The organism is Leptospira koniambonensis (genome assembly GCF_004769555.1).
Taxonomy (GTDB): Bacteria; Spirochaetota; Leptospiria; order Leptospirales; family Leptospiraceae; genus Leptospira_B; species Leptospira_B koniambonensis.
Genome location: NZ_RQFY01000007.1, coordinates 1 through 55,690, shown reverse-complemented (window position 1 = coordinate 55,690; position 55,690 = coordinate 1). Strand labels below are relative to the sequence as shown.

Genomic DNA, 55,690 nt, shown 5'->3' with positions numbered 1-55,690 from the left:
ATTGGCCAGCTGGCGGCTGCCAGAGTTCAACCTTGTTGCCTTCCGGATCCATAACCCAGCCAAAAATTCCGTATTCAGATTCTTCTACCTTTTCCAATACTTGACAACCTTCTTCTCGAAGTACTTTTAATAGTCCGTGAAGATCCTCCACTCTGTAATTGACCATGAATGTAGAATTACTCGGTGCGAAATAAGAGCCGTCTCCGATTGACCAAGCAGTTGTGCCATTTGTAGGATTGCCTGCCGCATCAGCCCAACGAAAAGCTGCACCACCCCAAGACTGGACATCTATTCCAAGATGAGTTTTGTACCAGGAGCCTAATTTAGCAGGGTCCTTAGCGCTAAAGAAGATCCCACCAATACCTGTAACTCGTTTCATAGATGACCTCCAAACTATTGAGTTTTTCCGATGCTACACAAGATGGTTTAAAATAGCTAACTAAATGCTATTGACGTATATGAAATTTTTGCTCCAAATTGTTGTGCTGAAATATACTTTATAAGGAATATTGCCATGAGAAAAATTATCGTGCTCGAATTTCTCACTCTTGATGGAGTCATACAAGGTCCAGGCGGCGAAGGGGAAGATACTAGCAATGGCTTTAAATATAGCGGATGGCAAGCTCCGATCTTCGATGATCTTACCGGAACAGTTATGCAGAAGCAGATGAACCTTCCGTTCGATCTACTATTAGGCCGCAAAACATTTGATATTTGGGAACCATATTGGCCGAAACATTCCGATTTTTGGCCTCCTGTCATGTCGGCAACGAAGTATGTTGCATCAAATACCAGAACTACTAGCGAATGGAAACCTTCCGTGTTTTTAAGCGGAGATATTGTGGAAAAAATCGGCAAACTTAAAAAAGAAGAAGGACCCGATTTACACGTCTACGGAAGTGCAAATCTCGTTCAGACACTGATGAAGAATGATTTGGTTGATGAATTTTGGCTAAAGATATATCCACTAACGTTAGGAAGTGGGAAACGATTATTTGTCGAAGGCACAATACCTGCGATGTTCAAGGTGACTGAAAGTCAAGTTTCTTCAAATGGAGTTATTATTGTAAATTATAAGCGCGCAGGAGAAGTCAAGACAGGAAGTTTTGAAATATAATTGCTTACTTCTTCAACTGAGCTAATAACGAGATCAAATTTTTTCTATCGGCTGTTGACATACCTTTATATAAGCGAGCATTCATCTTTCTTCCCGCACGAATTATTTTCAAACGTGTATTTTTTCCGGGTATAGTGAGTCGGACCTGGGACTCTCTTGCGTCAATGGATGAGCGCTCTTGTATTGCTAGATTTAGATCTACTAATTTTTGTACGAGCGGAGTAACACTAGATTGGTCTCTAAAAATCTGCTTCGCTATCTCTTTCATAGATTGCGGGTGATCGTTCTTAAGTGCGCAAAGAACAGCGCCCATGGCAGGAGTTATATTCGTTATCCCAAAACGTAAATAGTCTTTTTTTACTTCGTCCAAAATTTGATCTCGTAACGCAGTAACTAAGACTAATAGTCTATCTTGTTTCATTCTTCTACTGTTCTCCCCTGCTTTCTTAACGAACAGTTTTATACATATCAAAAATTGCTTTGAATACCAAGCATTATTATCCTTAACGAAGGAATTTTTCTGATTTATCATTTACAGAAAACGTTCCCAAACTTCTACCTTAACTGAGAATTTTAAAAAAGCTTTGAATGCCAAGCATTTTGGGAGCACCTTTGACTACAAATAATATCGTCACACGCATTAGTTATCTAATATTCGCTTTGATTTCTTATCTGATCTATCTTGCCAGTATGATCATCTTCGCCTTCCGTTTACTCGGTATCGACCAATTTCTGAAAGAGATCACAGTCGAATTTCAGCTCGGACTGATAGGTTCCATTTTTGTCAATATTACATTAATCGTAATATTCGGCGTTCCTCATAGTGTCATGGCGAGAGCAGGCTTCAAAAAATTTTGTAGTCGAATCGTACCTTTACCGATTGAAAGGAGTTTTTATGTTTTTATAGTTAGTATTACTTTAACTATTCTCTCCTGTCTATGGCAGCCCATCTATTTTGAAATTTGGAATATCAAAACTGACATTGGAAGATATACAATATATTCTGTTTTCTTAATAGGCTTTATATTAGCAGTTGTTTCTACTTTTTTAATAGATCATTTTGAACTTTTTGGATTAAAGCAGGCCTGGAATTTTTTCATAAGAAAAGAAAAACATACAATAGAATTCGCTACACCTTCGCTATATAAGTTAGTCCGTCATCCAATGATGTTCGGTATACTTCTGGTCCTATGGAGTACCCCGTTTATGGATTTAAGTCATCTCATTCTCTCGATAGGCATGACTCTTTACATCATTATAGGAACATTCTTTGAAGAAAAAGATTTGGTCCGTACCTTTGGAGAAAGGTATCTACAATATAAACAAGTAGTTCCCATGCTTCTGCCTTTCATTACTCTAAAGAAAAAATTACGAAAAATTAATACCGGAGAAAAATATGAAAATTGATAATCTAATATTATCCCAAAGATTTTGTGGCCCTCCAAAAACTGGTAATGGTGGTTTTACAGCAGGGATATTAGTTGAAGCTGCAGGGACTGAGACGGCTGAAATACGTTTATTAAACCCTACTCCTGTCGAGACATCCATTACGGTAGAATCCGAAAAAGGACTAAGAGGAATAATTTACGATGACACAAAGAAAGTCCTCGCAACTCTGAAATCAATAACAGATGAAGATTTTTCTAAATACAAATTACCTGAAGTTCCTGACTTAGATGAAGCAAAGACGATCTCATCCTTCTATCCTGGATTTACAACTCATCCATTTCCAACATGTTTTGTATGTGGTCCTAAACGAGAAGTGAATGATGGAATGCGAATATTTGTTGGCCCAGCTTCAGAACAAATTGGATTTGAGAATCTTATGGCAGGACATTGGTTGCCGGATGAGACAGTTGCAACGCAGGATGGCTTTGTTAGAGATGCGGCAATTTGGGGCGCTTTGGATTGCCCCGGTGGGTTTTCAGCTGTTTTAGATAAGCCTCAACTTATCGTGTTAAGCAAAATACGAGGTAAAATAATAGAACGTCCTATCACTGGCGAAAACTATACTGTAATGAGCTGGCGATTACAGAAGATGTCAAGAGCCTTCAAAGTTATGACCGCCATTTTCAAGTCTGACTCGAAAAGATTAATGGCAATCGCTGAAGCACTTTGGTTAGCTCCTAGAAATTGGGATAGCGCAAACCAAGAGTGGTAATTATAACTAGCGTCGTATTCTGTTTACTGAAACAGCGCTTAATATAGAAGGAAAGAATTATTCATTTATACTTCTTTTATAATGAAGAGCAATGATACCGGATGGAAGTGTTTCCGAACTTATAAAATCTAGCAGGATCCTTCCTTCTAGTTTAATTCTATCGAATAACCTCGGACCGTTTCCTGCAATCACCGGATGAACTACAAAACGATATTCATCAATCAAATTTAGCTCAGATAATTGAGAAGCAATACTCAAACTACCTACAAAAATATCCTTTCCCGGCAGCTTCTTCAATGCAATTACTTCGTCCGCAAGACTTTCACGTGCAAGTCTTGTATTCGGATCATCAACATTTTTTAATGTGGAAGAGAATAATATCTTCTCGAGCGAAGTGAATACTTGAGCGAACTCATTTGTTATATCTGACTCAGATTGATCTCTTGCGATTTCAGGCCAAAACGGCACCATAAGCTCGTATGTAACCCGCCCATATAAGATCGCACTTGCAGTACGAAGTAGATCGGTAAAATATTTATGCAACCCATCATCTGGGACCATGTCCATATGGCTGCAATATCCATCGGTAGTAATATTAATTGCAAAAACAATATTTCTCATACGTTTGCTTGTATACCGTTTTGATTATTCTCTAATTCTAATTTCATCTCTCTACTATATCTCAGAAAGTATGGTAAAGAAATTATAAGAAGAATGATAGAAGATATATCGACTATATCTATCACATACCAGCCTAGTTTTATATTGAAAACACTATTATGTAAATCGAATTTTGCAATCGCGAAGGATGAGAATAAAGTTAATCCGTTATAAAAGCAATGTATAACAATAGAGAGAAGAATATTATTACTGATATATAAAACATATCCTGAGAATAAACCTATTATAATGGCCGCAACCATCTGTGAGGGATTGATATGAAACAGCGCAAATAATCCTGCTGATACTATTAGAGCAATTTTCCAAGAATAATTTTTCGAGAGCCCAGCGAATACAAAACCCCTAAAGTAAAGTTCTTCAGTAATAGGTGCTACAACCACTCCCAAAAAATATAATAGGAATGTATTCCCTGGTATATACTGTGAAACAGATTTTACAAAAGACTGAGAAACAGAACTATTTATAAAAATTAAATGAGATAAAAAGGATCCCAAGATTTGTAGAAAAAGACAGACTCCCAAAATACTCAGTAGAAATTTATAGAAATTAGGTTTTATCTCCAACATTGAAGAGAAACTAAGATTACTTTTGCGAAAAGCGTAAAAAGAAACGGAAAGAATAGTTACACTATTCACAATTATGAGAAAGTAATCATTTGAAACTTCCAATGCACCTGATTTTTTCAGAAGAATAAATGGAACACTTACCGCAACCTGAAAAAGGAAAAGTGCGATTGTTACAGTTATTATATTTTTAATTTTTGGATACATATTTGATTTCCTAAATGTTGTTTAATTACCAAGGTTTGATGATGATCTTGCGAATTAGCTTTGTCTTTATAAGAACATTAGTAATATAAATGATCGCTACCAATTGGCGAAAAGTGATTCCCTGCCAATGATATGTTCTAAGATCTTCTCCTGACTTTAAAGCCGAAAGATCCAAATTTTCATATGGGCCAAAGAAAGGCGATTCAAGTGATAAGAAACCTAGAACAAAACGAAGCCCTAAATAAAAAAGAAGAGTAATTGAGAAGAAGTCCCGGTTTTTTTCCAACTTTAGTGGTGATATAATGAACAAAATAGATAGACTAACAAATAGAATTATCTCAATAAAAGGTAAATTTAGGACAGACATTCCATACGTATCCACAATTGCCCCATCTGCTGTAGAATATGCGAGACTTAATGGCGGTAAATGAAATCCTACTACTTGACCAAAATCTCCATCCCCAGATATCCAGCATCCAATCTTACCTATCGAGATTCCTAATAAAGCTCCGGGTAAAAGCAAATTCATGTATTCATCAATTCCCTTTTCATTTGAGATTTTACAGAAAAGTCTAATCGCAAAATAGAAAAATACTATTGCTCCAAGGAGAGAGCGACCACTTCCTGAGACAAATGCGCTCCAAAGACCCAATTGCCCAACTCTATTAAAACCATCCCAAGTAAAAAAAACAATTTTTACCGAATTAACAAACGTATTTTCAAAGTACCAAATTCTACCCCAGATTTCCAATACGTAGAAGACTTTGCACCCTAATATACAAACGAAATTTACAATGATTAATAATAGAAGGAATTTCGGTACCCCCATCCACTTACTTGCTTTCTTAAGAGAATAAACAGACATTAGTATGAACGAATAAACTCCAATCCTATGTAGATCGTTCAGAATATCGAATTCCAATAACTTTACCTTTTAATATTCCTTTTTTATTAAATCCTAATACACATCTCGAAAGAATAACATTTCCTTGAGATATTTTTCATTATCATCAGGAAACCCGCATCGTTCAGCAAAATGTTCGGCTTCTTGAAAAGTCCCAAAAAGACGATCCCACCAAGTAATATCTCCATAATTGTATTTATGGACATCAAGTTGATGATGAATTGAATGATGTTCAGGGCGCTGAAGAAAATATCCAATCCATTTAGGAGTTGCAATATTTGAATGATAGAAGTATTCCCCTGTCGCTCCAAAGAATGAACACCATGCTCCTGCTTCAGCAGATCCCCCGAAAAAACAATAAATGAAAAATCCAGTTATTATGGAATCAGCTGCTATCTCTATCGGATGTTTGTAAAAAGAGGTAATTGCTTCAATCCGACTTGGGCTATGATGTATTTGATGAAATATTAACCAAAACCCGTTTGCGTGTCTAAGGCGATGCCACCAATAAAAAATAAAAGTTCCTATAAACCAATAGAACAAACCTTCAATGACAGGATTATTCCAATGGCCAAAATGAAAAATTGTATATTCTCTAAAATATTTGTTCCAGGTTAATCCACCAAGTCCTATCAATAATAATTGTAACACATTAATGAAAATGGCGCGCCAATACCAACCTTTAGATTTCGGAAGCTCTCGTCCTGGGTATCTACGCTCAAGAAAAAGGAATATCATCGTACTTAATAGTATTAATACCATGGGCGAATACTGAGTTCTCAAAGCTTCGTTCATATTATAGTACCAGGAGTTATGCGTTATTTGTGTGCTGAGAAGAAGTATTTAAGATAGTGCTAAGTTCTATAGATATCTCAGCGAACTTATTTAGAACCATAAAATGACCGCCCTGTTCAATCGGGATTGATTTCTCAATTAATCTATATGGGAAAAGTTTATCTTTAGTCCCGTGAATATGAATTAAATTTTTTGGATATTCTTTATTATTCCAATTTAATATAGATTGCAAAGCCCATTTTACAAAACTCCCTTTTGTATTTCTCAAAAAATCTTTTAAGAGAATTTTATCTTCGCCGGAAGAAATACCAAAATAGTACGACAAAATTGGAGTATATAACTTAAGTAAAAATGCAGGGATTAGATTCACTATTTTAAGAAAAGATATAAGATTATAAAAATATGGTCGTTCCGAAGAAGTTTTTATACTTGAAATAATGATAATTTGTTTTGTTCGTATATGCTTTGCAATTTCAACTGCAATGATCCCACCAAAAGAAACTCCTATTAAGATAACCTCTTGAGACAGATCAATTTGTCCCAATAGTCGTTTCGAATAGTTTGCTAAACTCTCTCCATTTATAGGATCTATCCAAGAAATATGTTTCGGCTTTTCAGCTTTGAAATCAATTTTATCAAAGACTCTTCCGTCTGCGCCAAGGCCGCTTATTAAGTAGATGTTTTTCAATTTTATATTCTTATAAAAACTATCTTTTACTTTTTTCGATAATAATAGTAAGTAAGAATTCCTATTGCAGCTCCAGAAAGGTGAACTGTATAATTAATATTTGAAACTAAGAAGATGCCAATCAGCTGAGCAACTATCCAGTACAATGCAAAATATGGCGCTTTTACATTCCAATACCTGCGTTCGAGCCAATGCCTGTAATTCTGAGGAAAAGATATAGACAATTTATTGTTCTGAAACCTTAAACAATAGAAAGTTAGAAATCCGGCAATTCCGCCACTTGCTCCAATTGATGGAACATTACTATCGAATCTAACAATAAGATCTATTAGGTCTCCAAATATTGCAGCCGTAACCAACAAGATTAAGGTTTTTATCTTTCCTAATTCGTTTTCAATATTATCTCCAAATATTACTAAAAAATACATATTACCTAATAAATGTAAAAGGTTAGCATGCTGAAAAAATGAAGTAATGAAAGATAATCCGAAATTGCGAAAAGGATCACTTGGTAATAGCCCAAATTGACTTAGATCATCAGTTGTCAGCCAATTGAAAATGCTAAATAATATACATATCCCTGCAATGCTCCAAGTAAGGAGCGCCGGCTTTTTTAAAGATTCATAATCTTTTTCAATAGGTAACCCAAGGATCTGATAAATTCTTTCCTTAGGCGATTCAGCATATTCAACTTCAACTTCTCTATCTTTCTCTAAATGTTCTTTTAGTTTATAAGCTTCAAACTCTAACTTCCTCGTAACTGAGCCAGAATTTGCTTTATAAAAAACATCAATCTCGGACTTATCGAGCCAAATATAATCGCAACTATTGCAATAATCTATAGGATGATATTCTTCTTTAAAAAATAATTGGATCTGTAAAAAGTTATTATAACATTGAGGACATTTAATATTATAAGGAGTTGAATTTTTCTTTTCTGCTCCTCGAAGAGATTGTATAAGATTTTTTGCAATATCTCCCGAGTAATATCGTATAAAATCAAATCTACTATAGATCTTTCCTTCGCATGAATTACACGCATAATGTAAATCCGTTGAAGACTTTTTCTTTATTAAGAGTGAACTACATCGTGGACAATTCATTTATATATAAGCTTTTCAATGAAGAATGAATTGCAAAAGAGAACAATAATTGGCATTACGCTCTCCTTTTTAATTCCAGAACGTGTAAATAGAAGGTTTTTTAATTAGTATCTCAATTTTCTCATACGTTCAATAATGGAACGTTCCGAACCATCAAAGTCTTTGTCGGAAGAAGCAAGTTCTTCGCAGCACTCTATTATAAAGCCGTTCCTATCGTCGTCAAGATTTACTATAGCTCTAATCATATCTGCTAATTGAAGATCATTTTCCAAAGCAGATCGAACTTTAGAAATTATTTCCCCAAACTTTCCTCTGTAACGAAAAGCTTCATGCCAAGCGACTGAATCTAAGATTTTTTCAAGCGAATCATTCTCGCTAACTTTAATCTTTCCATCGGCATACATAGTAAGAAGTAACGCCTCTATTAAACGTTCTTGAGTTTCGTTATCTTGAAGCTCAATTTTCTTTTTTCTTTCAGAATTCTTAAAAAAGTTAAACATAATCGATTATTTTCTACACATTATAGTAAGTCAAGTCTCTCAGCAAAAAGTCTTTTCTAATTATTAAAAAGTTAGACACGATAGATTCTTTTACTTCTTAAATGGCTTCGCCTTCCTAGCTGCCTTAAACTTAGCAACATATTCCTCTGGGATCCCTTGATTTTCATAAGTTGCAAATACCGGATCAGTATAAGGATCTTTAATAATTACAAAAACTTCTGAGATAAATTTTGAAGGAAGACAATTATCTGCATTATTTTTCGAAATACATTGTTCTATCACCTTTTCAGAACAATCACCTATCTTTTTTGTGAATACTAAGGCATCCCCAACATAGTAAATAAATTAGAATTATTGTTTTTTTCATTATAATCACCAAATAAATAATCGATGCGTCTTATGATAAATGTGTCTGACATTTGGGATGCGCAACTTACCCTATGTTAGCCATAGCTAATTCATATGTCTTTCAATGAACGAAAGAACTTTATTTTCATATTCTACTCGACTGAAAGCATGCAGATCAACGTGGCCCGCATTACTGACAAGCCAAAGTTCTTTTGGAGTTTGGGCTCGTTGATACATTTCCTCAGCTTCAGATTCAAAGGTGTACAAATCATCTCTGCCAGAAATCACAAAGATTGGACATTTTACTTTCTTAATATGATCTATTGGATTTAATCCACTTTCTGAGATATTAATTTCATACTTAAGAATATAATATGCAATTGGTGTTAAGAGTGCTATAGGTTTAGCGATCTTAGAAGCAACTCGATTTCGTATAGCAGAATCTATAGTTGAAAATACTGACTCAACAATCATGAAATCTATTTCTTCGGAGATGTCCGCTAAAAGTGCGGATGCACCACCTAATGAACTACCAATTATTCCTATTTTAGATTTACCTTGCTTTTCTTGTATATAACGGATTGCGCTTCTGACATCTTGACTTTCTTTTATACCTATTGTAATTAACTCACCACTACTTTCACCATGTGATTGAAAATCGATCAGAAGAATTGAATATCCATACTTAATAAGAAAGTTTGATCTTGCTAACATGGCTAGACGGTTTGCCCTGATGCCATGTAAAAGTATTATCGTTCCTTTTTTACTTGATGAGTTATAAAACCAACCTCGAATATCTTCTCCTGAGTCAGATCTAAATTCGATTTCTTTATAGCCTGGAGGCAAATTTCCAATATTTGCACGGACTGGCGCGAGCGTAATTAAAACCAATACGTGAGATCCAATAAAGAAGCAAATTAAAACAAAGACACATATTGCAAAAATCTTTATAGTTCTAATTAACTTATTCATATGGATCATGGATTTATTGGCACTCAATCTATGATCCTATCTTTCCATAACGTTGATAATCGGTAAGAAGCAAGAAAAGAATATTATCCTTAATTTTGACCGGGTAAATCAATTTATAATAACCTTCATCGGCTTCAAAATACGGAACCAATTCCTTGTGTTCGTCTAAGACAGAATTTATATAATCCTTTTCTTCTCTTGAGGAAGTATAAATGAAATCTGCTTCTTTATAGTTAGAATCTTTTTCCCAGTCTTGATTTTGATCAAAAGCAATTAGAACATTCTTGGACTCAAGGTTTATACGATGAATAATCTCGACTGTCGGGAATTCATTATTCACTCGACTGATCACATGTAAGATCTCTGCTGCCTTATTCTCATAAGTTCTACCAAACTTATAAAATGCCAACAGTTCTATTTCTTTATGATACTCGCTAATTAATTTAGCAGCATCATTTTCCAATAGCTTCCTCTTCTTATTTATCGTTAAATAATTGCCAAGAAAAAGAAATCCGATCAGAAGAATTAGAGATAATGAGAATAAAAGAAAATATTTAATTCTAGATTTTCCCGAACCAGGGCTTAACTCTTTTGCTCCCTTAACCGAATCTGCAATTATGGTCAAATTGGTAACAATATTTAGCAGAAACGACCCTGCTATCAAAGCAAATATCCCGAGAATGCTTATTAAAAATAACTCTGTTAGCTTTTCTCTAAAAACTCGCAGTCCAAATACGTTTATTGTGATAAAGATAATTACCCAATAAAGCAACGTTAATAGTCCTATTAAGATAATTCTATAGGACAGTTTACGAATATATTCTATGTTCATACGTTTTTTCTCATATCTTCTGTAAGAAAGATACAATTTTGATCCATTCCAAAGAAGTTATATTTTCATTAATAGTAAAATGATCAGAATTAATTAATTCTATATAGGTTGAGCCATTGATCTGCTTATTCAATTGGTTCGCCATAAAAGCAGGAGTCAATGTGTCTAATTTTGCTCCAATGATTAACGTTGGTAGCCGCACTTTTGTCGCTTTCGAAAGATTATCAAACTTGTCTAAAATGATAAAGTCAGGAATAAAACGAGAATATTTATATTTCGCTACTTCGGCTAATGAAGTATATGGGGTCACAAGAATTAGATGAGAAGATATATCTCTTAAAGACAATTCCAAAGCAACACCACTGCCTAATGATCTGCCCCACAAGATTGTTTTCTTCTTAGAAAAATTATATTTATCCTGAACATATTTGATAATTTTTTCCGAATCATCATATAAATTAGATTCACTTGGTGAATATTGTTTTGATAATCCAAACCCTGCATATTCTACTAAAAGAGCAGAATAACCATGTTCATAAAAATATTTGAAGAACCTTGCTTCTCCATACATGGTTCCTCCTTGTCCATGAAGTAGAATAACGATCCCCTTCGATAGATCTTTTCCTAAGAGCAAATGAGCATTTACTTTTCTATCAGAGTTGCTTATCGTAATCAATTCGCCGGGGACTTGGTTTGGATCAATTTTCTCATCCTTTCCAAAATAAACCAACTTTCTAAATAAAAAGGGATACAGAAGTATTAATGTTATAATGACTACGATCGAGGAGAAAATAGCTCTTCTTTCCAACTAAGTAATTCCTTTGCCTTTCTTATATACTGTTTTCTTGAAATAATAGTGTGATTAATTTTATCTATAACGAAAGACTGTTTTCCTTCCAAACAGGTAAGGATCATTAGTTTTTCTTCTCTTTAATTTAATACCGCCAATATCCTTTTACAGACAATATAAGCAGATATTATACTATTTTGTTCAGCAAAAAGTGAGAATGTTACAAGTCTTCGAAACTGCAGATAATTTATATATACCATAGACATCGCTAACGTCTTTCAAATTAGTTATCTCAAAATAGGTAAGATCCCAACGGCAAAAAATTGGATGGCAGAAAGATAAAAAAAGATAATTAGCAGAAATCAGAACGAAAAGTGTAAACTTATTAGATATTAATATTCTTTTCATTCAAATTTGTCTGAATACTTCGCGAACATCCGTAGATATAAACTTTGCCAAACGACTGAAAATATTTTATAAAGCCACGTTCTTATAGAATATCTTTAAATCAAAACTATATTCGATCCTGAAACCACTTTGGCTAACGACTATATCATTACAAAGACCGGCAATTCTATCTAACTTAGTTATCAAGTTAAGTGAATCGTTAACTATTATAGGTTCAAACCCAGGCTCATTTTCAAATGTTGCCCATTTAACTAAAACGATGATTTGTTTATCATGCAGAATCAAACATTTATTTTGATATGAGCTCCTTTCAAAAGTATATCTATGATTTGTTCCAATTAAGCCAACTTTTCCGCATGTCATAGATGGACTACCCATGCGTATCTCGGATAATTCTTCAAAACTCACTTTGATTTTCTGGAATTTAGCTAAAAAATTTAGGCGCATATATTAAAATAACAATGATCGACATTCAGGATTTGACGAGAATCGCCTTTGCGATCTCGAAGAATAACGGTAGAGTCGATGTTGGGTAACGCGAATTAATTCGCAAGGAGTTCTTCTTTTCGCATTAACTCCCCTCTTGAATAAGGAAGTATCCCGCTAAATGGAAATATTATAGAAATCAGAAATGTTGAAAAGACCAATGATCCTGATAAATTGCTAAGTTCTTCATCAGTCAATTGCTCTCCGAAGGATCCGAGAATCGCTAAACCAAAATAAGTTGTTATAAAAAATACTAATATTGCTAAGCCAGACAAAATTAATACTTTTTTAGTCTTCATTTCGACAATATAGTAACTATTCCAAAAGAAAACTGCTCTTAGTAATTGTATCGCTACCAATATTACCAATACAGATAGAAGGACATTAGCGCCCCCGGAAGACTCCATCCCTAATCTATTAAGTAGAGTTACTACAAATGAGGCGATAGCCATAAGAAAAAAGATAACTGAAAGAACTCGACTTTTATGTATTCGCACAAAAATTCCAATTACACAGTACACAAAAACGTCAATAAAGTTCACATACTGCTTAAGAAGAAGTAATCCGACAAATTGGATTACAGAAAGAAACAAAATCGCGTTACAACAATCTCGAATAATTTTATTAGCATTTTCTACATTTTGTATTTTCGAGAATAGCGATCGAAAAAAATTCATTTTAATTCCTTATTTCTAACACCCGCGCGTTAGATGATTTGAGACTGGCACCACGAAGAAATCATTTTCCTTTTCTGAAGAAATATATAAATATAGGTCTGAAAGATTATAATGACCTGTTAAATCAAATATGAAATCTAATTCGCCGTCTCCATCTATATCTCCGGCAAAAACAAGAGATGGTAATTCATATCGTTCTTCAGCAGAATCAATAATCATTTCATTATTATTCTTTTTAAGAGTTAATTTATAATTTCTTACTCTTTCCGAGTCAATTTGTTCACCGCTAGATTTAAGAACGTATTTATTATTCCCAAAGGTAAATTCATATTTTTCCCCTAATCCAATGGAAGAAGGAAGATTCTTTTTATTAATTGTATAACTCCCCTTTTTAAATGATATGCCTTTAACAAGAACGACCGGATCATCTTTTGCAGACACTCTATATCCGGTCTTTACACTTTTCTTTTCATCTAGAACGGAATCATGTTCTCTTTTAACTTCAATTTCAATCAATTCACGAGAATATATGCCCTTGCGATTATATATTGCGATCCAATCGGCGAGATCGTCTGGTTTGAAAGGTAATTCATCACGATGATATACTGAAGAAGATGAGAATGTGAATGCTATCCTTGGAATACACTTTATCAATCCACTAAAGATCCAACCATCCGATACTTTTACCCAATTTCCTTCGATTGGATTGTTCCTTATCTCGATCTTAGATATTTCTGATGTATTATGCTCCTCGATTTCAATAAAAGTGGACTGTTCTATTTTACGAACTATCCTTCCTTTTTGGCTTGGACTAGACCTAACTAATACATTTGGATAAATAGTAAAACAAGAATCTTTTGTCTCTAAACCAAGAAGGTCTTGAGCAAAGAGACATGTTAAGCAAATAGAAAAGAATAAACTTCGGATTTTCATAGTTTTCATTCTTTAAGAAAGGCAGCTGCGACAAGGCTTAGTTACATTCGCAGCCACGCGAACTATATGTTATTCAGATTTATTAGCAGATGGTAATGTAGTTAGATATGAACAAGGAATTAATCCTCCGATACCGCCAATAAAGACTGCTACAAAACCTGCAAGGAGTCCTATTAAAATAAAACCTATATGAAAATGAAGATTTTTCTTCTTAAGAATAATGAATGATAGGAATAGACAACTAACTACGGCTATAAAATTACCGATCTTCACACCTGCCTGAAAACTGTCTTCAGGAAGAAACTCGAAACCAACAAGTTTGGCTAATCCCGTAACTATCCCAGAAATCAAACCAGAAGATATAATTACAATCAACAGCCATACAATATAGAAAACAATAGCTTCTTTCCAACTTCTTTGATACGCAAAATCACTAATTTTTTTGAACATTATTTTTTCCTTTAATAAATTTATGACAGAAATTTCGCTTAATCTGGAGAGAATTCAAAACGTAACACCAAAACCAATAGTTATATACGGTCTCAAATCGTTTAATCATTTTTCAATGTTTAATTATGACTAATTATTGTAATCAATTCCGTAGAGTTAAACATATCAACAGGAGAAATCACCGGCTCAGAATAAGGAATATTATTTCCATATCTCTTTTTCATTAAATACTGCACTTTTGATGATGATAGATCAAAATCTTTCAAGGTTTTTAAATTACCTAGTTTCTTATCTGTAAATTTATCATACAATTTCCAGATTAATTCAGTGCAATAAATGCGATCGTCTTGCCAGCCAAAATAAATATCGTAGTGTCGGCCTAATAGAGAGTCCCCATATTTTTTCATATCTTGAATTTTACTTTCTGTTAATACACTTTCACGATCTTTAAGTCGCTTGATAACATAGTGGTTCTTCTGGCCTCTCTTAATGAAAGCGGATAACGGAGTAATTCTTACAGGCTCTACTGCCTCAAGAACCTTAAAATCATTTCCGTATTTAAAAATGACCCCAACATGAGTGTATCTTGATTTAGTTGCTGCTTTAATTGCTTGAGCCTGTTCAGAGTTTGATTCATGGAATATAATGTCCCCTTCCATTAAATCGGAAGATTTAATCTGTTCAGCTTTCAAGCCCCAAATAGATGTCAAAAGAATTATTGATAGTAAAAGAGTCTTATTCATTTCTTCTTCTTTAATTGTATTTTTAGGAAATTACGTTTAATGACCATAGCGTGATTATGTTTCGTGAGAGTCGCGTTAGGAAGTCTGAAGCAGAACGCTAAGCCGATAATTAGGCGCAGTGCGGGATAGAACAATAGATAAAGCGTTAAAGAAAAAAAGTAAAGGCAGTGAGAGCTTTCACCGGAAAATCAAGTGGGGATGTGAAGAGAAAGTAAGCTCTATTAAGCAGACCTCTTGCAGCTTGCATATAGTAGTGCAAGAGGTCTGCTTAAATTATTAATGTAGAAATTTTACCAACGGTCGCGTTTGAACTTTCTATCGTTATTTCTATTGCGGTCAGATCTTGATCTTTCTTCCGCAATTGAAACTGTGATGTTTCGTCCATCCACTTCCTTACCATTAAGTTCTGCAACTGCTGCTTGGGCAGAATCTTGGTCAGCAAAAGTGACAAAACCGAAACCTCTCGATCTTCCAGTTTCGCGATCAACCACTATATTCGCTTCTTGAATAGCGCCGTGGGCTTCAAATACTTGACGTAAAGTTTGGTCAGTTGTTGACCAACTGAGTCCACCAACAAATAGTTTGGATGACATGAATTTTATCCTCGTTCCATACAAATAGATTAAATATTCAGTATGATAGTAAATTAGGTCGTTACGGGCTATGCAATTAAAACAGAACGAGTAAAGAACTTTATTGCCATTTAATTTTGATAGGCAATGGCAGACAAGAATCTTTTACTTCAAGTTCGCGCCATTTATCGAGATTTTCATAATGGGTCTGAAGCAAATATGGCGGGCCCAAGGGGGGGGCCGGCGGTACTAGTTAAACTACGATTACTTTCTGATAAGAGATAATTCGCAAATACATCATACGAAAAAGATACTAATAACTCCAATTTTCGTCGTATAATGTAATCCCATTATTTTCAGTTATTTTGTAAAAGATATAATTTTCCCCTTCTGACATGATTATTAAAGAATTATCCACCAACTGATACATACTATCATCAACTCGGTCATCACATTCTTTTAAGTAATCAAACTCAAAGATAATAATTACGTTAACGATCTTGTTTTCTGCCAATGCTTTATAAGAAAAATAAAATTCCCATAGGTAACAAATATACCTATGGTAAAAAGCAGATCCCCAAGCAATCTAAAGAATGATTTTTCAAACATACCTACTAATCCGATTAGAGTCGGAAAAATTAGAAATACAGAAAAATATATGTATGATTTACTACTTAAAAGAATTATCTTTAAATTAAGAAAATAATTACCCATTGATCTAGACCCAACTATAATAGCTGCGCCAGCCAAATATACAATTATGTATAGTGCGACTCCGATTATTAAGATAGAACTTTTCGCTGCAGATTGTTCTATCTTACTGAAATCTGATGGAGTTCCCGTAAGAACAAGTAGTAGATAACAATAAAAAATAAAAACGAACCAGCTTACTAGAGTATATACAAAAAGACGACCAATCATTCTCCACCAAGGGCAACTTCCGGAAGATTCGGCATATACGTTAATTCTAGAATTGACTTCAGTCCTAAAATTATAAAACATATTATTAAGATAAAGATTATGTAATTGGATGACCCCAAACTATCATTATTTTCAGCGTTGATACTAAAATATTTTCCTGGAACCAATAAGACTTGAATTAGCAAATAGTTTAGGACAGAAAATTGAAAATATTTATTTTTAAAGATCGAGGTAATTACTTCTTTATTCATGTATTAAAAGTCCTTTTTTCATTATTGCGTCTAACGACCAAGGCTTGTTGGTTCATAATAAAGAATGACTGCGCCGCTGTTAAATATTTTGGTCTTTATGAGTTTAAGAATAATTTTTTCGCTGATGTTTTTAAATAACGGCAAACCGCTTCCTGCGACGACAGGGTGAACACAAAGCTGATATTCATCTATTAAATTAAGTTTTGTCAGAGCTACAATCAAGCTCGGACTGCACACAAAAACATCTTTACCCGATTGTTGTTTGAGTTCCAAAACTTCTTTCTCAAGGTCTTGGCTTGCTAATTTCGCACTTTTCCAATCTACATTTTTCAGTGTCCGGGAAAAGACAATTTTCTGCGTGCTGTCAATTGCAACTGCAAAGTCGTCCATTGCTTTATCGCCTGTGGGATTTTCAAGTACGGTTTTCCAAAATTCCATAAGCTGGTAAGTTATCCTACCATATAAAGCGGCATCAGCACTTCTCAACAAGTCAGCGTAATGTTGATGTATTTCTTTATCAGGGATACCTGATGTATGGTCACAAAACCCATCAATCGTCATGTTGATTGCTGCAATTAACTTTCTCATATGATTCCTTTTATTGCCGTCATAGCGTTCTAACCTTTTTTAGTCTTTTTCAAAACTAATGCCAGATCCTAAGTAAGTTGGATTTAAAAAATGCGGCTTTAACAAACAAGATGTTCTGACGCTGTCAATATGTAATAAGTAAAAAAGGAATCCGATCAAGTAGAGTCACGAAGCTATCTCCGAGAGAAGCGTCAGAAGCAATAGTCATATGGAATTTCCCCGCCAGCTATTCTTTCAATTTTACTTTAACTCAGAAAGTATTAGTTTCTTTTGTTTGAAGGTGTTCATCATTGCTTTTCTACTTATTACTGGATCGCTATTATGAATGAGGTCAAAATATTCAGTTGGAACCACCTGCCAAGATAACCCATACTTATCTTTACACCAACCGCAAGGTCCCTCTTCACCACCATTAGTTGTCAAGGCATCCCAATAGTAATCTACTTCTGCTTGGTCTTTGCAATTAATAACAAGAGATATTGCTTCATTAAATTTAAATAATGGCCCTGCTGCCAATATACTAAATTCAACACCTGCTAATTCCATTACAGCTGTCTCAAATTCGCCTGATAAATCGTCGCTATCAGGGTTACCGTCTTTTGGCATTTTCGTAAATAAGCGATAGTCCTTTAATTTACCATCTTTAAATATTGATAGGTAATATTCAGCTACAGCTTTTGCATCTTTTTCTACCCACAGACAAGGGGTGATTTTTTGTTGTATCATATTTTTCTCACATGTTATTTTATTCTTTCATCGATTTAAATAAATCTAATCCAAAAATCCGGAAATAATTTTTTATCTATTCTAAGTAGCTTGGCTAAATAATACCAATAGAGAAAAGAATATTATCAAACTAGATAATAACAACGAAAAAAACATAAATAACAGAAGCGGTCTGGCATTTTGATAAATACGTGTATAAAAATACTTAAGAACAACTATTGATAATACTAAAGCTGTAAAATAGCTTTCATATTTTTGCTTTATTGTCTGATTTTTTAATATTAATTAATTCTCGGAGACGCGAACGATCACCCTTATTTATTTTTGTATGCTCAAAGAAATAGTGTGATTGCCACGTCTGAGATGCAATAGCCTGCTTATTAGAAGGTAATTCCCATAGCGGATAGATCCTAAATCCTCTTTTTCCTTCTTTACTTGAAGTAATAATACCTTTTTCAATGAGAATTTCTTTATTAAAGACAAAATACCCAATTCGATCAGATTTTCTCACTTCAACAATGACTAAGTCGACGTTATCATCTTTATGAAAAGGAATCGTAATTTGATTTCGATTTCTTTTCCAAAGAGTAACAAACATTCCAGTTTTTTTGGGAGTGATTTTCGCTAATCTAAAGATAACTTGTTTTTTATTTAAATTAAAACTAGCTGCATTATAATCCAAGCTTTCTTTTTCTATCTGATAGTCTTTAATTTCTATATTACAATTTTCCGAGAATAAAACATTAACTTCAGTTAAGGCCCCCGGAAGTGAATTCAATATCGATGTTTCTTTCTGCATTCGCTGGTCTTGATAGATACTCTAATCAATTAGTTTTACAAGTAGGCTCTTTTGACAAATATACTTTTAAATCAATAGATTGTAGAACTTTAACTAACTTGCCAGAATCCCATATTCCATGAGTAATTGATTGATCTTCGAGTGAAAAGTATATACCCTCACCATAAAATAAATCGTTAGACACAAAACCTATATAAGGATATCCGTACATTCCTGTTTGAAGAACAAATCCCTGCTGACTTCCGTTTCGATATTCTCCTATTGAAAGGGATGAAATTTCAGTATAATATACATGATATCCGTTAGAACAATTCCCAAGATCGCATCCGATATTTTTTTCATTTAAAGATAACAATATGTCAGTTTCGAATTCTGTAAGGCCGTCCTTTGAAATCGAATGTTTTCTATAACCACAGTAGCGATCAGACTCCTCTAAAACTTTATTAGTGAAAACTCCGTATCCGGCAGGACGGTTATTATTCCATTCCCCATAATAGTAATCACCATAGTTTTCTTTATCAATAGTAATCGCATACTCGGCAGATGAATTTTTACATAGCGCATATATTTGAAACGGTGTTTCCTGAATTGAACACTGAGGAGTGAAAAATAAAGAAAGATGGGTTATCAAGAATACAAATGAATCAATCATATTGAATAAATTATTTACGAATTAAGTTTTTATATTCTTCTAAACGCATTTCTATTTTGTATTTCCAATAATCGATTATTCTCGATTGAAATTCCCCGCTATCGCCATTACGAATTGTAAGAATTATTCTTATAAAAACCAAAGATCCATCTTCAAACGGTTTGGTAGTTATAACTCCATATTGAATATCTTGAAATCGATCCTCACCAAATTCAGGAATCTCTTTTGATAACTGTTTCATATTTTCCTCAGTTATAATATCCTTAATAACTTCCCTTGCAATTTGCTCATTCTCTGAGGATATTTTAGAAACTTTGACCTCAACCCCTTCAGCACGCGAGTATTTGCAGGAAACAGTCATATTCAAAAGAACTAAGAATATTATAAACTTTCGTAATTTCATTAAATCTCCAATGTTTTGGTTTAATTATAGTTAGTCACAGCGCGATGAGATAAAAGTAAATTAATTCACGCGCGAATTTGTATACTTCTGCAAATCCCCAGATTCCTGTAATTTAATCAAATCTTCTATCTCCGCTACACGAAACGATCCATTCATATTTCGAATATACTTATATGTTCTTATAAGTGAAAGAATTCCTGAATAAGAATCGTCTTTCTTTTGATTAGTTAATATCTGGCTCTTTACATTCCCTGCTATAAAAGAACCGAGAAGATATTCCTTATATTCCAGATCTCGGCCCAACCAAGGAAGCAACTTCTGAGAAATTATTACTTGAACACTACTACTTTCAGATGCGAAGTTTGTGATCGTTCTATAGGAATCCTTTGAATTTGGGCCAATTGGATCGAACTCAATCGAATTTATTTTCTTAATAATGTAATCTGAAGGTTGTTCTTTAGAAAAAATAGAAAATCCAAGTAACAGAAGTATTAAGCTTACAAACGTGATTCTTTTCATGTAATCTGGTATCTTTGATGTTTAATTTTTTATAGAAAAGGAAAATATTAGTCACATTGCGACTAATGTAAAAAGATTGGCGACTTTCTAGAGCAGTCAGTGAATGTTAAAAAATTCATGGCTCAATGATAATTTTTGAACCGACTGGCACGAGCTCTATCAACTTATCCATTTCCTCGTTAGTAACTGCAATACAACCATTAGTCCAATCCCAAAATGTATGTAGTTGCCCTACCCAATTCCATTTTGGTTTCATCCCATGAATTAGAATCCCACTACCAGGGCTTATTCCTTTTTCTTTTGCCTTCCTTATTTGATCAACTCTAGGATACGAAATATGAAAAGCCTTGTAGTATGCCCAATCATCTATTAAATAGTCTAACTTATATTCTCCCTCAGGAGTTTTTCCATCGCCTTCTTCTGATTTATTTCCACCAGGACTGAATCCAAGCGAAATTGTAAGCTCTAATATAATTACGCCATTTTGATTAACTATAAGTTTTCTTTCACTTTTCTTTACAAAAATGGAAGTTGTTTCTTTAGAAGATAAAGAAAATGAAAATGTTAAAATGATTAGCGTTATAAATATTTTCATTTAATAGAGTAACCTTACCAAAACGGTTTAGACACATCCAAAAAATTGTATCGGATAAAGGATACAGTAAACGCAAATAGATAAGCAAAAGAAAATGCCTCAAATTTAATTTCAAGAAGAGCACGTTTGTTACGCCAATTTCCAAAAAGACAAATTATAAATGCGACCAGGATCGGGATGATTAACAAATTAGCAAGCTGCAGTCTTGCGTCCTTGAGCAAAATTTTTGGAAATATGAGCATACTCACATAACCGATTATTGAACCGAAAATAATATAACCAATTGCGGACATGAAAGATTCGAAAATTTTCGATTTTCTTAATGAATTCATAACATTCGCTGCTATATAATCAGTTAAGAATTTCCCTCCTACTTCAATCATTACCTCGAAGATTATTTCGAAAATAATTTCCATGCTAAATATTTTTATACCTACTTTAATCTAAAAACTCAAAATTAAATTATTTCAGCAATGCAAATCCTGACTTGAGATCATAAAACTTATCTATAAAATTCTCTTTAGAAAAAACGAATGTATCGCATGAAGTCGAATAGATAGTTTCTAAAAATATATTCGAGTCATGAATTCTAATATTCTCTTCATGGAAAAGAGCAATTTTATCATTTATTGTTTTGATTACTTTCATTAATATTCAGTTGGCAGTTCATCTGTTTGTTCGTTTGAATAATTCCATAAAGTTTTGTCAATGCTTGATTGAAGACGTTTGCAACGGTAGCTTATTTAACAAATATCTCTTTGATCAATAAATATAAGAGCATGAACAAAGGAGCTCCTAACATAACGCCAATCACCCTCTGCGCTGTTAATTTAGTAGGACTCTCGACTTCTTTTAGGATGGGATTGGCTTCCGAATATTCCTTTAAGAATTGATAGAGTTGTTTTATATCACTTTCAAATAGATCTCCGCTCAAACGGATATTTTTGCCATTTCGAAGATATAATTTTAGTATCGATTTTGAAGATTCACTCGCTCCTCCAAAATAAAACTTTTTTATATCGTCCAATCTAATTAACTTACTTATTCCCGAAATTTCAGATAATTGAATTGAGTCATTATTTGAAGACACAATCCATTTTTTTCTATTAGCTAATCTAAAAAGCGCGTAAAAAATCAGAAAAAAACCTATGACAATAACAATAGAAAATATTATGTTATTAGCCCTCGCGACAACTAAAACGAATGAAATTATCAGCAAGATAATTCCCGTATTCAAGCTTAAGGTATCCTTAATATTATTTTCGAAATAAGCGATTCACCGATAGTTAGATGAAGGGGCGATCATCCTAATAAAAAATATGCTTTGATCCTTCTTGATCAATTGGAGAATACACTCTTTCCCGGGGAGAACACAGCTGCCCCAAATTATCCTCCTTCAAATATATTCGACTCTCTCTCACCATTTCTGTAATATCTTCAATCTCTATTATCCAATCTGTTGCGTACGATCTGAGAGTCTCACCTCTAAGACCTAGCTGAATCGCTCGACGGGCCAATGGTTTTCCGAAAGGATCGTGATCTGGATCCCATTGAAGCCGCACATCTGATTTTTCACCTGCAAAATGCCAATCTTCTCTAGATTTATATATACCTTCAGAATAGGAAGAGTGAACAGCCCGTGCTAAAATTTTTTCAAAACCTTCTTTTTTAATTCTGACAGCTAAGACCCTTTCTTGACCCTCTTTACTTGCCCAACCACATCTATACATCATCCAAAGAAAATTTGGCTTAATCCAACTCATCCTCGAAAATGAAAAAGTGCCCCCGAAATGTTGTCTAGACACTGCATAGTCTGCAATTTCATTTCGAAAAGCCTGATACACAACTATTGAATCGTCTGTATATTGAGCCATTATATGTTTACCAGAATTAGGCCAATCTGCTCTTTGTTCGTTGTATTTTTGTAATATTAATTTTTGTTTTATTTTATTCATAATAACAATTTAACAGATTTCCATAAAAAAAGACAGATGATCTTAAAGGATAAAAGCTATGCAAAGGTGAAAACGAATTAGGATTCTCTAAACGATAGACTCACAATAATATCGATCCATCGATTATCCTCGATGATATTCTAACATTCCACGTTCCCATTTTTTAATATTAAAGTTCTCTGCATTTTCATCTGTTAGCTCTTCTAAGATGTATTCTCTTATTTCTTTGCTTATCTCATCAGCGGAACTTTCAAGATATCGAATAGTTTTCGACAATCCCGCTCCAATAAAATAGTGCGCATCGAGATACCCGATATCCATATCCATACGGTGTGCTTTCCAGATAGTAAAGACGTCCTTCGGATCGCCAACCTTCGATAGTAAGAAGCCACATAGATAAATATTTTCAAAATATTCACCTCGATATTTGTCGTTATCTCTCAATTCGCCATTTCTATCCTTTATTTCTAATTCAAATAAAAAGATTAATATGTTTTGGTAATTTCTAGGAGGGAAATTTGGAACGAGATTATAAAAACTATTTCGGAATGCTGCATCAATCAATTTTGTTTCTATTTCTGTATCTATTTTACAATCATTACTTAAATATTTATCTAAAATATCTTTCTCATTCATATATAATCATTCTTTTTATATTATTAATCTTCTCTTTTTCTACCATTCTTGCACATAATATCAACTGTTTGCCTTTAGGAAAATAAGGGACTTCGGAATATCTTGCATCATTACTAAAAGAGCAATTATAACTTTTAGATTTGATAGAAGGTTTCTCCCTTACCATAGTAGGGCCATTCAATATTAACTAATTTTTCTTTAGTTAAAACACTATGCAGAATATTTAATCAGAACATTATGGTAAGAGGCATATTTTAACAATTGTGATTCAAAATTAAGTGCGTCAAAACAAATAATCTCAGTAGTTTTTCCTCTTTTAAAAGTAAATTTATAAAAAGTATCAGTATTCCCAACCGCGTTCTTAGCTACGCGATAATTATAACTAACCTTTTCGATTTTAGCTATTTTTTTCCAAGGCAAAGTACTCAATGCAAAGGTCTTTGAATATCCGGAAGAAAATACAATATTTATTTCATCGATTTGTATGAATCTCTCAAAAGTAATGGGTGAAAATAGTAGAAGAAATACTAGTAAACATATAAGAAAAATTGTGCAATAAATGATTAGCCCTGTTAAACCTTTGAACGCAAACGATGTTGAAATGTATAAAATTAACAGAGAGTAAAAAACAGAAAGAACATATTTATAATAACCTTTATCGAATATTTCCAATCGATAGAATTCAGGCGTCTGAATTTCTTTAAAAGATCTTCCAATTATTCCGTTTTTCAACTTCATTCTGCATCAATTGATAGTTAGATAAAGTGTGATCGGCAAAACTCACTTAATTATAATTTCCGACTTTTCCATTCTTCCATTGAAATTACGATCAATTTCAGATCTAATTTCCTTTCCCGATTCATCGAAATAGATAGTTTTATCAAATCTATTATCGCGATCTGTATCAAAACCTTCCGAAGTTTTTATCCCATTAATGTCATAACTTATATAGTGATCGAAATATTTCGATGGCTTCTCATTAAAAAAGTGAACATCTATTTTCCCATTGGCATCGTAGCTCTTATTACTCCTCGGCTCTCCATCTTCATTATAACAAACCCACGAACTTAATTTATCATTATGTTTGTAATACGATAGAATACAGTTTTCAACATTATCATATTCGGAATAGACATACAGATCAGAGTTTAAATCTAAATTTAGAGCATTGTACTTGGTTTTAATATCAAAGTAGCCAACTAATAAAGCAATTGCACTTACAATCGAGATAGAAACAGCTAAAAAACTTTTAGTTCCGAATCCCTGATTTATAGTTTTAGGATGATCTACATTGTAATTATTATCAGATCGGCGGTTCAATTTAGAAGAGTCTTGTAGGATTTCCAACAACTCTTCAGTCAACGGAAGCTTTAGCAAATAAAGAGAGAATAGTAAGTCTTCCGCTGAAACACAAAGTTCAACTAGTGTATCTTTTTCTGGTATTGCAAATTTTAAAGCGTCTAGTTCACCGCCTTTAATGAAAGAGTTGATTTCTTCATTATTCAGAACCGATCTAAAGAGCTCTATTTCTTGGTAATTATTTGATCTATATATTGTTATCAATTTTATTCTTCTTTCGTATATTTTCTTTGGACACAATTTCGCCTAACGACCAAGGTGTTCCGACATTTACGATGACACTAGTTTGCAAGTGACCGAAGTAAATGTAGCGAAGCGGAAACTCCGATAGTTATTCGTAGTCGGATTTATTAGAGTAACTCTATGCTAGATAAAAAGTCCTTCACATCGACATTATCCATAAAATTACTATGTCCTGCTACAGTGATAGTAAAGAGCCCATCTTTTATTCTAATTATTTGATAAAGTCCTTTTTTATTATGATCATATTGAAAAGTCACGCTCAACCCCTCATAATCTCGAACTTTGTAAAGTGACTCAGATTCTATTCTCCCATCAACCGATTTGATAAGCTTATTGATGAGTTTTTTATAACATTCTTTATCGTCTTCCAAACAAGCATCCCCATCTGGAAACTTCAAACCGAGAAACCCATATTCAATCGAATCTTTTTCAATTCCGTATGAAATTATCGGAGCATTTGGATTTGAATCTACAAAATCATTTAGCACCACTTTGTATTTAATTGGAAATTTGACGGATAATGTTTCAAACAATGTAGCTTTACGCTGCTTATTCTCTATATTTAGTCTATCTACATATTTAAATAAATGCTTTCCTCCTATATACAATAGAAGTAAAATGAAGATAGTTAGTATCTTTTTATTAGTCATATGTTTATTCCGATGTTAGCTAATGATAGAGAATTGCCGAAGTTTCGTTTTTTTAAAGTATTAAAATTACAAATCTGAAAGTTTAAGTTCGAGATAGATTACTCAGCCAAGCTCCCCAGCAAAAACAAATTATTAACTCGACCTATAATATCAACGTTCATCATTATTTTCCAGCAAATCCAATATCTTTCCAAAAATTCTCGTTTAGATAAAATCAAGTTGGCCTTTTATCACGCAGTAAATTATATATATTAATTATGAATAACAAGTTACTCACAAAAATAATCCTTTTTACCGCGTTGTTTAGCTATAGCTGGGTTGTTGGTCAATCTTATATGTATGTAATTGCTCTTGAGGATGTGCAGATGGCAATGGATGCCCCTGCCTACATTGAACTGCGTCAACTGCTCGATACAAGTTTCAGAGCAAACTTCAAGTTTGTTGTGATTGGGGCACTTGCAAGCAATCTCTTACTTGTGATCGTCACAGTTCGAAACTGTCGAAGCCTTCTCTTTATCACTGCCGCACTTTCATTTCTTGCATTGATTGTAGATACTCTATTGACTTTGAAAGGGAATGTACCCCTTAACAATCTGATCAACACTTGGACTGCTACCAGCCACCCAGGTGATTGGTCAAATATCCGAGCAAATTGGCTCCAGATTTTTCATTATCGTCAGATGGCGAATGGTTCCGGTTTTGTGATTTTGCTTGCAGGAGCAATCTTTGGGCTGGGCCATTCAAAATCTTCCGCTTCATGATGGTATTATGATTTGCATAAGTGCATTCCTATAAAGGGATGCCAATTTCGGATAACGGCCAAGAGTTTGCCATACAAGCGAAGTGACAAAAGCAGCGATAATTAGGTAATCCGATTTATTTAGTACGGAAACGTTTAATCAGGAAATAAATAGAAACTGCTATCAAATTAAGCAAATTTAACCCATACACAATAATTACGTGAAGATATAACTCTTGAATCCAAGCGATTGGATACAATTGAAAATCTAAGTCCAAAGGCAGCTCTTCTCGAGGATAATTTTTGTAAAATTCGAACTTTCCATTTACTAAATTAAATTTATAACATGGCTTATCCCAACCTTTTTTAAGAGGTTCAGGTGGGGCCCATTGATTCAAAAATAATTCTTCGTTATTATCTCCATCAATATCATACGGAATGATAATATTCCAGGCCGTACTTCCATACAGATTCTGAATATGATTTCCAGTTCGATCAAAAACTTCATAAACAAAAACTGTACTATCTAAGGCTCTTCCGTGTTTCTTTAACTCTGAATCTCCAATTTTAACTTCACCTACTTTTATTCGAATCCCATATGCAAAATGATAATTTTCAATACGAAAAAAGTTACTTTTAGCAACATAATAGACTGGATAGCTTATCAGTACACCAAAGAGTAACACAGCAAAAAGATATAGTTTAATAATTTTTATCATATAAATATTTCGTCTGAATGTGGCAAAACCCGCAGAAATGCAAAATCACCAATAGTTATTGTATTACGATAAAAGAATTTTTCTAATTTTGGGTTGAAGAATCCAAATGCCAATAGGGAAAAATAACAAAAGAAAGAATTCTTTAATATACTCACCAAGCGATATATCCTTTTGCAATTCTATCATCTTAATATTTTTCGCAATTGTTCGAATAACATAAAGATTCCAAAAAGGAATCATTATGGCTATTGCAAAAATAACAATGCGGATACTCTCAAATTGAGTTGCTAACAAAGGGATAAAGATAAGTATAAAAAGCATAACTACGAATAGCAAATTTATGCTAGCAAACAGAATTCCTATATTACCAGGGATTCTTTGAACCATTGACATTTGTCTATTTAACTGAATCAATAATTCAAGTAGCCAGAAAAAGAATAAAAATACCCATAAAAGAAAGATAAAGCCCATTTGTTTAGGATCGAATTCTCGCCTTATGAGAATACTAAAAATTGGATAAAATAGTCCAATAACAAAAGGAACGATCAATAACAAGAATAGTTGATATGCTTTTAATTTTGACATAAAATTTCCCTTAAAACTTAGGTTTCACAATGAAGTGTAATGCCAGAGCAGAAAATTATTGGTACTATATGCAGTTAAAACTATTGCCAATCTTCAGTATTTCTAAACCTAGATAATTGTAACATATCAAATTGATCATGGGAGACGGACCTTTCAAGGCCTAACAATTCCAATATGTTATTAATTGCATTTGAATCAAATGAGAATTCTTTAATTATTTTACCATTACTGAATAATTTAGCAATTTGTCCACCGCTCCCACCGAAAAACTCAGCAGTAATAAATGCAAAGATAGAATGCTTTGATTTGGAAGAAAGCCAATTAATTATGTTTAATTCAAAGTCATCATCAACTCTTATATTAACTCTTTCCAAAAGATCATTTTTTAACGGGATCATTAAGAATTCATATGGTAATTCTATAATTAAGGCTTCTTCCGCAGTGAAATTTTTTCTTATTTCATCTCTTTTACCAACAACCGCTTCTAAAAAATAACTCATACTTTCTATTATTTCGAGTAATTTATAAATTTTTTAAATAAACAAATAATAATAAATTAAATACAAAGGCATTAAGAACCAAAACTATAACTAGCTGCAGTAGCAAAATTGTTCGTGCTTTACTTTCGACTCGATTAAAAAATTGCTCCACTATGGTTGAAATATTGTTTGGGAAAGTAGTAATGAACAAAGGGATCAACAATTCCATTATGAACAATGATAAACAAATAAATATATCGCATAAAGGATAATTATAAGGTTCATAGAAAGTCCACCCGCCATAGTCAACTGACTCATTACGAATCATATCCTTTAATACATTAATTATATTTGAATTACTCAGTACAATATATATCTTCATTACTGGAAATACACAAAGAAATAATGAAAATATTCTGACGCCTAAAATCATTTTAGTTACTGATTATTTTAATCGTTCTATATCTCTTTACTCTCGCCAAAAGTAAGATCTTCCAATTTCCAAATAATATTTGAAAACGTTGCTATATAAAGACCAAAATGTATTGTTTCTTAATTACCTATATTCTCGACGTATCCTTCCCTCTTTCCATAAACAGCACATACATGTCCTTTTCCAATTTGAACTATTTTGTTACTCGAATCTGCCAAGGAATGGTGGTGATTGAAATCTACTTCTCTCCAAAGAAAATATAGGGCGGTAAGTTTGTATTGATAACAAAGCTATGTTCGATCGCCGCAGAATATATTACGGAACGTAAGGCTCTGATTTTATCTATTTTAGAGTCATTGTATTTTATTAATATGAATTCATAATCTTCTATAATTCAATAATACATTAATTATAAATATGCGCGACCTTTTTTGAATCTACATATTAGATAAATTTGAGATTGGCATTCGCGTGACCAAGGATCACGTTAGCAATCCCCGCAAGAATGCGGAATCACCGATAGTTAGACGATAGAGGGCTGCACAGACCTAAAAACTATCTATATCTCTGTCTCCAAAGATAGATTGTTAAGAATTGTTGGTCCAACTTTTGCGCTCGCAGATGCATCTTTTTCCGGATATTCAAAACTTATAATGTAAAAAGTATTAGTTTTTGTATTTGCCAAGAAAAGTATCTCTTGTCTTACCTTTTCATTCTCTGCCTCATTTGTATCAACAAACCGGATCCTTATTCCATCGAAGACATCCATCGTAATTCTATCTGAGCTCAACAAATTTTGTTTTAACTTGTAAGATTCATAGTAACTCGCAACTAAATCAATTGCCTTTTTATTTTTCAAACCGCGTACCACATTAACGCTTAAGCCTGTTTTAAATTTTCCAATCTTACCAATATCTTCCTTCGTTACAAAATAAGCCGTGGTTTGGTCTTTAACTTCTGTTTTGAAAAAGTAATTCTTCGGCTTAAGTATAAAACCCTTTATTTCCTTCAAAGAAAGCCATTGATAACCATCTGGGGGAGCAGGAAGTTCTGTATTTTCTTGCGAATATAAATCAAATATACATAATATATTAAAAATTACGTATGTAATTAGTATTTTCCTAATCATAAAAATTCCTTTTATAAAAGATTATTATGCCTTTCGTCTAACGGCCAAAAGTTGGATACGCTTTGCAAATACGATAGCATCCCGAAGAAGAAGCACCGATAGTTATACAAAGTAACATACTAAAAGAAAAATTAACGTATCCTCGCATTCGGAAATCCCTTTAACCATAAAGGCAGGTCATTTTGATCATCAGTCATTTTCGAAATATGAACTTGCACACAATACTTGTTTTCAGAACCAGATAATAGATACGCATTCTGCTGATAGAATTCACCCATTTTTAGATAAAAATAAATGCTATATGTAGTTCCATCATTTGATTTTAATAATGAATACTGACCCTTTTGCAAATTATACTGACCACCCAAATATTGAACTTGAGATTTCGCACAATCCTCGGGGGTCATTCCTGGATCAGCAGTAGGTGTAAGTATACTTAGATGAAAATTCCCACCAGATCCCAGATATCTCAAATGTGGCTTATTTGCACTTGCCAATGGATGTGTTTGCAAATCAAAAAATGGAATTTCAGGAACAGTAATTTTTACATTCGGGTTCTTTAATTCAAACGAAAACGATGTTTGGGGAATTGAGTTTTTCTTTACGATTACTTCATCATCAACGCTGCAGTGCAAAAGCAACAGTAAACTACCTAATATAAGTATTCTAGTCATGTAATTTTCCTTTAGTTTTTTTAATGAGCCAATAGATTTTATGCTATTTCGTCTAACAATCAAGGATCGGCGATATTTACGACCGACCCTTACTTTCTGTGTAATTTTTGCTATAAATGACAAAAGTAGAAGTAATTCGGTCATGCAAGGCTTGTTTCCTTTCTGTTAATAAAAAGACAAGTGAAACCATTCCGAGAACAAATTTTAAAACAAATCTGATCATACAATTTAACAAGGTCAATTTTGAATTAGAAGAAGAGACAACTTTCAGTCCTTTCAAATAATGTCCAGGAGTTACTCCAAAAAAGTAAACAAATAAAGGATCATACAAAAACAAAGGAGATAGAATCAATATTCGCAATAATTGATTTTCAATTGAAAATACCGTTATCGTTTTAGCGCAAAGAATAAGAATAATAAACATTATAATTGTATCAAATACCATCGCCAAATATCGATCTGCCAATGAAGCGGAAAATTTAATTAATGGGTTTTGGTTTTCGGAATTGTGTAAAAGTTTTTCTTTATTATAGGGAAGAATCCCCTTTTTAACGAATATCCTCATTAACACAAATGAAAATACAAATTCGACAATAGCCAAAAATTTAAGGGGGCTACTATAAATATCTTTCTCGGTTAATTCTCGTCCAACGACAGCTTCGATGCTGTAAGTTATAATTATTTCAAATACTATTAGTATAAATATGAAAGTTATAAATTGAATAAAATACTTCATTTTTATTTAAATATCCTAATTTCCTCGTAAAATCAGCTCAACATTTTCAATCAAAATTGCAACTGTCGGCTTTTTTGTAATATCTTTAGATCGTGAAATCACACCAAATTTAGCTGATATATGAACTTTTGTTCCTATATCTATTTTTTGAAATTTTGCAATTACATCCTTTCTAAAGAAAAGAAAACTATATTTTAAACACGCGTCTTCATCATAAAATTGTCTTATTTCAGCGGTGGGCAAGTTTTCACCCTCTTCAAATATTTCACTTAAAACAGCAGAATCTATAATCCCGGAATGTGAAAGATCTTCGGGATATTTTCGAATCTGCGTCTTAAATATAATTAACTTTTTATAAACCCCTTCATTATCAGATTTCGCAAATTTGCAAATGTCTTCTAATTCGAGTTTCGAATAATTAGATTTTTTTAATTCTCCTGAAGCACATGTAATCAAGAAAGTTATGGCTAAAAGAGAAGTCAGTTTCATTTATATTAAGCTCTATTCTAATTAAGCGCTCATTTAGATCAGAAGGAATAGCTATAAGGAATTGCTATTCCGAAAATTGGTCCATTTTTAAGGGAGTCTTTGGGAACAGTTCCAAAATTAAGTTCCATAACCGAATCCAGAATTTCTTTATTAATATTCTCCGAAGTATTCGAGCAAAGAAGTACGGTATCAATAACTTTTCCATTAGAACTCAATAAGAATTGAAATTTTAACATAGTATCGTTTCCAGAAATATTCGAATCATAATGATCCACATTAATAGAATTTTTCAATTTTGTCTTCTTTAGGAGAGCTAACCTTTTTTTCAAAATCTTTAATATTTTTTGCTCATACGAATTTTCTTCTAAGTTGATTTTAATATTTTGTGAATTAGATTTTTTTACGAATCCAGAATCACACTTTTTAATTTTTTTCGTTTCTACTGGCTTATCGCATGAAGTAATCGCGAAAAGAAATGAAAAATAAAGAATATACTTTGCAATTTCACTCATAAAAATTTCATAATTTAAACTTGTCTAAAAGCATTTCGCCTAATGACCAAGGCGTGACTAAGCCAATGTGGCGAGTATCACGAATGCCGTCTCAGAGCCGAGAGTTATGCATCATAAGTAATAAACTATTTAGAAACCTTTGTGTAAGTATTCAAAATAATCGGCTTATCTTGATAAAACCAAAGCAAGCTCAATGTATTCTTTTTAATTCCTATTTTAGGAGCATCATTGAAAAAGAAACTGCAGTCTATCACATCGATAGTTTGAGAATTCCCATCTTTTATCAATATCTTGGATCCATCAATATCGTATGCTTCTTCGCTTGGGAAATTGAGCAGATCTGTCATTTGCTTAACTGACAGGGCATTTTTTGAAGAAAGTTTCGAATATTTATTATCAATCCCAAACTTTAACATTTGATAAGGTTCGATTAGATCCGAATATGAATCAGGAACATTACCAGAATTTTTAGATACCGACAGGACCCAAGTTCCTATGATTATATCTTTAGTACAAGATTTCTCAACTTTTTCGTCCGCCAATATTATATTTGTTAATAACAATGTACAAATCGCTACGGATAGATACTTTAAGATACTGTTTTCTTTTAATGAGTTCATACTATATTTTCCTTATAGTGGTATGATTCTATTTTTATAATCAATTTTTTACTTATTCAACATAATCTAAAGAATGATTATTAAAGTTAAAATTTACTTTAGGACCAAGAGGCCTAATAGTAAACTCAACTTCGTTAGTTTCCATATGATAAGAGATTGGATAACAAAGCAATCCGCATAAGACGGAATTATTTCTCATTACCTCATTTAAATCTCTCTCATTACTAATTTTCCTCTTCTCAATAACTTTGTCCAGAATTAGCAAGTTCTGTTCAGTTAGATCGCTTCGATACTTACAGATTATAATATCAAAAGTTACAAAAAGAAAAAACATCGGGGCTACAAAGATAATTTTATTAATCTTCTTTGCTTTGAATTTTCTCCAAAATAGCTGAATAATATTTACACATGAGATTAATCCAGCGGCCATCCATATGAAGAGAAGATAGAAATATAATATGTTATTATATAAATTGTCTAGCGACAATAAAAGAAAAAAGAATATCGAAAGTATAACTAAATGCATAAGACTTTACGCGATTTCGTCTAACGACCAAGGTGTCCCGACGATTGAGATGACACGAGGTTGCGAAGCAATCTTGAAGCGCAGCGGCGGAGGCAATAGTTAGACGCATTGGCATTATGCCGGTACCTAGAATCTTTTACTGACCGAATAGCTTTTAATCTATTCATAAATTTTCCCACAATAGAGAAAGGTTGCAAATTTATTCCATAAATTATCACTTATTCCCTGGCTTTTACCGAAATCACTATCTTCTGCCCAAGCAACTGCGCTATCAAAATAGGCATCCAATGTTGTATTCTCCCAGCCGTTATGAGTCGGTCCAAAAAGATTACGAGGTGTCTTTTTTTCCAATTCAAGATCTTCGTTTATCTCTTTTAACAAAGCCTTTACAAAATCTAAGAATGAATTTTCGTCATGAACCGCTTCCAATAGGTTATGTAATTCCATTTCTTTCACAATTATCTCGATACTAAAATAGACAAATCAAATGTGGCAAAGCCAAAGCGTAGCGGAAGACCAATAGTTAAAGACTAATGGTAATTTTACGTTAGATTAGTGAACTAACTCCCAAAGCATTTCTTTCGAATAAGATTTTGGATATTTTCTTAACCCTTCGCTAAAGTTTTTACATTCTTTTAAAAATTCATTAGGCGATCTCAATATCATTGCTTTAATTTTAGCATCATCCTTTGCAAATAAATCTTTCATTCTCTTATAGTTTGAGTTATCACTTTTACATACTTGTTCAAGTTCGTAGATATAAGGGGATTGTTCTTTCAACCAATTTTCATAATCTTTACGGATTGTCAAATTATCAGATGGAAAAGTCTGCTCACAAATTGTAATTGAATCATTGTTTCGTAAAACCGACCCACATGCATAATAATAGGATGTGCTATCTAAATGCCTTTGGATAAGTAGAGGCTTTGCACAATAAAAAGTGGCCATCGCAAATGAAATAACGAGAAAAAAATTCTGAATCATATATAAACCAATATATTTAGTTTTGACGAAATATTTATGATCGCTTGCATATAACGGACAAGACTTGGCGACATTTGCATCAGCACGAACTTTCCTAAGCAAGTGCAGTGATGGAAGCGAATGTGTAGCAGTCCGAAGTAAAACTCGAGATGGCGCCATAGTTCAATTTTGAGTTTTCAACATCCTCTCCACTACCGCCAGTAAAGTCGGATTCTCACCAATAGAAAGGGAATCAATCGATCCTGGATATTCATTTATGTAAAAATGATTTATAGTTTCTGATTCAATTCTTCGATCCAAATAGAAAGTATATTGATCTTCCCGCGAATCTATAAGTATAAAGGCAACCGTTCCCCCATCTGCAGCGACAGCAATTGTATTCTCAACAATTGTAAACTGCCCGTTCTGTATAATTTCTAATAGATGCATATAAGTTATGGATCCTTCCAAACATAGACATATGGAAAAATTAATGTGATTTTACTAAATATTCTCTGAACTATACCGCATAACGGCCAAGGTGTTCCGACGTTTGCGATAGCATGAACTTACGGAAGAATCGATAGTTATACGCCGTTGCTCTATTCCGCCCATATGTTCTTGATGTCCTTTAAGTAAACTTCTGGATCTTCTTCATCTTGATATCTAATCCCATTATCCCTAAGAATACCTTTATTGATCAACACTGAGAGTATTTCCTCTGTTAAATCTCTATAAGTTAGTATATCGTCCCAAGATACTCCAGGCAATGGCCATTCGGGATAAGACTCGTTAATATGATCTGGGCAAAAAGCTATTCTACTCGCAGGGTTATTGAATAAATACCAGGCTACCATTGATGCGGAAGCAGGATTTCCACATATCTCATCCATAGTATTTACCGGGAGACGAAAGAAACTGATTATTTCTTTCTTTGTCTCATTTACTAAAGTATAACCTACTCCCACTCAATCCTCTCCGATATGTTTACTCTTAATAGTCAGATCGCATATCTTAAGATATTTAAATTCACTAATTTCGATTCTTTATTTATAAATATTAAAGAATATTTTTAATCATAGCGCCTAATGACCAAGGCTTGGCGACGTCTGCGATGACATGAGTTTGCTCTGCAAACGAAATGTCGGAAGCGTAGCGGAAATACTGATAGTTAGGCGAAGTAATGAGCACTATTCAATTGAATTCCGCGAATCAAATTTCAAGATTTGGAATTGCTCTACTAACTTCAAAAATAAGACTACAGGAAGAAGCGAGAGTAGAATTGATATAGCAAAGAGAAAATAGTAATTAATAAATTCTGCAAACAAATTTATACATAAGTCTATCACAGCAAAAGCACAAAAAAACAAAAATAATCTTCGACATTCGAAGTCATGCAGCAATTCCTTAATGTTCTTTATTATAGTATCAGTACTACGAGTCCCTATAACAACAATTGAAGAAAGCGCATATAGTAATTCAATAATCTCTTTTGGAAAAAGAAAAACTCTATTAAGAGTTTTAAGTCTTTCAGCATCTCCATTTCCCATAAATTTGAAAAATATAATCGCGAAAGGAATTCCAAAAAGTAGAGAAAAGACTAAGGAGAAACCAAATAAGAGCCAGAAAAATTCGCCGAATGTGACATCTAATTTCCATTTTTTGACTGAGGTTATTTCATACAGAAATTTCAAACTTGTATAAGTCGCATATAATATTAAAAAAAACGCAGCAAGGAAAGTATATACTGTTGGGAAGTCTCCTTTTCCAATATTGAAATAAATCGTTAAGCCAAGCATAACGATAACCGTATGCCAAAAATACTTATTCTTAATTATCCTTAAAACTGTTCCTATAAATATCTGCATTTTTCCTCTAAGTAAAAATTTTTTTTGTTCATCATTGCGCATAACGACCAAGGTGTTCCGACGTTTGCAATGGCGCGAGTTTGCTCATGCAAACGAAGTGACAGACGCGAATATGGCGCAGCCCGAGTGAGTGGTCGCGATAGCGATCCACGAACGGAGCGGAAGCACCGAAAGTTAAGCGAAGTGTGGGGTGCTTAGCGTTCTGTTAATTTACCAGTAACATACTGATGCAATATACTTGAAACCAAAGTCTGATAAGGAATTCCAATTTCCAATGCTTTGGTCTTTAACAATTGAATATCTTTTCCAGCTATCCTGATATTCATTCTTTTATCTTTTAATAAAGTATTCTTGGCAGCAGATTTGAATCTTTTTAAATACTGAGCTTTATTATCAACCGGCTTCCATTCATTTCTCTCAATAGAAGATTCTAAATCTTTTTCTTCTTGGCTAAGTTTATACTTCATAAATTTGCCTCCGGTAGATATATACTAGTGTATTTCCTTGAAGGATATGCTGTTTTAAAGAAGAACGTATCCTTGTTCTCGATTGCAGGAATTACCCAAGCATAATTATCAATTTCCACAATTAGTAAGATTTGATTAGGATACTTTTTTTTATTCGGATGCTTTAAGATTTCCAAAACTGATCCAGATTCAATTTCAACAACTACCCTTTCAAAGCTTATATTTCGCTTAGATTTTAAGGTTTCGTTCTTGTCATTATCCCAATCAAAGATCACCCTATCTATATTATTAGACGTGTGCCTAATGTCAATACAAAGATTTTAATCTTAATGATGTGTATTTTTGTCAGAATTTCCCCGAAACCAAAAATAAATTATATGAATAAGAATTTTATAAAGGGATATTTTACCCCACATGGCGCTTAACGACCAAGGTGTTCCGACGTTTGCGATGGCGCGAGTTTGCTCATGCAAACGAAGTGACAGACGCGAATATGGCGTAGCCCGAGTGAGTGGTCGCGTAGCGATCTCCGAGCGGCGCGGAGGCACCGAAAGTTAGGCGATGGTTGCTTTTGTTAGCTATTGCTTTTCCGTTAAATATATCTTTTCTTTTCTGAATAAACCTTTTATCATTTATCCTAAGTTATACAGCAATTCCGAAAATAGGATACATCTTAACCTTTAGAATTGATATTAATTCTGGATCCATATATTCGTAATCATCGGGAATTCCTAAGACAATTAAACGCTTATCTCTCAGTAATGATTTAAACTTTTTTAGCAGAATGTTTCTCTGGCGATTCTCCATTGCAATAATACAATCTGCCCATTCAATTTCATCAGCCGAGATTGGATTTTCGGCATTTTTATCAGTGCCAGCTGATCTAACATCAATACCATCTATCGTACTAAAAATAGTTTCCGCTGTTGGACTACGAAGCCTATTCATACTACAAACGAACAAAAATCTTTTCATATTACAATAAATCTTTAAAGCGATTTCGCTTAAACGACCAAGGCTTGACGATGTTTCGCGAGTCCGAAGGACTTGGCGCGGACTTGCCACCGCAAGGCGAGTGACAAAGCGAAATGTGCCGAAGGCCAAGCGAGTGAGTCTCGTAGCGATCTCCGAGCGGAACGGAAGCAACGACAGTTAGGCGACGTAAATTATATAGATAAGGTGATCTTTATTTAATCTTTAGATCCGCATTGCATTTTGGACAAAATTTCACTGGATAGGCTCTTGGAGAACAAGTAAAACCACATCTTGGGCAAGTAGTAAATAGTTTCGGTCTCGAAAATATGGAAATAACCAAATAGATTGTAAATCCGATACTTAGAAATATCGCAATTAAGTATAGCGCCGGTGCAAGAAACATTGAAATATAATGATAATACCGGGCAAGGTGCAATTGTAAATACATAGTGTAGTTCTATTATTATCCTATTCGCACACGAATTTAATCAATTCAGTTTCATCTACATAATGAAACAAAGAACCATTATTTCTATTAGTTCTGATAAAAAGAAACTATTTTAATTTATGGCGTCTAACGACCAAGGTGTTCCGACGTTTGCGATGGCGCAAGCACTTGGCACGAGACTTCCCATGCAAGACGAGTGACAAAGCAGAATGTGGCGAAGCCTGGAGCGAGAGTCGCGTAGCGATCTCGAAGCGAAGCGGAAGCACCGATAGTTAGGCGCCGTTTTATTTGCTTCTAATGAATTTCATTATCTCATCGTACTCTTCATCGTCATTCCATGTAGGAACAGTTCCTGGATATTTCTCCGATAATCGATTACCTATTACAAGATAGCTTTTAGCTTCGCTAAATTTTTTCTTATAATAATACTTTTTGCCCAATATAAAGTAGAAACGAACCTTATCAGCATCATGTTGTGTCAATGAAAGACCCTTCTCCAACACTTTTACTGATAAGTCATAGTTTTTTATTTTGGTATAAGATGTTTCATCCAAATAAATACCTATCCAATAACATCTTTCTTCTGTATTAAGATAATCAAAGAGGAGCGAGGCAAAGCGTTTATCTGTAGAATTTTCGTTATAAATATTCTCGAATATTCTGGCTTTTTCTTTATTATAGCTCCCCCAGTCATTATGGGAAACTTCTCTTTCCAATGAGGCGAATATAGCTTCATCAATATTTTTGTGCAAACAAGCACTTGCACAAGTTACTATTAAAAGTGCTAGTATTGAAAATTTTATCTTTTTCATGTTATTCCTTAAATAAATGGCGCCTAACGATTCGAGGTGTTCCGACGTTTGCAATGGCGCGAGCTTGCTTCGCAAGGTGAGTGACAAAGCGAAATGTGGCGTAGCCTGGAGCGAGAGTCGCGTAGCGATCTCGAAGCGTAACGCCAACCCGTAAGTTAGACGCAGTTTTTTATAAATATAATGAGTATATTGAACACTTCAACTTCAGCATTTCGAAATGTTTGATTTGCCTTATTTTTCAAGTTCAAAGTAATAATAAGCCGGTTCTATCGCCGGAAAATCAAATTCCCTAACAACTTCTTTGTAGTTTGGACATTTCAAATGAACCTTGTATTTCGACTCTTTTCCCCAGGTTATTGTTTGATATTCCAAAACCCCATCTTTTACAAAAACTTTATCTCGATATATTATTTTTTCAGGGTTAGGAGTGAATGCAACACCCTTAATCTCAAGTAAATTGAAATAGATATCACATTCACCAGTAAACTTCGATAAATATAATTTTGAATCGATTTTATTCTTAATAAAAACATTATTTTCTATTCTCAAAATACCATCACACGAAAACAAAAAGCTAATTAATATAATGAATACTACTTTACGCATTTAAGCTACATCCATCCTAAAAAGTCTTTGGTGTCGGCTAAATATTCTGAAAGGGCAAGAATTCAGCTTTTTTGATTTCATGAAGAATGTAAAGGTTGAAAAATTGCGCCTAACAACCAAGGCTTGGCGACGTTTCGCGAGTCCGTTAGGACTTGGCGCGAGACTTGCTTTGCAAGGCGAATGACAAAGCGAAATGTGCCGAAGGCCAAGCGAGAGTGCGAAGCATCTCGAAGCGATGCGTCAGAGCCGAAAGTTAGCCGATGAAAGCACCTTAATAAACGGACATTATTCAGAGACCCATCTGTGTATGAGTTTCACGAGTTGGCTTTTCATTCTTTGAAGGCTTCTCTTCCGATAATTTCGGTTTAACTTTAGCTTTTTCAGATTCATTAGAATCAACAGAAGCAGGCAACGCAATCACTTCCGTATTCTTCCCATCTAATGAAGTCTTCTCACTAATCGATACACCTCCGCTATAAAGAGAAGTTATCAGAATGATGGCACCAAATATCATGAAAAACAAACCAGGCCCAGTTCCAGAGAATACTATATTTAAGCCCACCGATTCAAATTTCAAATCACTTTTAGTCGTGGTTATTCCTTTCATAAATAGTCGGTAACCTAAATATCCAAAAAATATCCCTCCAAAAGCTATGATTAGTCTTTCTATGCCCCTGTAAGCAATAGGATCCATTTGTTATTCTCCCGATTTCTTTTAATTTGTTACTATTTACTAATTTAACGAATAAAATATGAATTCTTACTGGTATGCATCAATTCCGAATTTTCTATTTCTGATTTAAGACGGATTTGGTGCTTTTTTCGCCTAACGACCAAGGTGTTCCGACGTTTCACGCTGGCGCGAGAGTTGCGGAGCGATCTCGAAGCGGAGCGGAAGCACCGATAGTTATGCGCGGTTGACAGAATTCCTATATAATATCTCTATACTTATGCTTTCTATAAAGCAAAAGAGCATTTAAATAATCTGAATTAAATTCAATCCTCTGAATACTTTTAACAGGAAATTCCATTACTTCTTCCCATTCCCCTTTAAGTCCCATCGATTTAAGATACAGAACTTTATTTTCAAGTTTAATAAACTTTCCAACAAATCCAATATCTACTTTCCTTTGTTCAATAAAGATAATCTTATATTTTTTTGTGATCGCTAATAATGTAGATTCAAGATTATTTTTTAAAATCGCCTTTTGCTTCAGCCTTTTGTATTTAAGTTTTAGAACCGCTTCGGTAAATTTTTGTCTCGGTCTGCGGTCAACTGAGAGGATATTCCCTCGCTCTAATAAAACAAACCCATCTAATATATAATCGTGAGAATTTCGCCAAATTATCAATCTTTCTTTGTCTTGATCGACGACAAAGCCTTCCGTTGCATCCTTTCTAAACTTGTGTGGAAATGAATATAGCTTTGAATAATCAATTTTTTTCATGCACCGTATGTTCAATTAAAGAAGGACATTCTGTCAATGGCGCATAACGACCAAGGTGTTCCTACGTTAGCGATCCTCGAGCGGAGCGGAAGCACCGTAAGTTAGGCGACGTGGAATTTAATTTTGCATTATTTCATTTAAGTATTCAATTTGATTATCGTTGAGATACTTATAATTGATTTTTATTTTATTAGGGGCATTTTCTTTGAGAAAGAGATATATACCTCGGATTAACGGGATAGCATTTTCAGACAATGGGATAGAATTTCCCGCAGCAAAATAGCCAATTTCATTTAGCTTAATACGCTCACCGCCAAGATCTAGATCAATAGAAAGTTGATAATGTGATTTACTTCGTGTAGCTTTAATTATTAAATCTGAAATCTCATGATAACTAAATTCTTTTCGGTGAAATAATGTAGCAATTCCAGAAATATATATTTTCTTTGGAGTTACAATTACGTAGCTCTTAATAGTATAAAGAGCTACTAGTGCAAATACCGAGAATACTCCCAACAATAGGCGGTTATATGTTCTAATCTCCTTTTTCTTTGGCTTCTTATCAATAAATCTCCACTTCAAAATTAGTAACAAAGCAGGAAAACCTATAATCCCGGTTAGCCATAATAGAAGAATTACATGCACGCCCCCATAATACGTACCAATTACATTTTCTATTCCTGAGGCCATAGCAACTATTTGCAAAAATTTTTGAGCGAGAATGACTCCGAATATAGCATAGGCAATAAATGGGGAAGCGATTATTAGAATAATAGGAACCATTATGATTGACCCTAAAATATCCGAGCTATTGCTTACATTCTTTCTCCTATTTACTTTATTACTACTTCTTTGCATATGAATTCCATTTCGGCTAACGACCAAGGCTTGAAGACGTTTCGCGAGTCCGTTAGGACTTGGCGCGAGGCTTGCTATGCAAGACGAGTGACAAAGCGAAATGTGGCCAAGCCCGAGCGTAGCAGAAGCACCGACAGTTAGGCGATGGGCATTGGTTTACTAAGCTTTCAATCTTCTTGCGACTGCAGACTTCTTTTCCATTCTTGAAATACAGTTTGTAATTCACCTTGCGACATAGAAATCCAGCCAGACCGTTGGTCATCCATTCCATGGGGATAACCTAAGAGATTATTAAAGCTATTATTGACGGCTGTTACAGTCGTTTCAGGATCTTTTATCTGCATTGACCAATTATTAGCGATCTCTGCAACCTCAAAACGGTGTAGCCCGAATATTGTAGAAAATTCTTCATCATGATCGAAAAAAGGACCTGATGACGCGGCAGCTAACACCTCTCCGATTATAATATTCAGTTTGTTAATTTGCATATTGGATCTATTAATATCTTATAAGTACTTTTTGGGAATTCTAGATAATTGTTGTTTCATCCCTGAAAAATCCATAAGTGAATACCCAGAAGATAGCCACTTCTCTCTCTTTATTCTAATGCTAGATAAGCTACTATCTTCATATCCGAATTCAGTTCCACAACAATCGCATATTGTATAATCTGGTGATTTCCCATCATCTCCCCATGGTTTATATCCTAAGTGATATCCACAAACTCGGCAAGATTCATCATCCTGCGATTTCATTTTTATCAAGAGAAGAAATCTGGAAAGCAAGCCCATATAGAAAAGATTTAATACGAGGAAAAAATTTCAATGCCTTGCGCCTAACGACCAAGGTGTTCCGACGTTTGCGATGGCACGAGGCTTGCTTTGCAAGACAAGTGACGGAAGCGAATGTGGCGAAGCCCGAGCGAGAGTCGCGTTAGCGATCTCGAAGCGTAGCGGAAGCACCGACAGTTACGCGCAGTATTTTCGTTAGTAGAAATAAAAGTTTAAGAAACTATTTCCGAAAATTCCGCAAATATTTTATACATCTGATCGACCGCTTCAGCTTCGATTATAGAATATAGAAAGCTTACGACACCAAATGGAATTAGTAATAATACAAAGGATAATGGATGAAATTTTAATACAGAAATGAAATTAAATGAAATAATTCCGAAAAAGAATAAAGGATATAAAAGCAAAATTACAGAAACATAGGAAATTTTGATCTTTGCCTCCCAAACTCCAGACACCAATTCTATTGAACAATAAACCATTGGCTCTCGCCTTCCCACTGATGCTATGGTCTCTGAACTAAGTTTTCTTCTAACAAGTACCAAACTTGCTGAGATAACTTTTACAACCCCATTATCGAATTTATGAATTTTATTAGGAATAAAATCAAGATTTAGCCGGGAAAGTTTCAATTCTCGAATCAAAATTCCATTTCGAAAATCTATTGAAAAATCTCGATAATCTGTAAGAAAGACGAGAACGTATGCTATCGTTGATAGAAAAATAATTATTCCTAACATTGAATAAAATGCGATGAGTATATTTTCTATGTACATGATTATAAATATTGCGCCTAAAGACCAAGGCTTGACGACGTTGTCCGTAACTGAGCCTCCGATGGAGGCGTTAGCGTCGGCGCGATTTCTTGCAATAGCAAGAAACGCGACGGAGGGCAATGTGGTGTAACCCGAGCAAGAGTTCGCTTGCGAATCCAGCAGCGAAGCGATAAGCCGTAGTTATGCGAAGGATTGCATTAACTACAACTTGCACAAAGAATTTCCAATCAGATTTTAATATAATGTAAATCTGATGTTTGTAAAATCGCTTTTGCGAATCAATTTTACAAATTCTTCTGTACAATATAATCGTGACTTTATCGAAAAAAGCATTATACCATTCCAGCTTAAAGGATCAACAAAACTCTTTCTAGGAATTGAAATACTTTTCACGTCCACTCGTCGCTGACCACATTCTGGACAAATTTTTTGATGATATACTAGAGGCGGATCGTGAATTAGTCTTCCGCCTGAAATGCTATCTGTATTCATAAGATAATAGTTTGGCATATCGTCAATTGGTAAACCCTTAGGATAAGGACTCAAAATGGATACGTTAAATCCCCGACAATAAGGAATTCCTAATGAATGGATAAAGTTAAAGAAAGGATCTGAAAATATAAAGTATTTCCCTTCATAATAGTCTGGTAAGAGATCTGGCCATTCAATCGCCCTGTAATCTTCAATCATTATTTCTGAGTCTGCAACTGGTTCCCATTCCCATTTACCCTCTAATTTGCAGATTTCTCGGCGCTCTCTTCCTGAAACAAAACCCATCAGGCGCGCATATTTAACTGGAGACCTTTCCATTTCTATTGAATAAAACTTTTCGTTAACTAATTTCATCGTAATATTAATTTTTGCAATCTTTCGCATAACGACCAAGGTGTTCCGACGTTTACGATGGCACGAGCTTGCGCAAGCAAGCGCAGTGACAGAAGCAAATGTGGCGTAGCCCGAGTGAGTGGTCGCGAAGCGATCCACGAAGCGCAACGCCAACCCGATAGTTAAGCGCAGTGATTATTAATTAATTTGAATTGAATCAATTAAACTTAATCCCCTGGAAAAGAGATCCTTTTCAAGTTCTTCAACACTTAATTTAGGCATCTTACCCAAGATTGACATCTTTTCTTGAGTATGAACTAGAAAAATATAGCCGTCGATCTTAACAGTAACCACTCCCCGATGAATATCGCTTCTTTTACCGTTAACTGAAAAAGATGACCCTCCCGGTATAAATAATAGCATAAGGTGGTAAATACCGTTTTTCCCTTCATAAGATTTATTAGAAATTAATTTGCTATTTGGTATTGCCGTCAGAAGACCTTTCTCAAAAAAATTAACGACGCTGAAAAATTGCAGAATCTCCAAGGGAGAAGCTTTCTTTGATTCTGCATCGGTAAGAAATTCTTTTGAAAGCTTAATATATTCAATTCTATATAACCCGCCTAAATCATCCAGTATCGTAATAGCATTATTGGATTCATTCAATTTGGGTCCTAATGAAAGATCAGAAGGAATTTTTAGAGAAAAGATTCCGGAATTTGATCTATAATCTTGGTTCTTCGATATTTGGATATTCTCCTGAGCTGACTTACAAGTATTCATTGTCGCAGCAGCCAGGATCAGCATTGCTACTTTCATTACATTAATTAGATTCATTTTTTCCTTCTAAAATTTTATTGATAAACGACCAAGGCGTTCCGACGTTTGCGATGGCACGATGCTTGCGTAAGCAAGTGCGTGACAGAAGCAAATGTGGCGAAGCCCAAGCAAGCCCGAAGCGCCACGACAACTTTTTAGTTATACGCCGTGCATTTATTGAGTAACAATCTTCTTCTTTTTATAAATCAATTCATCAATTGTCTGAACGCTATTCACTATGCCATCTACTTCACGCCAAAATGAATCTTTTTCCAAATCGTTAGAATAGGCATGAGCCCATATTTCTAATTTAACTTTGGGGATTAGTCTTACCCAATATACACGCACATTTACTAATGTTTTGCCACCAAGGGGTTGATTATAGCTAAACAAATACCCATAATTTCCAGAAATTATAACATCTTTTTTACCAGCATTTTTATCGGATTTGCGCCAGACTTCAAGTTGGTTATTCATTTCGATTTCTGGCGCATTCAAGTATCTAGATTGAACTGATCTAATAACTAGTCTAATTCCGATAGCTGCATTATCTTGATCATACTTTTTGATTAAGTATAACTCACCCCCGCCAAAAGTTGCTGCTGCATCTTCCACTCTCCAATCATCAGGAGTTATGAATGAGATTCCCATATTCGGGTATGCATATTTCCGAAATCCTTCTTGAACATTAATTTGCTCTTTGAATTTATCAGCAATTTCTTGATCAGTAGGAACTTGATAGGTTTCTTTTGTTATAAAATACGTCGGAACTGCAGTAAATATGCTCGTAAAAAATACTAATATTGCTCCCAATAAAGATGCCTGCGGCATTGTGAGAGAATTAAAATATGATTTAAAGGAGTGAAATTTTGGACTTCGTAAAGCGACAACTTCTTCATCTTGCAAAGCAAAATCTAGTAAAGAGATACATTCTTCTAACATTTCCTTTGCAATAACTGCAGGATAATCCCATTCTTTATCTTCTTTTTTATTATAATATTTGCCTAGATCAGAAAATATTACCCTTTTAGTAATAAGAAATTTTCTGAATTTCGTTAAGTAGTTAATGAATTGTTCTGGCGATGCATAATCTTCCGGAATCCGCATTCCAATTTGGTGGTCTTCAATATTTGCCTTGATATCTCTCATCAAGTTTTGGATTTCAACGTTCTTTGGGAACTTTCCATATCCTTTATCTGGTCTAAGTTCCTTAATATTTTCTTGATAATCTTCCAACCTGCTAGAGGAAAATTTGAATATATGTTGTTTTACTGTTTCAATTGACATATAATTCCTTTTTATGCAATAAATTTAAGCATGGCGTATAACGACCAAGGTGTTCCGACGTTTTGCGGTTGGCACGAGCTTGCCACTGCAAGCGCAGTGACAATGCAATATGTGGCGAAGCCCAAGTGAGTGGTCGTGTTAACGATCCACGAGCGGAGCGGAAGCACCGACAGTTAGGCGACGTAGTGATTCTGTTAGCGCCATTTCAACTTACAGCACTTCAACAATCTTTAATTACTTTCCGCATCTCAGAATTCAGTTTGAATTCTTTCTTCGTCATTTCTATTATCAATGTATTCATATCTGTCTAAACTACCTAATTTTCCAGTTAAGATTATTTTTTTATCTTTTATAAACTGCTGAACCAATTGTACAGCGGGAATAATTTCCGGATAAAAAGCATCTGCCAATTTCATTTGTTCTAACTCGCTTAGTTCAGATATATTTTTATCATAATCATATTCTTTAGGGTAATCTAATGCATTTCCATACATTAATCCAAGCTTTTCTAAAAAATAGTATCCTTTGCAATATAAATCATAAAGAGAAACGATTGATTCTGGGTATTGTTTACCTTTATTCAGAATGTTATTTAGGGTTTTATTTAATTTCCAAACCACAAACTCTGATATATCAATATTTCCTTCAATTATTTTAAATGCTTCATATCTATTGTTAGTCTTATTGAAGTTTAATGAGATTAATTCTATATAATCGTCATATTTAAAACAATTCTCAATTTCCTTGGATTCATATAGAAAAGCTTCAAACTCTATTAAGGAAATATCTCCGATTAAAAAAGAAAAAATCTTTTCCTTAGTTGAGTTAGGTAAATTATTCATTTTGATATAAATAATGATGAAGAGCTATGTCGACTAACGACCAAGGTGTTCCAACGTTTTGCGAGTGCGTAAGCACATGGCACGAGATTTGCTCTGCAAGGCGAGTGACAAAGAAATGTGGCGAAGCCCAAGCGAGTGAATCGCGAAGCGATCTCCGAGCGGAGCGGAGGTAGCGTAAGTTATCCGACGTTTGGTTTTTTATAGAGTAACGTTTGCCAAAACTTCACAATCACAAAATCCACCACGATCTTGAAGAGCGATAATAATGCTTTTAACCTTACTCTTAGAAAATTTCTCTTCTAAATATATTTTCGTCCTTTTCAGTGAATGATCACACCCTTACTCAAGTATATATTTATTTAATATATTGCTTAAATCCTTTAATTCTTCCGGAGAAAGTATTAGATCATGCAATTCCAATTGACTTTCCTTTAATTGAGCCAATTTCTTAAGATCCTTATTATCTCTCCCCTTCAAATTTAAATATTTTTCAAAATTAGAAATTGCATCTGCATAATTTAACAATGCCTCTTCTGCCTGTGAGAGTAATTTCCATCCTTCCACTGCATCTGGATTTTCTAACAAAAAATCCTTTAGTCTTCTTCGAACATCTATAAATATAGGAACAGATTTTTTAGCTGGCAATCTTCTATCTAAAGAACTTTGCCCAGATATCATAATTCCTGATATTAACAGTTCTTTTAATTTCTGAATTTCCATATTACAAATTCCTTTTATCAAATGCCGCATAACAACCAAGGTATTCCGACGTTCGCAACGGCGCGAGAGTTGCGCAGCAATCTCGAAGCGTAGCGTCAGAGCCGTAAGTTATGCGTAGTTTCGCCTTTTAAAGGTTACCTTTTAATATTTGTATAGTTAATGTGCTAGTAATTGGATTACCTGAAATGGTGCGCCCATCAATTGTAATTTTGGGTGGCTCATTCGTTAATTGAATTCCGACTTTTTTTTCATTACTCCCTATAAAAGTTCCAGGACTCAATGAAGTCTTTGCATTCACTATCTTTTCATTTATAGATGTTAAATGTCTGTAAAATAATAGAAAATCCGATTCTTTCTTTGTTTTAACCATTAAATATGCGACTCCTCCATATCCATCTTCCGTTCCAGCAAAAATCGAATCAAATACAGCATTCGGACCATAAATAGCCTTTCTCTTCTCGTCGAAGATTTCTAGTAATTGTAACCCGGAAGAAATCCATTCACGGCTTTCTTTTAAGTATTTTTTCCCTTTTAATCTTTGAAGCTTTATTTCTTCAGAAGGAAGTTTACTTAATAGTACGTTATCTAAGCCACTACAACCTGAAATATTCAAGCCTGAGATTTCACAAATTTTGGCATCGTCACCGCAATTTAGTATCACATCATAACAAAAACCATTATGAATAGTTGTGATACTAGAAAGAATGTACCTATCATCAGAACTAGCATGAACTGAAATCCCAAAGGAATTAGTAAATGCATCTGAAAAACTTACTGAATTTGCATTAATATTATTTTTTACATAGTCTGTGTTAAAGAAAAGTTCATAGAGAATGCCTTTTTTCGCTGAAAATTCTTTAAAATCGATTTCTGAGAATTGTTTACCTTTAACGACATATTGAAAGAAAATCGACGGGGAAAAAGCTTCTCTGAAGAACTTTACATCTTTTAATTTTAAAGCTTTGATGAAATTTAGTTCAGCTTTAACTTCGTTAAGCGATTTAGTGTCTTCTGAAAATAAAACAGAGTAACTGAACAATAGAAACACAATAGTAATTTTTTTCATTTAATTTCCTTTATATATAAAATCGCGCAATTTCGCCTAATGACCAAGGTGTTCCGACGTTTACGATGGCGCGAGACTTGCTCTGCAAGACGAGTGACAAAGCGAAATGTGGCGCAGCCCAAGCGAGAGTCGCGTAGCGATCTCGAAGCGCTGCGGAAGCACGGACAGTTATGCGACGTTTCATTCAAGTATAAACGTAAATATTATTTAGGAAATAAATTTCTTAATTTTTCCAAATTTGGAAAAGGATTAGGTCGATGGCGGCTTTTTGAATAATCCGTTATGAAAGAAAGATAAGCAACGACCCCGTCATCATCAAGCATTGTTTTCATTTCATATCCGAATATGCCAAAATCGGATTTATTTATTAGCCCCATAAAGTAAAGCCTGCCTATATTATCAAAAAAGCCAAGGAGCCTATCTAAATCCTTTTCTTCTTTTGATAAATGATGACTTTCGTCATATTTAAAATTGCCATATTCTATCTTATAATAGATATCATACATCGCAGTATCGCTATGAAATAGGCTTAGCAAAGAAAATATATGCTCCGCTCTTCGCTGCTTAGAATTAACGTATAACTGCCAGGACGCTATTCCAAGAGCCACAGTCGTTGCCAAATTCGCAATTACTTGTACTAATTCTATCATGAATTTTTTCATTCACTCCTTATAAATTATTTGAGAGAAAATTTCATGAAATGTCGCCTAACGACCAAGGTGTTCCGACGTTTGCGATGGCGCGAGTTTGCTCATGCAAGAGAAGTGACAGAAGCAAATGTGGCGAAGCCCAAGCGAGCGAATCGCGAAGCGATCTCCGAGCGGAGCGGAAGAACCGATAGCTAGGTGACGGTTTGGCGTTATTACGCAGAGATTGGAAACTTAACTATATTCTTAGGCCTTTCTTGCATTGCAGTCCATAAATCTAATTTTGTCTGCATGCTCAGCCAACTCTCTGCCGAAGTATTTGTTGCTATTGCTATTCTTACTGCCATTTCTGGAGTAACTGGACTCTTGCAATTTACTATTTCCGATAATGTTTTACGAGATATTCCTAAGTCTTTCGCTGCCTCAGTTATGGTTAATCCTAAGGGCTTTATTATATCTTCTAGTAGAATTTCACCTGGATGAGTAGGTTTTCTCTTATTCATAAAATTTTGCCTCTAGTGATAATCTTCATAATCGACGATTATTGCGTTTTCACCTTTAAATTCAAAGGTAACACGCCAATTCCCATTTACCCAGACTGACCATCTGCCCTTTTCACGATCCTTTAGAGAATGTAAACGATATGCAGGCAAATCCATATCTTTGGGAGATGTGGAGGAATCCAACCTATCCAGAATTCTAGCTAATTTATTGGAATGATCTGCTTGAATTCCTTTCTTACTGCCAGTTTCAAAAAACTGTTCAAGGCCTTTGTGTCTAAAGGAGATAATCAATACTCATACCGTAACCTAATGGGTTACAATGTCAAACTTTTTCCTTTAAAAATTAAATTTAGCCAAACTGTCCGTCTAACGACCAAGGTGTTCCGACGTTTGCAATGGCACGAGTTTGCTCTGCAAACGAAGTGACAGAAGCAAATGTGGCGAAGCCCGAGCGAGCGGGTCGCGAAGCGATCCCCGAAGCGACGCGCCAGAGCTGTTAGTTAGGCAATGCTGCATCCTGAAATTTAAGAAATTACTCCAACACAATTTCCCCAATCTCAGCAAACCAATTAATGCGATTCTCTTCAAGTGCACTCCTTACATTTGCCGAGTCTACTTCCTTTTTGCCTGTCATAGGGATCTTTAACGCGAATATAAAAGAAATAACTTTATTGCTATTCGTAGTAATCATTCGATGAAGGTTGTATTCAATATAATCGCTCGATGAAGGAGAAAGAAAGAATTCAAAAATATAATCTTCTTTATATACACTTTTTGTATTTTTAAGCATATTCGGCTTCCTTATAGAATTAGGAGTTACAACTTGCTCGATATATTTCGGAAGTATATCTTTTACTTCAGAAGCATTCTTCCAATCAAAGATCGTAACCATCTTGTTCCATTTTTCTAACGAATCTCCCTTTCTTAAATATTCCTTTATTAAATTTGAACGAGTTTCATCCGAGAATACCAATTCGTAGTTCTCTTGATCGAATTTAATTGCTTTTTTATTTTCATCGGATATTATTTCCGATGAAAATAGTAATACCAATGACGCAATAGCGAAAACTTTTGATTTAATCATGTTATCTCCTGATATATTAAAATATTATTATATGTGTTCCGACGTTTGCGATGGCGCGAGTTTGCTCAGCAAACGAAGTGGCAGAAGCAAATGTGGCGAAGCCCGAGCGAGAGTCGTGAAAGCGATCTCGAAGCGGAGCGGAAGCACCGATAGTTAAGCGAAGTAATCTAAATTAATTAAAAGACATGAAGATCAGTTTGGGGAAAGAGATACTTAGGAATAATTATTTTTTCTGCAGCAACCACCGTTCCAGTGTCTATTCTAATTATTCTAGCGTTTATTAATATCTCTTCCTTATCATTCTTCAAGGTTCCTGTTAAAATAGCATCTGCTCCTAAAAATTTGCCTATCTCATTCCGCACATCTGAGCCCTGAGTTAAACCTGTTTTCTGAAAACTTAGTTCTTTTATTACTGAATCTAGGGAACGTCTTTCTAATACTTGTAGCTTATAATTGACAAGATAATTAATAAGAGATTCTGGGAGACGTTTTCCTAATACGGTTCGCTCTCCCTTAATACCTTCAAAATCAAAAACTGCAATTTTAAGATCCTTCGGAGTGTTCTCAGATAATTGCTTAGCCATAACATTAAGGTAAGTTTCGATGCTTTGAGTTTGGCCAAATACGATTGCACTTTCAACTAGATTGACTTGAAACTGAGTTTTATTTTTTCCTGGGGGCACAACGATAGCAGTGGCCAAATGACTGCCATTTAATATGTAATGAATCTTCCCGACTTTTCCAGGATATTCCGCAGATTCTACTTCGTAATTAATTTCTCCAGAAGGCCAGTCCCCTTCTCCTTTCTGAATATTCGAGTATTTAAGTTTTATACAGTATTCTCCATTCTTTTTACCCTGGTCAATAGCGTTCTTAGCTATAGAATAAGTAATTGGAGCAACCAATACAGCAAGGTCTTCAGGCTTTTGGCAGTTGAAACAAAAAATAAATCCAACTACTACGAGAATGAATTTTAAATGGTTTTTCATATTTTTCTCTTAGATTAAATGTTTTGAGATTATGGCGTATAACGACTAAGGTGTTCCGACGTTCGCGATGGCGCGAAACTTGCCAATGCAAGGCGAGTGACAGAAGCAAATGTGGCGTAGCCCGAGCGAGTGGTCGCGTTAGCGATCCACGAGCGGAGTGGAAGCACCGTAAGTTATGCGCCGTATCACTTTTCTTCTATATAAAAATCGTCATCCTGGAAAATCACTTCAGGAACATCGATAATAAAGTCATCAGCTATCATATAATTCGCTTCATCAATATAAACGAGCTTTAAATTTGACTGAAATGATACTGTATTTTTAGGAAAAATCGATACTTTCATCTCTGTCAAAATTTCCACTAAATAATTATATATATGAGTTGGATAATCGCCTAGACAATATGGAGGATTATGCCTTGCATTCATCGGAAGATAATTATTAATGCAGTTCTCAATAATAGGATATCGAAGAATAAGTTTCTGTCTCAACTCCAAATAATCAAATTGTTCATTAATGAACAATTGAGTTTTATCATAATATTCCCAAAGAAGCGGATCATCTAACAAAAAACTAATATCTGTCGCTAAACAACGTGGCTCAAATGAAAATTTTATTAGCCCTATTGGCTTAATTGTCATAGTGATTTTTCTGCTGTTTTTCGCTCTCCAGTTAAGATTCTCTGACACCGCATAGTGATATTTAGGATTTTCCCACCAGGGGAAAAAATCTATCTTAACAAAAGAGTCACCATTAAAGGAGAAATTATAATCTAAAAGTTCTCCATCAATATGAGAATATCTTTCACTAGCTTCTTCAAATAACATAATTTCAGTGATATGGCGCTTAACGACCAAGGTGTTCCGACGTTTGCGATGGCACGAGTTTGCTCATGCAAACGAAGTGACAGAAGCAAATGTGGCAAAGCCCGAGCGAGAGTCGCGAAAGCGATCTCGAAGCGAAGCGGAAGCACCGATAGTTAAGCGTAGTGAAGCGCTTAATATAAGTAGGATTTACAATTTTTTATTATGAGAGGTAAGATCGCCATTTCCGAGCAAGAGACCAGGAACACTGATATCTTCATCTATATCATCCCAATGAAGACCTATTCCTCCTCCGCTAATTTCATATCTTTCAAGTTGCTCTTTGTTAGCTCTTCTTAATCGAGGAAAATAAGCGAGTGGAACTGATAAAGTTCTACCATCATATAAAGATAACCAAAGATTATCTTCATCAAACCAAATTCTTTGGGCTTTTGCTTCAGATACCGAAGAAATCATTCCATTTACCTTCTATAAGATTTAAATTATTCTCAATCTCTTCTTCAATCCAATTTAACTCTTTAGAGTTAAATCCATAATTATCTTCTAACTTTACATTTGGCTTTAGCCAGAATTTTGCTAATTTTTCTCCTCTTCTCACATGAATGTGAATTGGTTCTCGAGGATTTCCTTCATTTGCAAAGAAAAAGAACTTATAGCCGTTTCTTTCAAAAACTTTTGGCATTCAACCAATGTTGCATTATATATTATTTCGAGCAATAAATAAACTATTTATATGTTTAGTATATGAGCACAGTTTATAGAATAAACTCTTTTTAGAATTTCCTTTGTAAAGAAGATTCTGGCGCTTCATGACGCCTAACGACCAAGGTGTTCCGACGTTTTGCACGTCCGAAGGACTTGCCACGAGGCTTGCTCAGCAAGACGAGTGACAAAGCAAAATGTGGCGTAGCCCGAGCGAGAGTCGCGAAAGCGATCTCGAAGCGGAGCGGAAGCACCGAAAGTTATATGCAGTTGCCCGGTCACGGATTGATGTTAATGCGCTTTTTTTAGTAAGGACAATGCTTCCTTTTTCATAGAATCATATTTTACTGCATACTCGAAACATTTTTCGGATGATTGAGGGCTATTACACTTAACTCTTCCGGCACGCTTTCCAAGAAATTCAAACCATTCAGAATCGGGGTCAGCAATCGTTCTCCTACCTTTATAATCAATTGTGACCTCAGGATGGTGCTTTTGAATATCATCATCAGAAAGTGATGAACGAGCATCAGTCTTCGGAAGAAATATAGTTGAATAGGCTATTTTGGAAAAAGGAGCCCTTATTGCACCTTTCACTTTAGGAAAGCATGCTTCAATAAAAGCAAATTCTTTTACATCTAAGATATTGCTGGGGATCCAAATCTTTTTCATTCTTTTTAACTTCGCAATAGATAATAAGGCAGGAAATGGCGACTTATTAAATATACTTCCTAATTTAAGAACTTCTAATGAAGTAAGATCTCCGAGAAATTCAAAATTATCTATGGGTTGATTCCAATCTAAAGTTCCATCAATTCGTAGATATTTGAGCTTTTTCAATCCAGTAAGCCCTTTATAATCTGAAACTCCACGAAGATTCTCTAAGTTTAATGATCTCAATTTTTGAAGTTTGCCAAGCGGAAAGAGATCGGAAAACCCTGAGACATATTCAAGAACTAACTCTTCTAGCCTCTCTAAGTGAGATAGAAATTCTATGTCTTTTACTCTAGCATGAGTAATTCGTAATCTTTTTAGAGAAGCAAGTTTTTCAATTGACTGTAGTTGGTCTTTATTTGGCTCATGGAGTGTTACTTCTTCAAGATTTGGAAATGAAAAGACTTTTTCCCAATTCGTATTATTCTTTCCGTAGGTAACTATTTTAGTCTCATGCTTTTTGGTATGAATGCTATCGATATCAAATTGATGACGATCCCCGTTCGGAACCATTTCCCAATACCCATTCTCTCCATCTAAAAAATTAGCAAAATGATGTTTCATTTAATTTTCTATTTATTTCAATCAATTGTCAGAAATAAATATTTGGATCTCCTTTTTCATTTTGATTTGAGCAATTGCATATAACGACCAAGGTGTTCCGACGTTTACGATGGCACGAGACTTGCTTTGCAAGACGAGTGACAAAGCGAAATGTGGCGAAGCCCAAGCGAGCGGGTTGCGTTAGCAAGCCCCGAGCGGAGAGGAGGCACCGATAGTTAGACGAT

The 55,690-nt window shown here is 34.4% G+C and carries 75 protein-coding genes and 1 pseudogene (1 of these 76 cut by a window edge); 4 read left to right on the top strand and 72 right to left on the bottom strand.

Annotated features, from left to right (window positions below; translation table 11 throughout):
- On the bottom strand, positions 1 to 379 hold the 5' portion of the coding sequence (locus EHQ52_RS15640; RefSeq protein ID WP_135616123.1) for a VOC family protein. It extends 2 nt beyond the left edge of the window; only the first 379 of its 381 coding nucleotides appear in the window; the start codon lies at positions 377 to 379; its stop codon straddles the left edge of the window (only 1 of its three bases is visible, at position 1).
- 135 nt (positions 380 to 514) lie between these two features.
- On the opposite strand from EHQ52_RS15640, the gene EHQ52_RS15635 reads away from it, so the two are divergent.
- Positions 515 to 1,117, top strand: coding sequence for a dihydrofolate reductase family protein (locus EHQ52_RS15635; protein WP_135616122.1), 603 nt, complete (start codon positions 515 to 517; stop codon positions 1,115 to 1,117).
- 4 nt (positions 1,118 to 1,121) lie between these two features.
- Here EHQ52_RS15635 and EHQ52_RS15630 read toward each other — a convergent pair whose 3' ends face one another.
- The gene (locus tag EHQ52_RS15630) at positions 1,122 to 1,538 is read right to left on the bottom strand and encodes a MarR family winged helix-turn-helix transcriptional regulator (protein ID WP_135616121.1); all 417 of its coding nucleotides are present in this window, start codon (positions 1,536 to 1,538) and stop codon (positions 1,122 to 1,124) included.
- A 167-nt stretch (positions 1,539 to 1,705) separates the two neighbouring features.
- On the opposite strand from EHQ52_RS15630, the gene EHQ52_RS15625 reads away from it, so the two are divergent.
- Together EHQ52_RS15625 and EHQ52_RS15620 are read left to right on the top strand one after the other, a co-directional pair.
- Entirely contained in the window at positions 1,706 to 2,524 is an 819-nt protein-coding gene (locus tag EHQ52_RS15625) for a methyltransferase family protein (RefSeq protein ID WP_135616120.1), read from the top strand.
- Entirely contained in the window at positions 2,514 to 3,278 is a 765-nt protein-coding gene (locus tag EHQ52_RS15620; RefSeq protein ID WP_135616119.1) for a hypothetical protein, read from the top strand. Before EHQ52_RS15625 ends, EHQ52_RS15620 begins: the two co-directional genes overlap by 11 nt.
- A 57-nt stretch (positions 3,279 to 3,335) precedes the next feature.
- Here the strand turns inward: EHQ52_RS15620 and EHQ52_RS15615 are convergent, their stop codons facing one another.
- From EHQ52_RS15615 to EHQ52_RS15470, 30 genes are all read right to left on the bottom strand, one after another.
- Positions 3,336 to 3,899, bottom strand: a complete 564-nt coding sequence (locus EHQ52_RS15615; protein ID WP_135616118.1) for a dihydrofolate reductase family protein — start codon at positions 3,897 to 3,899, stop codon at positions 3,336 to 3,338.
- Complete coding sequence (locus EHQ52_RS15610) at positions 3,896 to 4,729, bottom strand: CPBP family intramembrane glutamic endopeptidase (RefSeq protein WP_135616117.1); 834 nt, start codon at positions 4,727 to 4,729, stop codon at positions 3,896 to 3,898. The genes EHQ52_RS15615 and EHQ52_RS15610 overlap by 4 nt, the downstream gene beginning before the upstream one ends.
- 25 nt (positions 4,730 to 4,754) lie before the next feature.
- Positions 4,755 to 5,651: a prolipoprotein diacylglyceryl transferase family protein gene (locus EHQ52_RS15605; RefSeq protein WP_279638306.1), complete on the bottom strand. Its 897-nt coding sequence runs from the start codon at positions 5,649 to 5,651 to the stop codon at positions 4,755 to 4,757.
- Between the two features lie 36 nt (positions 5,652 to 5,687).
- Entirely contained in the window at positions 5,688 to 6,428 is a 741-nt protein-coding gene (locus tag EHQ52_RS15600; protein ID WP_244244926.1) for a sterol desaturase family protein, read from the bottom strand.
- A gap of 16 nt (positions 6,429 to 6,444) precedes the next feature.
- Positions 6,445 to 7,116, bottom strand: coding sequence for an alpha/beta hydrolase (locus tag EHQ52_RS15595; RefSeq protein WP_135616115.1), 672 nt, complete (start codon positions 7,114 to 7,116; stop codon positions 6,445 to 6,447).
- A 26-nt stretch (positions 7,117 to 7,142) separates the two neighbouring features.
- Positions 7,143 to 8,219: a rhomboid family intramembrane serine protease gene (locus EHQ52_RS15590; protein ID WP_135616114.1), complete on the bottom strand. Its 1,077-nt coding sequence runs from the start codon at positions 8,217 to 8,219 to the stop codon at positions 7,143 to 7,145.
- A 104-nt stretch (positions 8,220 to 8,323) separates the two neighbouring features.
- On the bottom strand, positions 8,324 to 8,719 hold the full coding sequence (locus tag EHQ52_RS15585; RefSeq protein WP_135616113.1) for a hypothetical protein: 396 nt from the start codon (positions 8,717 to 8,719) through the stop codon (positions 8,324 to 8,326).
- A 90-nt stretch (positions 8,720 to 8,809) separates the two neighbouring features.
- On the bottom strand, positions 8,810 to 9,001 hold the full coding sequence (locus EHQ52_RS15580; protein WP_135616112.1) for a hypothetical protein: 192 nt from the start codon (positions 8,999 to 9,001) through the stop codon (positions 8,810 to 8,812).
- A 171-nt stretch (positions 9,002 to 9,172) separates the two neighbouring features.
- Entirely contained in the window at positions 9,173 to 10,039 is an 867-nt protein-coding gene (locus EHQ52_RS15575) for a serine aminopeptidase domain-containing protein (RefSeq protein WP_167492227.1), read from the bottom strand.
- Positions 10,040 to 10,067: 28 nt separating this feature from the next.
- Positions 10,068 to 10,871: a hypothetical protein gene (locus EHQ52_RS15570; protein WP_135616111.1), complete on the bottom strand. Its 804-nt coding sequence runs from the start codon at positions 10,869 to 10,871 to the stop codon at positions 10,068 to 10,070.
- A 10-nt stretch (positions 10,872 to 10,881) separates the two neighbouring features.
- Positions 10,882 to 11,679, bottom strand: a complete 798-nt coding sequence (locus EHQ52_RS15565) for an alpha/beta hydrolase (RefSeq protein ID WP_135616110.1) — start codon at positions 11,677 to 11,679, stop codon at positions 10,882 to 10,884.
- A gap of 456 nt (positions 11,680 to 12,135) precedes the next feature.
- The gene (locus EHQ52_RS15560; protein WP_135616109.1) at positions 12,136 to 12,477 is read right to left on the bottom strand and encodes a hypothetical protein; all 342 of its coding nucleotides are present in this window, start codon (positions 12,475 to 12,477) and stop codon (positions 12,136 to 12,138) included.
- Positions 12,478 to 12,611: 134 nt separating this feature from the next.
- Positions 12,612 to 13,232 carry a hypothetical protein gene (locus tag EHQ52_RS15555; RefSeq protein WP_135616108.1) on the bottom strand — a complete coding sequence of 207 codons (621 nt, stop codon included), beginning with the start codon at positions 13,230 to 13,232 and terminating at the stop codon, positions 12,612 to 12,614.
- A gap of 15 nt (positions 13,233 to 13,247) precedes the next feature.
- Positions 13,248 to 14,165, bottom strand: coding sequence for an SH3 domain-containing protein (locus tag EHQ52_RS15550; protein WP_135616107.1), 918 nt, complete (start codon positions 14,163 to 14,165; stop codon positions 13,248 to 13,250).
- A gap of 69 nt (positions 14,166 to 14,234) precedes the next feature.
- Positions 14,235 to 14,615 (bottom strand): hypothetical protein, encoded by a 381-nt coding sequence (locus EHQ52_RS15545; RefSeq protein ID WP_135616106.1) that lies wholly within the window; start codon positions 14,613 to 14,615, stop codon positions 14,235 to 14,237.
- 119 nt (positions 14,616 to 14,734) lie between these two features.
- Positions 14,735 to 15,358: a YiiX family permuted papain-like enzyme gene (locus tag EHQ52_RS15540; protein ID WP_135616105.1), complete on the bottom strand. Its 624-nt coding sequence runs from the start codon at positions 15,356 to 15,358 to the stop codon at positions 14,735 to 14,737.
- 290 nt (positions 15,359 to 15,648) lie between these two features.
- Positions 15,649 to 15,951 (bottom strand): RNA recognition motif domain-containing protein, encoded by a 303-nt coding sequence (locus EHQ52_RS15535; RefSeq protein WP_135616104.1) that lies wholly within the window; start codon positions 15,949 to 15,951, stop codon positions 15,649 to 15,651.
- Positions 15,952 to 17,132: 1,181 nt separating this feature from the next.
- Entirely contained in the window at positions 17,133 to 17,690 is a 558-nt protein-coding gene (locus EHQ52_RS15530) for a dihydrofolate reductase family protein (RefSeq protein ID WP_135616103.1), read from the bottom strand.
- A 240-nt stretch (positions 17,691 to 17,930) separates the two neighbouring features.
- On the bottom strand, positions 17,931 to 18,416 hold the full coding sequence (locus EHQ52_RS15525; RefSeq protein ID WP_244244924.1) for a VOC family protein: 486 nt from the start codon (positions 18,414 to 18,416) through the stop codon (positions 17,931 to 17,933).
- A 247-nt stretch (positions 18,417 to 18,663) separates the two neighbouring features.
- On the bottom strand, positions 18,664 to 19,215 hold the full coding sequence (locus tag EHQ52_RS15520) for a MepB family protein (RefSeq protein ID WP_135616101.1): 552 nt from the start codon (positions 19,213 to 19,215) through the stop codon (positions 18,664 to 18,666).
- A 25-nt stretch (positions 19,216 to 19,240) separates the two neighbouring features.
- On the bottom strand, positions 19,241 to 19,867 hold the full coding sequence (locus tag EHQ52_RS15515; RefSeq protein ID WP_135616100.1) for a hypothetical protein: 627 nt from the start codon (positions 19,865 to 19,867) through the stop codon (positions 19,241 to 19,243).
- 10 nt (positions 19,868 to 19,877) lie between these two features.
- Positions 19,878 to 20,270 carry a hypothetical protein gene (locus tag EHQ52_RS15510; RefSeq protein ID WP_135616099.1) on the bottom strand — a complete coding sequence of 131 codons (393 nt, stop codon included), beginning with the start codon at positions 20,268 to 20,270 and terminating at the stop codon, positions 19,878 to 19,880.
- 60 nt (positions 20,271 to 20,330) lie between these two features.
- Positions 20,331 to 20,789, bottom strand: coding sequence for a hypothetical protein (locus EHQ52_RS15505; protein ID WP_135616098.1), 459 nt, complete (start codon positions 20,787 to 20,789; stop codon positions 20,331 to 20,333).
- 115 nt (positions 20,790 to 20,904) lie between these two features.
- Positions 20,905 to 21,384 carry a L,D-transpeptidase family protein gene (locus EHQ52_RS15500; RefSeq protein ID WP_135616097.1) on the bottom strand — a complete coding sequence of 160 codons (480 nt, stop codon included), beginning with the start codon at positions 21,382 to 21,384 and terminating at the stop codon, positions 20,905 to 20,907.
- A gap of 462 nt (positions 21,385 to 21,846) precedes the next feature.
- Complete coding sequence (locus EHQ52_RS15495; RefSeq protein WP_135616096.1) at positions 21,847 to 22,032, bottom strand: hypothetical protein; 186 nt, start codon at positions 22,030 to 22,032, stop codon at positions 21,847 to 21,849.
- A 91-nt stretch (positions 22,033 to 22,123) separates the two neighbouring features.
- Complete coding sequence (locus EHQ52_RS15490; RefSeq protein ID WP_135616095.1) at positions 22,124 to 22,621, bottom strand: hypothetical protein; 498 nt, start codon at positions 22,619 to 22,621, stop codon at positions 22,124 to 22,126.
- Positions 22,622 to 22,691: 70 nt separating this feature from the next.
- Positions 22,692 to 23,339, bottom strand: a complete 648-nt coding sequence (locus tag EHQ52_RS15485) for a DUF4291 domain-containing protein (RefSeq protein WP_135616094.1) — start codon at positions 23,337 to 23,339, stop codon at positions 22,692 to 22,694.
- 123 nt (positions 23,340 to 23,462) lie between these two features.
- Positions 23,463 to 23,975: a hypothetical protein gene (locus EHQ52_RS15480; RefSeq protein ID WP_135616093.1), complete on the bottom strand. Its 513-nt coding sequence runs from the start codon at positions 23,973 to 23,975 to the stop codon at positions 23,463 to 23,465.
- Positions 23,976 to 24,755: 780 nt separating this feature from the next.
- A complete protein-coding gene (locus EHQ52_RS15475; protein WP_135616092.1) occupies positions 24,756 to 25,538 on the bottom strand; it encodes a putative signal transducing protein in 783 nt (260 codons plus the stop codon).
- 146 nt (positions 25,539 to 25,684) lie between these two features.
- Positions 25,685 to 26,227 carry a hypothetical protein gene (locus EHQ52_RS15470; RefSeq protein WP_135616091.1) on the bottom strand — a complete coding sequence of 181 codons (543 nt, stop codon included), beginning with the start codon at positions 26,225 to 26,227 and terminating at the stop codon, positions 25,685 to 25,687.
- A 257-nt stretch (positions 26,228 to 26,484) separates the two neighbouring features.
- Here EHQ52_RS15470 and EHQ52_RS15465 point away from each other — a divergent pair, with 257 nt between their 5' ends.
- Positions 26,485 to 26,988, top strand: coding sequence for an anthrone oxygenase family protein (locus EHQ52_RS15465; RefSeq protein ID WP_135616090.1), 504 nt, complete (start codon positions 26,485 to 26,487; stop codon positions 26,986 to 26,988).
- 115 nt (positions 26,989 to 27,103) lie between these two features.
- Here EHQ52_RS15465 and EHQ52_RS15460 read toward each other — a convergent pair whose 3' ends face one another.
- From EHQ52_RS15460 to EHQ52_RS15260, 40 genes and pseudogenes are all read right to left on the bottom strand, one after another.
- Complete coding sequence (locus tag EHQ52_RS15460; protein ID WP_135616089.1) at positions 27,104 to 27,685, bottom strand: hypothetical protein; 582 nt, start codon at positions 27,683 to 27,685, stop codon at positions 27,104 to 27,106.
- A 63-nt stretch (positions 27,686 to 27,748) separates the two neighbouring features.
- Positions 27,749 to 28,270: a hypothetical protein gene (locus EHQ52_RS15455; RefSeq protein WP_135616088.1), complete on the bottom strand. Its 522-nt coding sequence runs from the start codon at positions 28,268 to 28,270 to the stop codon at positions 27,749 to 27,751.
- 80 nt (positions 28,271 to 28,350) lie between these two features.
- Complete coding sequence (locus EHQ52_RS15450; protein ID WP_135616087.1) at positions 28,351 to 28,770, bottom strand: hypothetical protein; 420 nt, start codon at positions 28,768 to 28,770, stop codon at positions 28,351 to 28,353.
- A 971-nt stretch (positions 28,771 to 29,741) separates the two neighbouring features.
- Positions 29,742 to 30,311: a hypothetical protein gene (locus EHQ52_RS15445; RefSeq protein ID WP_135616086.1), complete on the bottom strand. Its 570-nt coding sequence runs from the start codon at positions 30,309 to 30,311 to the stop codon at positions 29,742 to 29,744.
- Positions 30,312 to 30,442: 131 nt separating this feature from the next.
- A complete protein-coding gene (locus tag EHQ52_RS15440) occupies positions 30,443 to 30,946 on the bottom strand; it encodes a hypothetical protein (RefSeq protein ID WP_135616085.1) in 504 nt (167 codons plus the stop codon).
- A gap of 115 nt (positions 30,947 to 31,061) precedes the next feature.
- Positions 31,062 to 31,721, bottom strand: coding sequence for an RDD family protein (locus EHQ52_RS15435; RefSeq protein ID WP_135616084.1), 660 nt, complete (start codon positions 31,719 to 31,721; stop codon positions 31,062 to 31,064).
- 15 nt (positions 31,722 to 31,736) lie between these two features.
- Entirely contained in the window at positions 31,737 to 32,210 is a 474-nt protein-coding gene (locus EHQ52_RS15430; RefSeq protein ID WP_135616083.1) for a hypothetical protein, read from the bottom strand.
- Between the two features lie 38 nt (positions 32,211 to 32,248).
- A complete protein-coding gene (locus EHQ52_RS20205) occupies positions 32,249 to 32,503 on the bottom strand; it encodes a hypothetical protein (RefSeq protein WP_135616082.1) in 255 nt (84 codons plus the stop codon).
- Between the two features lie 344 nt (positions 32,504 to 32,847).
- Entirely contained in the window at positions 32,848 to 33,342 is a 495-nt protein-coding gene (locus tag EHQ52_RS15420) for a hypothetical protein (RefSeq protein ID WP_135616081.1), read from the bottom strand.
- A gap of 685 nt (positions 33,343 to 34,027) precedes the next feature.
- Positions 34,028 to 34,315, bottom strand: a complete 288-nt coding sequence (locus tag EHQ52_RS15415) for a DUF7660 family protein (protein ID WP_425269403.1) — start codon at positions 34,313 to 34,315, stop codon at positions 34,028 to 34,030.
- Positions 34,316 to 34,420: 105 nt separating this feature from the next.
- Positions 34,421 to 35,011, bottom strand: a complete 591-nt coding sequence (locus tag EHQ52_RS15410) for a hypothetical protein (protein ID WP_135616079.1) — start codon at positions 35,009 to 35,011, stop codon at positions 34,421 to 34,423.
- A gap of 3 nt (positions 35,012 to 35,014) precedes the next feature.
- Positions 35,015 to 35,281, bottom strand: a complete 267-nt coding sequence (locus EHQ52_RS15405) for a hypothetical protein (RefSeq protein WP_135616078.1) — start codon at positions 35,279 to 35,281, stop codon at positions 35,015 to 35,017.
- 152 nt (positions 35,282 to 35,433) lie between these two features.
- A complete protein-coding gene (locus EHQ52_RS15400; RefSeq protein WP_135616077.1) occupies positions 35,434 to 35,724 on the bottom strand; it encodes a hypothetical protein in 291 nt (96 codons plus the stop codon).
- Positions 35,725 to 36,021: 297 nt separating this feature from the next.
- Entirely contained in the window at positions 36,022 to 36,741 is a 720-nt protein-coding gene (locus tag EHQ52_RS15395) for a hypothetical protein (protein ID WP_135616076.1), read from the bottom strand.
- A gap of 152 nt (positions 36,742 to 36,893) precedes the next feature.
- Entirely contained in the window at positions 36,894 to 37,166 is a 273-nt protein-coding gene (locus tag EHQ52_RS15390; RefSeq protein WP_135616075.1) for an antitoxin, read from the bottom strand.
- Complete coding sequence (locus EHQ52_RS20345) at positions 37,163 to 37,441, bottom strand: BrnT family toxin (protein WP_135616074.1); 279 nt, start codon at positions 37,439 to 37,441, stop codon at positions 37,163 to 37,165. The genes EHQ52_RS15390 and EHQ52_RS20345 overlap by 4 nt, the downstream gene beginning before the upstream one ends.
- A 367-nt stretch (positions 37,442 to 37,808) precedes the next feature.
- Positions 37,809 to 38,270, bottom strand: coding sequence for a low molecular weight protein tyrosine phosphatase family protein (locus EHQ52_RS15380; protein WP_244244923.1), 462 nt, complete (start codon positions 38,268 to 38,270; stop codon positions 37,809 to 37,811).
- 603 nt (positions 38,271 to 38,873) lie between these two features.
- Positions 38,874 to 39,401 (bottom strand): hypothetical protein, encoded by a 528-nt coding sequence (locus tag EHQ52_RS15375; protein WP_135616073.1) that lies wholly within the window; start codon positions 39,399 to 39,401, stop codon positions 38,874 to 38,876.
- Between the two features lie 231 nt (positions 39,402 to 39,632).
- Entirely contained in the window at positions 39,633 to 40,007 is a 375-nt protein-coding gene (locus EHQ52_RS15370) for a hypothetical protein (RefSeq protein WP_135616072.1), read from the bottom strand.
- Between the two features lie 289 nt (positions 40,008 to 40,296).
- Entirely contained in the window at positions 40,297 to 40,701 is a 405-nt protein-coding gene (locus tag EHQ52_RS15365) for a hypothetical protein (RefSeq protein WP_135616071.1), read from the bottom strand.
- A gap of 235 nt (positions 40,702 to 40,936) precedes the next feature.
- A complete protein-coding gene (locus EHQ52_RS15360; RefSeq protein WP_135616070.1) occupies positions 40,937 to 41,455 on the bottom strand; it encodes a hypothetical protein in 519 nt (172 codons plus the stop codon).
- 117 nt (positions 41,456 to 41,572) lie between these two features.
- Positions 41,573 to 42,313, bottom strand: coding sequence for a hypothetical protein (locus tag EHQ52_RS15355; protein ID WP_135616069.1), 741 nt, complete (start codon positions 42,311 to 42,313; stop codon positions 41,573 to 41,575).
- Positions 42,314 to 42,480: 167 nt separating this feature from the next.
- On the bottom strand, positions 42,481 to 42,801 hold the full coding sequence (locus EHQ52_RS15350) for a hypothetical protein (protein ID WP_135616068.1): 321 nt from the start codon (positions 42,799 to 42,801) through the stop codon (positions 42,481 to 42,483).
- Between the two features lie 515 nt (positions 42,802 to 43,316).
- Positions 43,317 to 43,736, bottom strand: coding sequence for a hypothetical protein (locus tag EHQ52_RS15345; protein WP_135616067.1), 420 nt, complete (start codon positions 43,734 to 43,736; stop codon positions 43,317 to 43,319).
- Between the two features lie 378 nt (positions 43,737 to 44,114).
- Positions 44,115 to 44,756, bottom strand: a complete 642-nt coding sequence (locus EHQ52_RS15340; RefSeq protein ID WP_135616066.1) for a hypothetical protein — start codon at positions 44,754 to 44,756, stop codon at positions 44,115 to 44,117.
- Positions 44,757 to 44,903: 147 nt separating this feature from the next.
- On the bottom strand, positions 44,904 to 45,542 hold the full coding sequence (locus tag EHQ52_RS15335) for a hypothetical protein (RefSeq protein ID WP_135616065.1): 639 nt from the start codon (positions 45,540 to 45,542) through the stop codon (positions 44,904 to 44,906).
- Between the two features lie 156 nt (positions 45,543 to 45,698).
- The gene (locus EHQ52_RS15330; protein WP_135616064.1) at positions 45,699 to 46,811 is read right to left on the bottom strand and encodes a hypothetical protein; all 1,113 of its coding nucleotides are present in this window, start codon (positions 46,809 to 46,811) and stop codon (positions 45,699 to 45,701) included.
- 248 nt (positions 46,812 to 47,059) lie between these two features.
- Entirely contained in the window at positions 47,060 to 47,653 is a 594-nt protein-coding gene (locus EHQ52_RS15325) for a hypothetical protein (protein WP_135616063.1), read from the bottom strand.
- A 198-nt stretch (positions 47,654 to 47,851) separates the two neighbouring features.
- A pseudogene (locus EHQ52_RS20385) lies at positions 47,852 to 47,980 on the bottom strand (DUF2695 domain-containing protein); the annotation flags it as partial.
- Between the two features lie 12 nt (positions 47,981 to 47,992).
- Complete coding sequence (locus EHQ52_RS15315) at positions 47,993 to 48,373, bottom strand: tetratricopeptide repeat protein (protein WP_135616062.1); 381 nt, start codon at positions 48,371 to 48,373, stop codon at positions 47,993 to 47,995.
- A gap of 127 nt (positions 48,374 to 48,500) precedes the next feature.
- Positions 48,501 to 49,439 (bottom strand): hypothetical protein, encoded by a 939-nt coding sequence (locus EHQ52_RS15310; protein WP_135616061.1) that lies wholly within the window; start codon positions 49,437 to 49,439, stop codon positions 48,501 to 48,503.
- Between the two features lie 203 nt (positions 49,440 to 49,642).
- Positions 49,643 to 50,089, bottom strand: coding sequence for a hypothetical protein (locus EHQ52_RS15300; RefSeq protein ID WP_135616060.1), 447 nt, complete (start codon positions 50,087 to 50,089; stop codon positions 49,643 to 49,645).
- 212 nt (positions 50,090 to 50,301) lie between these two features.
- Complete coding sequence (locus tag EHQ52_RS15295; RefSeq protein ID WP_135616059.1) at positions 50,302 to 50,589, bottom strand: HigA family addiction module antitoxin; 288 nt, start codon at positions 50,587 to 50,589, stop codon at positions 50,302 to 50,304.
- Positions 50,590 to 50,601: 12 nt separating this feature from the next.
- A complete protein-coding gene (locus EHQ52_RS15290; RefSeq protein ID WP_135616058.1) occupies positions 50,602 to 50,880 on the bottom strand; it encodes a type II toxin-antitoxin system RelE/ParE family toxin in 279 nt (92 codons plus the stop codon).
- A gap of 241 nt (positions 50,881 to 51,121) precedes the next feature.
- Positions 51,122 to 51,673 carry a hypothetical protein gene (locus EHQ52_RS15285; RefSeq protein ID WP_135616057.1) on the bottom strand — a complete coding sequence of 184 codons (552 nt, stop codon included), beginning with the start codon at positions 51,671 to 51,673 and terminating at the stop codon, positions 51,122 to 51,124.
- A gap of 176 nt (positions 51,674 to 51,849) precedes the next feature.
- Positions 51,850 to 52,662, bottom strand: a complete 813-nt coding sequence (locus EHQ52_RS15280; RefSeq protein ID WP_135616056.1) for a FlgO family outer membrane protein — start codon at positions 52,660 to 52,662, stop codon at positions 51,850 to 51,852.
- 185 nt (positions 52,663 to 52,847) lie between these two features.
- Entirely contained in the window at positions 52,848 to 53,519 is a 672-nt protein-coding gene (locus EHQ52_RS15275; RefSeq protein ID WP_135616055.1) for a hypothetical protein, read from the bottom strand.
- Positions 53,520 to 53,675: 156 nt separating this feature from the next.
- On the bottom strand, positions 53,676 to 53,942 hold the full coding sequence (locus EHQ52_RS15270) for a DUF2442 domain-containing protein (protein ID WP_135616054.1): 267 nt from the start codon (positions 53,940 to 53,942) through the stop codon (positions 53,676 to 53,678).
- Positions 53,923 to 54,168, bottom strand: a complete 246-nt coding sequence (locus EHQ52_RS15265) for a DUF4160 domain-containing protein (protein WP_135616053.1) — start codon at positions 54,166 to 54,168, stop codon at positions 53,923 to 53,925. Before EHQ52_RS15265 ends, EHQ52_RS15270 begins: the two co-directional genes overlap by 20 nt.
- A 311-nt stretch (positions 54,169 to 54,479) precedes the next feature.
- Positions 54,480 to 55,466, bottom strand: a complete 987-nt coding sequence (locus EHQ52_RS15260; RefSeq protein WP_135616052.1) for a leucine-rich repeat domain-containing protein — start codon at positions 55,464 to 55,466, stop codon at positions 54,480 to 54,482.
- Positions 55,467 to 55,690: the final 224 nt, after the last annotated feature.

Excerpts from the sequence above, each read along its gene's own strand:
- EHQ52_RS15350 (WP_135616068.1), bottom strand. The coding sequence starts at position 42,801 with ATGCAAATTAACAAACTGAATATTATAATCGGAGAGGTGTTAGCTGCC.
- EHQ52_RS15630 (WP_135616121.1), bottom strand. The coding sequence starts at position 1,538 with ATGAAACAAGATAGACTATTAGTCTTAGTTACTGCGTTACGAGATCAA.
- EHQ52_RS15625 (WP_135616120.1), top strand. The coding sequence starts at position 1,706 with ATGCCAAGCATTTTGGGAGCACCTTTGACTACAAATAATATCGTCACA.
- EHQ52_RS15555 (WP_135616108.1), bottom strand. The coding sequence starts at position 13,232 with ATGAATTTTTTTCGATCGCTATTCTCGAAAATACAAAATGTAGAAAAT.
- EHQ52_RS15540 (WP_135616105.1), bottom strand. The coding sequence starts at position 15,358 with ATGAATAAGACTCTTTTACTATCAATAATTCTTTTGACATCTATTTGG.
- EHQ52_RS15410 (WP_135616079.1), bottom strand. The coding sequence starts at position 35,011 with ATGGCGCCATCTCGAGTTTTACTTCGGACTGCTACACATTCGCTTCCA.
- EHQ52_RS15575 (WP_167492227.1), bottom strand. The coding sequence starts at position 10,039 with ATGAATAAGTTAATTAGAACTATAAAGATTTTTGCAATATGTGTCTTT.
- EHQ52_RS15600 (WP_244244926.1), bottom strand. The coding sequence starts at position 6,428 with ATGAACGAAGCTTTGAGAACTCAGTATTCGCCCATGGTATTAATACTA.
- EHQ52_RS15395 (WP_135616076.1), bottom strand. The coding sequence starts at position 36,741 with ATGCGCAATGATGAACAAAAAAAATTTTTACTTAGAGGAAAAATGCAG.
- EHQ52_RS15390 (WP_135616075.1), bottom strand. The coding sequence starts at position 37,166 with ATGAAGTATAAACTTAGCCAAGAAGAAAAAGATTTAGAATCTTCTATT.
- EHQ52_RS15360 (WP_135616070.1), bottom strand. The coding sequence starts at position 41,455 with ATGAAAAAAATTGATTATTCAAAGCTATATTCATTTCCACACAAGTTT.
- EHQ52_RS15295 (WP_135616059.1), bottom strand. The coding sequence starts at position 50,589 with ATGAATAAGAGAAAACCTACTCATCCAGGTGAAATTCTACTAGAAGAT.
- EHQ52_RS15510 (WP_135616099.1), bottom strand. The coding sequence starts at position 20,270 with ATGAAATTACGAAAGTTTATAATATTCTTAGTTCTTTTGAATATGACT.
- EHQ52_RS15340 (WP_135616066.1), bottom strand. The coding sequence starts at position 44,756 with ATGCGAAAGATTGCAAAAATTAATATTACGATGAAATTAGTTAACGAA.
- EHQ52_RS15375 (WP_135616073.1), bottom strand. The coding sequence starts at position 39,401 with ATGAAAAAGATAAAATTTTCAATACTAGCACTTTTAATAGTAACTTGT.
- EHQ52_RS15280 (WP_135616056.1), bottom strand. The coding sequence starts at position 52,662 with ATGAAAAACCATTTAAAATTCATTCTCGTAGTAGTTGGATTTATTTTT.
- EHQ52_RS15415 (WP_425269403.1), bottom strand. The coding sequence starts at position 34,315 with ATGGAATTACATAACCTATTGGAAGCGGTTCATGACGAAAATTCATTC.
- EHQ52_RS15545 (WP_135616106.1), bottom strand. The coding sequence starts at position 14,615 with ATGTTCAAAAAAATTAGTGATTTTGCGTATCAAAGAAGTTGGAAAGAA.
- EHQ52_RS15500 (WP_135616097.1), bottom strand. The coding sequence starts at position 21,384 with ATGAAAATATTTATAACGCTAATCATTTTAACATTTTCATTTTCTTTA.
- EHQ52_RS15330 (WP_135616064.1), bottom strand. The coding sequence starts at position 46,811 with ATGTCAATTGAAACAGTAAAACAACATATATTCAAATTTTCCTCTAGC.
- EHQ52_RS15300 (WP_135616060.1), bottom strand. The coding sequence starts at position 50,089 with ATGATAGAATTAGTACAAGTAATTGCGAATTTGGCAACGACTGTGGCT.
- EHQ52_RS15505 (WP_135616098.1), bottom strand. The coding sequence starts at position 20,789 with ATGAAAAGAATCACGTTTGTAAGCTTAATACTTCTGTTACTTGGATTT.
- EHQ52_RS15530 (WP_135616103.1), bottom strand. The coding sequence starts at position 17,690 with ATGAGAAAGTTAATTGCAGCAATCAACATGACGATTGATGGGTTTTGT.
- EHQ52_RS15585 (WP_135616113.1), bottom strand. The coding sequence starts at position 8,719 with ATGTTTAACTTTTTTAAGAATTCTGAAAGAAAAAAGAAAATTGAGCTT.
- EHQ52_RS15455 (WP_135616088.1), bottom strand. The coding sequence starts at position 28,270 with ATGTCAAAATTAAAAGCATATCAACTATTCTTGTTATTGATCGTTCCT.
- EHQ52_RS15610 (WP_135616117.1), bottom strand. The coding sequence starts at position 4,729 with ATGTATCCAAAAATTAAAAATATAATAACTGTAACAATCGCACTTTTC.
- EHQ52_RS15270 (WP_135616054.1), bottom strand. The coding sequence starts at position 53,942 with ATGATTTCTTCGGTATCTGAAGCAAAAGCCCAAAGAATTTGGTTTGAT.
- EHQ52_RS15400 (WP_135616077.1), bottom strand. The coding sequence starts at position 35,724 with ATGGATGAGATATGTGGAAATCCTGCTTCCGCATCAATGGTAGCCTGG.
- EHQ52_RS15535 (WP_135616104.1), bottom strand. The coding sequence starts at position 15,951 with ATGTCATCCAAACTATTTGTTGGTGGACTCAGTTGGTCAACAACTGAC.
- EHQ52_RS15620 (WP_135616119.1), top strand. The coding sequence starts at position 2,514 with ATGAAAATTGATAATCTAATATTATCCCAAAGATTTTGTGGCCCTCCA.
- EHQ52_RS15520 (WP_135616101.1), bottom strand. The coding sequence starts at position 19,215 with ATGCAGAAAGAAACATCGATATTGAATTCACTTCCGGGGGCCTTAACT.
- EHQ52_RS15495 (WP_135616096.1), bottom strand. The coding sequence starts at position 22,032 with ATGAAAGTAATCAAAACAATAAATGATAAAATTGCTCTTTTCCATGAA.
- EHQ52_RS15435 (WP_135616084.1), bottom strand. The coding sequence starts at position 31,721 with ATGAAGTATTTTATTCAATTTATAACTTTCATATTTATACTAATAGTA.
- EHQ52_RS15570 (WP_135616111.1), bottom strand. The coding sequence starts at position 10,871 with ATGAACATAGAATATATTCGTAAACTGTCCTATAGAATTATCTTAATA.
- EHQ52_RS15515 (WP_135616100.1), bottom strand. The coding sequence starts at position 19,867 with ATGATTGATTCATTTGTATTCTTGATAACCCATCTTTCTTTATTTTTC.
- EHQ52_RS15480 (WP_135616093.1), bottom strand. The coding sequence starts at position 23,975 with ATGAATGAGAAAGATATTTTAGATAAATATTTAAGTAATGATTGTAAA.
- EHQ52_RS15485 (WP_135616094.1), bottom strand. The coding sequence starts at position 23,339 with ATGAATAAAATAAAACAAAAATTAATATTACAAAAATACAACGAACAA.
- EHQ52_RS15310 (WP_135616061.1), bottom strand. The coding sequence starts at position 49,439 with ATGAAAAAAATTACTATTGTGTTTCTATTGTTCAGTTACTCTGTTTTA.
- EHQ52_RS15260 (WP_135616052.1), bottom strand. The coding sequence starts at position 55,466 with ATGAAACATCATTTTGCTAATTTTTTAGATGGAGAGAATGGGTATTGG.
- EHQ52_RS15465 (WP_135616090.1), top strand. The coding sequence starts at position 26,485 with ATGAATAACAAGTTACTCACAAAAATAATCCTTTTTACCGCGTTGTTT.
- EHQ52_RS15370 (WP_135616072.1), bottom strand. The coding sequence starts at position 40,007 with ATGCGTAAAGTAGTATTCATTATATTAATTAGCTTTTTGTTTTCGTGT.
- EHQ52_RS15325 (WP_135616063.1), bottom strand. The coding sequence starts at position 47,653 with ATGAATAATTTACCTAACTCAACTAAGGAAAAGATTTTTTCTTTTTTA.
- EHQ52_RS15450 (WP_135616087.1), bottom strand. The coding sequence starts at position 28,770 with ATGAGTTATTTTTTAGAAGCGGTTGTTGGTAAAAGAGATGAAATAAGA.
- EHQ52_RS15445 (WP_135616086.1), bottom strand. The coding sequence starts at position 30,311 with ATGATTAGGAAAATACTAATTACATACGTAATTTTTAATATATTATGT.
- EHQ52_RS15525 (WP_244244924.1), bottom strand. The coding sequence starts at position 18,416 with ATGATACAACAAAAAATCACCCCTTGTCTGTGGGTAGAAAAAGATGCA.
- EHQ52_RS15420 (WP_135616081.1), bottom strand. The coding sequence starts at position 33,342 with ATGAACTCATTAAAAGAAAACAGTATCTTAAAGTATCTATCCGTAGCG.
- EHQ52_RS15460 (WP_135616089.1), bottom strand. The coding sequence starts at position 27,685 with ATGATAAAAATTATTAAACTATATCTTTTTGCTGTGTTACTCTTTGGT.
- EHQ52_RS15355 (WP_135616069.1), bottom strand. The coding sequence starts at position 42,313 with ATGCAAAGAAGTAGTAATAAAGTAAATAGGAGAAAGAATGTAAGCAAT.
- EHQ52_RS15615 (WP_135616118.1), bottom strand. The coding sequence starts at position 3,899 with ATGAGAAATATTGTTTTTGCAATTAATATTACTACCGATGGATATTGC.
- EHQ52_RS15315 (WP_135616062.1), bottom strand. The coding sequence starts at position 48,373 with ATGGAAATTCAGAAATTAAAAGAACTGTTAATATCAGGAATTATGATA.
- EHQ52_RS15430 (WP_135616083.1), bottom strand. The coding sequence starts at position 32,210 with ATGAAACTGACTTCTCTTTTAGCCATAACTTTCTTGATTACATGTGCT.
- EHQ52_RS15635 (WP_135616122.1), top strand. The coding sequence starts at position 515 with ATGAGAAAAATTATCGTGCTCGAATTTCTCACTCTTGATGGAGTCATA.
- EHQ52_RS15405 (WP_135616078.1), bottom strand. The coding sequence starts at position 35,281 with ATGCATCTATTAGAAATTATACAGAACGGGCAGTTTACAATTGTTGAG.
- EHQ52_RS15285 (WP_135616057.1), bottom strand. The coding sequence starts at position 51,673 with ATGATTAAATCAAAAGTTTTCGCTATTGCGTCATTGGTATTACTATTT.
- EHQ52_RS15470 (WP_135616091.1), bottom strand. The coding sequence starts at position 26,227 with ATGACTAATAAAAAGATACTAACTATCTTCATTTTACTTCTATTGTAT.
- EHQ52_RS15590 (WP_135616114.1), bottom strand. The coding sequence starts at position 8,219 with ATGAATTGTCCACGATGTAGTTCACTCTTAATAAAGAAAAAGTCTTCA.
- EHQ52_RS15335 (WP_135616065.1), bottom strand. The coding sequence starts at position 45,542 with ATGAATCTAATTAATGTAATGAAAGTAGCAATGCTGATCCTGGCTGCT.
- EHQ52_RS15365 (WP_135616071.1), bottom strand. The coding sequence starts at position 40,701 with ATGGATCCTATTGCTTACAGGGGCATAGAAAGACTAATCATAGCTTTT.
- EHQ52_RS15550 (WP_135616107.1), bottom strand. The coding sequence starts at position 14,165 with ATGAAAATCCGAAGTTTATTCTTTTCTATTTGCTTAACATGTCTCTTT.
- EHQ52_RS15265 (WP_135616053.1), bottom strand. The coding sequence starts at position 54,168 with ATGCCAAAAGTTTTTGAAAGAAACGGCTATAAGTTCTTTTTCTTTGCA.